At 57.0% G+C, this 56697-nt stretch carries 50 protein-coding genes, 1 tRNA gene and 5 pseudogenes (2 of these 56 running past the window's edge); 35 read left to right on the top strand and 21 right to left on the bottom strand.

Annotated features, from left to right (window positions below):
• The 9 genes and pseudogenes from AT984_RS09785 to AT984_RS23500 all read left to right on the top strand — a co-directional run.
• Positions 1–230, top strand: the 3' portion of a protein-coding gene (locus AT984_RS09785; RefSeq protein WP_058719933.1) for a Crp/Fnr family transcriptional regulator. It extends 436 nt beyond the left edge of the window; only the last 230 of its 666 coding nucleotides appear in the window; its start codon lies off the left edge, out of view; it ends in the stop codon at positions 228–230.
• A gap of 92 nt (positions 231–322) precedes the next feature.
• Positions 323–2686, top strand: a complete 2364-nt coding sequence (locus AT984_RS09780; protein ID WP_058719932.1) for a DNA translocase FtsK — start codon at positions 323–325, stop codon at positions 2684–2686.
• Between the two features lie 19 nt (positions 2687–2705).
• Positions 2706–3329: an outer membrane lipoprotein chaperone LolA gene (gene lolA, locus AT984_RS09775; RefSeq protein WP_058722209.1), complete on the top strand. Its 624-nt coding sequence runs from the start codon at positions 2706–2708 to the stop codon at positions 3327–3329.
• 18 nt (positions 3330–3347) lie between these two features.
• Positions 3348–3749 (top strand): annotated as a pseudogene (locus tag AT984_RS09770) (AAA family ATPase); the annotation flags it as partial.
• A 31-nt stretch (positions 3750–3780) separates the two neighbouring features.
• Positions 3781–5082: a replication-associated recombination protein A gene (locus tag AT984_RS09765; RefSeq protein WP_058719930.1), complete on the top strand. Its 1302-nt coding sequence runs from the start codon at positions 3781–3783 to the stop codon at positions 5080–5082.
• 69 nt (positions 5083–5151) lie between these two features.
• Positions 5152–6822 carry a site-specific DNA-methyltransferase gene (locus AT984_RS09760; protein WP_058719929.1) on the top strand — a complete coding sequence of 557 codons (1671 nt, stop codon included), beginning with the start codon at positions 5152–5154 and terminating at the stop codon, positions 6820–6822.
• Positions 6823–6831: 9 nt separating this feature from the next.
• On the top strand, positions 6832–9543 hold the full coding sequence (locus tag AT984_RS09755; protein ID WP_058719928.1) for a DEAD/DEAH box helicase: 2712 nt from the start codon (positions 6832–6834) through the stop codon (positions 9541–9543).
• A 195-nt stretch (positions 9544–9738) separates the two neighbouring features.
• Positions 9739–10395 carry an ATP-dependent nuclease gene (locus AT984_RS09750; RefSeq protein WP_082679922.1) on the top strand — a complete coding sequence of 219 codons (657 nt, stop codon included), beginning with the start codon at positions 9739–9741 and terminating at the stop codon, positions 10393–10395.
• 36 nt (positions 10396–10431) lie between these two features.
• Positions 10432–11066 (top strand): annotated as a pseudogene (locus tag AT984_RS23500) (transposase); the annotation flags it as partial.
• Positions 11067–11228: 162 nt separating this feature from the next.
• Here AT984_RS23500 and istB read toward each other — a convergent pair.
• Together istB and istA are read right to left on the bottom strand one after the other, a co-directional pair.
• On the bottom strand, positions 11229–11966 hold the full coding sequence (gene istB, locus AT984_RS09735) for an IS21-like element helper ATPase IstB (protein WP_058718811.1): 738 nt from the start codon (positions 11964–11966) through the stop codon (positions 11229–11231).
• A gap of 23 nt (positions 11967–11989) precedes the next feature.
• A complete protein-coding gene (gene istA, locus AT984_RS09730) occupies positions 11990–13540 on the bottom strand; it encodes an IS21 family transposase (protein WP_058718810.1) in 1551 nt (516 codons plus the stop codon).
• Between the two features lie 167 nt (positions 13541–13707).
• Here istA and AT984_RS09725 point away from each other — a divergent pair.
• Positions 13708–14223: pseudogene (locus tag AT984_RS09725) on the top strand (IS3 family transposase); the annotation flags it as partial.
• A gap of 47 nt (positions 14224–14270) precedes the next feature.
• Here AT984_RS09725 and AT984_RS22950 read toward each other — a convergent pair.
• Both AT984_RS22950 and AT984_RS22490 read right to left on the bottom strand, forming a co-directional pair.
• Positions 14271–14924, bottom strand: coding sequence for a hypothetical protein (locus tag AT984_RS22950; RefSeq protein WP_156421975.1), 654 nt, complete (start codon positions 14922–14924; stop codon positions 14271–14273).
• The gene (locus AT984_RS22490; RefSeq protein WP_197418292.1) at positions 14921–15337 is read right to left on the bottom strand and encodes a plasmid mobilization protein; all 417 of its coding nucleotides are present in this window, start codon (positions 15335–15337) and stop codon (positions 14921–14923) included. Before AT984_RS22490 ends, AT984_RS22950 begins: the two co-directional genes overlap by 4 nt.
• A 470-nt stretch (positions 15338–15807) precedes the next feature.
• Here AT984_RS22490 and AT984_RS09710 point away from each other — a divergent pair, with 470 nt between their 5' ends.
• The 3 genes from AT984_RS09710 to AT984_RS09705 all read left to right on the top strand — a co-directional run bounded on the left by AT984_RS09710 (position 15808) and on the right by AT984_RS09705 (position 18332).
• Positions 15808–16122: a hypothetical protein gene (locus AT984_RS09710; protein ID WP_156421974.1), complete on the top strand. Its 315-nt coding sequence runs from the start codon at positions 15808–15810 to the stop codon at positions 16120–16122.
• The gene (locus tag AT984_RS22945; protein ID WP_156421973.1) at positions 16122–16274 is read left to right on the top strand and encodes a hypothetical protein; all 153 of its coding nucleotides are present in this window, start codon (positions 16122–16124) and stop codon (positions 16272–16274) included. The genes AT984_RS09710 and AT984_RS22945 overlap by 1 nt, the downstream gene beginning before the upstream one ends.
• A gap of 171 nt (positions 16275–16445) precedes the next feature.
• Positions 16446–18332 carry an ATP-binding protein gene (locus AT984_RS09705; protein WP_082679919.1) on the top strand — a complete coding sequence of 629 codons (1887 nt, stop codon included), beginning with the start codon at positions 16446–16448 and terminating at the stop codon, positions 18330–18332.
• Positions 18333–18411: 79 nt separating this feature from the next.
• Here AT984_RS09705 and AT984_RS09700 read toward each other — a convergent pair whose 3' ends face one another.
• Positions 18412–18774, bottom strand: coding sequence for a helix-turn-helix domain-containing protein (locus AT984_RS09700; protein ID WP_058719923.1), 363 nt, complete (start codon positions 18772–18774; stop codon positions 18412–18414).
• 110 nt (positions 18775–18884) lie between these two features.
• Between AT984_RS09700 and AT984_RS22940 the strand changes: the two genes are divergently transcribed.
• Entirely contained in the window at positions 18885–19133 is a 249-nt protein-coding gene (locus tag AT984_RS22940; protein ID WP_156421972.1) for a hypothetical protein, read from the top strand.
• Between the two features lie 27 nt (positions 19134–19160).
• Here the strand turns inward: AT984_RS22940 and AT984_RS22485 are convergent, their stop codons facing one another.
• From AT984_RS22485 to AT984_RS09690, 3 genes are all read right to left on the bottom strand, one after another.
• A complete protein-coding gene (locus tag AT984_RS22485; RefSeq protein WP_082679918.1) occupies positions 19161–19517 on the bottom strand; it encodes a hypothetical protein in 357 nt (118 codons plus the stop codon).
• An 11-nt stretch (positions 19518–19528) separates the two neighbouring features.
• Positions 19529–20368: a DNA-methyltransferase gene (locus AT984_RS09695; protein WP_058719922.1), complete on the bottom strand. Its 840-nt coding sequence runs from the start codon at positions 20366–20368 to the stop codon at positions 19529–19531.
• A 134-nt stretch (positions 20369–20502) separates the two neighbouring features.
• Positions 20503–20838 carry a hypothetical protein gene (locus AT984_RS09690; protein ID WP_156421971.1) on the bottom strand — a complete coding sequence of 112 codons (336 nt, stop codon included), beginning with the start codon at positions 20836–20838 and terminating at the stop codon, positions 20503–20505.
• 327 nt (positions 20839–21165) lie between these two features.
• On the opposite strand from AT984_RS09690, the gene AT984_RS22935 reads away from it, so the two are divergent.
• Positions 21166–21744 (top strand): hypothetical protein, encoded by a 579-nt coding sequence (locus AT984_RS22935; RefSeq protein WP_156421970.1) that lies wholly within the window; start codon positions 21166–21168, stop codon positions 21742–21744.
• A 161-nt stretch (positions 21745–21905) separates the two neighbouring features.
• Here AT984_RS22935 and AT984_RS09680 read toward each other — a convergent pair whose 3' ends face one another.
• Entirely contained in the window at positions 21906–22271 is a 366-nt protein-coding gene (locus AT984_RS09680) for a helix-turn-helix domain-containing protein (RefSeq protein ID WP_058719919.1), read from the bottom strand.
• Between the two features lie 129 nt (positions 22272–22400).
• On the opposite strand from AT984_RS09680, the gene AT984_RS09675 reads away from it, so the two are divergent.
• Together AT984_RS09675 and AT984_RS22930 are read left to right on the top strand one after the other, a co-directional pair.
• Positions 22401–22724 (top strand): hypothetical protein, encoded by a 324-nt coding sequence (locus AT984_RS09675; protein WP_156421969.1) that lies wholly within the window; start codon positions 22401–22403, stop codon positions 22722–22724.
• 10 nt (positions 22725–22734) lie between these two features.
• A complete protein-coding gene (locus AT984_RS22930; protein ID WP_156421968.1) occupies positions 22735–23172 on the top strand; it encodes a hypothetical protein in 438 nt (145 codons plus the stop codon).
• Between the two features lie 204 nt (positions 23173–23376).
• Here the strand turns inward: AT984_RS22930 and AT984_RS22475 are convergent, their stop codons facing one another.
• From AT984_RS22475 to AT984_RS09655, 3 genes are all read right to left on the bottom strand, one after another.
• Positions 23377–24396 carry a replication initiation protein gene (locus tag AT984_RS22475; RefSeq protein ID WP_082679917.1) on the bottom strand — a complete coding sequence of 340 codons (1020 nt, stop codon included), beginning with the start codon at positions 24394–24396 and terminating at the stop codon, positions 23377–23379.
• A 730-nt stretch (positions 24397–25126) separates the two neighbouring features.
• Positions 25127–25603: a hypothetical protein gene (locus tag AT984_RS09660; RefSeq protein ID WP_058719915.1), complete on the bottom strand. Its 477-nt coding sequence runs from the start codon at positions 25601–25603 to the stop codon at positions 25127–25129.
• A gap of 163 nt (positions 25604–25766) precedes the next feature.
• Positions 25767–27047 (bottom strand): tyrosine-type recombinase/integrase, encoded by a 1281-nt coding sequence (locus AT984_RS09655; protein WP_058719914.1) that lies wholly within the window; start codon positions 27045–27047, stop codon positions 25767–25769.
• A gap of 231 nt (positions 27048–27278) precedes the next feature.
• On the opposite strand from AT984_RS09655, the pseudogene AT984_RS09650 reads away from it, so the two are divergent.
• From AT984_RS09650 to AT984_RS09630, 5 genes and pseudogenes are all read left to right on the top strand, one after another.
• Positions 27279–28235: pseudogene (locus AT984_RS09650) on the top strand (replication-associated recombination protein A); the annotation flags it as partial.
• Between the two features lie 272 nt (positions 28236–28507).
• Positions 28508–29431, top strand: a complete 924-nt coding sequence (locus tag AT984_RS09645) for a branched-chain amino acid ABC transporter permease (RefSeq protein WP_058722208.1) — start codon at positions 28508–28510, stop codon at positions 29429–29431.
• Positions 29432–29454: 23 nt separating this feature from the next.
• A complete protein-coding gene (locus AT984_RS09640) occupies positions 29455–30540 on the top strand; it encodes an ABC transporter permease subunit (protein ID WP_058719913.1) in 1086 nt (361 codons plus the stop codon).
• Positions 30541–30554: 14 nt separating this feature from the next.
• Complete coding sequence (locus tag AT984_RS09635; RefSeq protein WP_231741581.1) at positions 30555–31334, top strand: ABC transporter ATP-binding protein; 780 nt, start codon at positions 30555–30557, stop codon at positions 31332–31334.
• Positions 31335–31348: 14 nt separating this feature from the next.
• Positions 31349–32071, top strand: coding sequence for an ABC transporter ATP-binding protein (locus AT984_RS09630; RefSeq protein WP_058719912.1), 723 nt, complete (start codon positions 31349–31351; stop codon positions 32069–32071).
• A gap of 90 nt (positions 32072–32161) precedes the next feature.
• Here AT984_RS09630 and AT984_RS09625 read toward each other — a convergent pair whose 3' ends face one another.
• The 3 genes from AT984_RS09625 to AT984_RS09615 all read right to left on the bottom strand — a co-directional run bounded on the left by AT984_RS09625 (position 32162) and on the right by AT984_RS09615 (position 35195).
• The gene (locus AT984_RS09625) at positions 32162–33268 is read right to left on the bottom strand and encodes a Leu/Phe/Val dehydrogenase (protein ID WP_082679916.1); all 1107 of its coding nucleotides are present in this window, start codon (positions 33266–33268) and stop codon (positions 32162–32164) included.
• Between the two features lie 111 nt (positions 33269–33379).
• Entirely contained in the window at positions 33380–34126 is a 747-nt protein-coding gene (locus AT984_RS09620) for a 2OG-Fe dioxygenase family protein (RefSeq protein ID WP_442952173.1), read from the bottom strand.
• A 31-nt stretch (positions 34127–34157) separates the two neighbouring features.
• A complete protein-coding gene (locus AT984_RS09615) occupies positions 34158–35195 on the bottom strand; it encodes a CDP-6-deoxy-delta-3,4-glucoseen reductase (RefSeq protein WP_058722206.1) in 1038 nt (345 codons plus the stop codon).
• Between the two features lie 106 nt (positions 35196–35301).
• Between AT984_RS09615 and AT984_RS09610 the strand changes: the two genes are divergently transcribed.
• Entirely contained in the window at positions 35302–36234 is a 933-nt protein-coding gene (locus tag AT984_RS09610) for an SDR family oxidoreductase (protein ID WP_156421966.1), read from the top strand.
• 38 nt (positions 36235–36272) lie between these two features.
• Here AT984_RS09610 and AT984_RS09605 read toward each other — a convergent pair whose 3' ends face one another.
• Together AT984_RS09605 and AT984_RS09600 are read right to left on the bottom strand one after the other, a co-directional pair.
• Entirely contained in the window at positions 36273–36854 is a 582-nt protein-coding gene (locus AT984_RS09605; protein ID WP_058719909.1) for a rhomboid family intramembrane serine protease, read from the bottom strand.
• 262 nt (positions 36855–37116) lie between these two features.
• Positions 37117–37201: transfer RNA gene (locus tag AT984_RS09600), tRNA-Leu, on the bottom strand.
• 97 nt (positions 37202–37298) lie between these two features.
• Between AT984_RS09600 and cysM the strand changes: the two genes are divergently transcribed.
• The 3 genes from cysM to AT984_RS09585 all read left to right on the top strand — a co-directional run bounded on the left by cysM (position 37299) and on the right by AT984_RS09585 (position 39057).
• On the top strand, positions 37299–38222 hold the full coding sequence (gene cysM, locus AT984_RS09595; RefSeq protein ID WP_058719908.1) for a cysteine synthase CysM: 924 nt from the start codon (positions 37299–37301) through the stop codon (positions 38220–38222).
• 2 nt (positions 38223–38224) lie between these two features.
• A complete protein-coding gene (locus AT984_RS09590; RefSeq protein ID WP_058719907.1) occupies positions 38225–38761 on the top strand; it encodes an NUDIX hydrolase in 537 nt (178 codons plus the stop codon).
• A 68-nt stretch (positions 38762–38829) separates the two neighbouring features.
• The gene (locus AT984_RS09585; protein WP_058719906.1) at positions 38830–39057 is read left to right on the top strand and encodes a sulfurtransferase TusA family protein; all 228 of its coding nucleotides are present in this window, start codon (positions 38830–38832) and stop codon (positions 39055–39057) included.
• A 128-nt stretch (positions 39058–39185) separates the two neighbouring features.
• On the opposite strand, the gene galU is transcribed toward AT984_RS09585, so the two are convergent.
• Complete coding sequence (gene galU / locus AT984_RS09580; RefSeq protein ID WP_058719905.1) at positions 39186–40085, bottom strand: UTP--glucose-1-phosphate uridylyltransferase GalU; 900 nt, start codon at positions 40083–40085, stop codon at positions 39186–39188.
• Between the two features lie 140 nt (positions 40086–40225).
• On the opposite strand from galU, the gene AT984_RS09575 reads away from it, so the two are divergent.
• Positions 40226–41230: an NAD(P)-dependent oxidoreductase gene (locus AT984_RS09575; protein ID WP_082679915.1), complete on the top strand. Its 1005-nt coding sequence runs from the start codon at positions 40226–40228 to the stop codon at positions 41228–41230.
• On the opposite strand, the gene AT984_RS09570 is transcribed toward AT984_RS09575, so the two are convergent.
• Positions 41169–44030, bottom strand: coding sequence for a valine--tRNA ligase (locus AT984_RS09570; protein WP_058719904.1), 2862 nt, complete (start codon positions 44028–44030; stop codon positions 41169–41171). The genes AT984_RS09575 and AT984_RS09570 overlap by 62 nt on opposite strands.
• A gap of 356 nt (positions 44031–44386) precedes the next feature.
• Between AT984_RS09570 and AT984_RS09565 the strand changes: the two genes are divergently transcribed.
• Positions 44387–45442, top strand: coding sequence for an alkene reductase (locus tag AT984_RS09565; RefSeq protein ID WP_058719903.1), 1056 nt, complete (start codon positions 44387–44389; stop codon positions 45440–45442).
• 180 nt (positions 45443–45622) lie between these two features.
• On the opposite strand, the gene AT984_RS09560 is transcribed toward AT984_RS09565, so the two are convergent.
• Positions 45623–46600, bottom strand: a complete 978-nt coding sequence (locus AT984_RS09560) for a GMP reductase (RefSeq protein WP_058719902.1) — start codon at positions 46598–46600, stop codon at positions 45623–45625.
• A gap of 242 nt (positions 46601–46842) precedes the next feature.
• Between AT984_RS09560 and AT984_RS09555 the strand changes: the two genes are divergently transcribed.
• Together AT984_RS09555 and AT984_RS09550 are read left to right on the top strand one after the other, a co-directional pair.
• Positions 46843–47964, top strand: coding sequence for a beta-ketoacyl-ACP synthase III (locus AT984_RS09555; RefSeq protein WP_058719901.1), 1122 nt, complete (start codon positions 46843–46845; stop codon positions 47962–47964).
• 4 nt (positions 47965–47968) lie between these two features.
• Positions 47969–48994, top strand: coding sequence for an NAD-dependent epimerase/dehydratase family protein (locus AT984_RS09550; RefSeq protein WP_156421965.1), 1026 nt, complete (start codon positions 47969–47971; stop codon positions 48992–48994).
• A gap of 17 nt (positions 48995–49011) precedes the next feature.
• On the opposite strand, the gene AT984_RS09545 is transcribed toward AT984_RS09550, so the two are convergent.
• The gene (locus AT984_RS09545; RefSeq protein ID WP_231741621.1) at positions 49012–51399 is read right to left on the bottom strand and encodes a penicillin-binding protein 1A; all 2388 of its coding nucleotides are present in this window, start codon (positions 51397–51399) and stop codon (positions 49012–49014) included.
• Positions 51400–51475: 76 nt separating this feature from the next.
• Between AT984_RS09545 and sbcB the strand changes: the two genes are divergently transcribed.
• The 5 genes and pseudogenes from sbcB to AT984_RS09520 form a co-directional block, all read left to right on the top strand.
• Positions 51476–52918 carry an exodeoxyribonuclease I gene (gene sbcB / locus AT984_RS09540; RefSeq protein ID WP_058719899.1) on the top strand — a complete coding sequence of 481 codons (1443 nt, stop codon included), beginning with the start codon at positions 51476–51478 and terminating at the stop codon, positions 52916–52918.
• A gap of 70 nt (positions 52919–52988) precedes the next feature.
• Positions 52989–53852 (top strand): DNA ligase, encoded by an 864-nt coding sequence (locus AT984_RS09535; protein WP_058719898.1) that lies wholly within the window; start codon positions 52989–52991, stop codon positions 53850–53852.
• A 112-nt stretch (positions 53853–53964) separates the two neighbouring features.
• Positions 53965–54894, top strand: coding sequence for a GGDEF domain-containing protein (locus tag AT984_RS09530; protein WP_082679914.1), 930 nt, complete (start codon positions 53965–53967; stop codon positions 54892–54894).
• A gap of 176 nt (positions 54895–55070) precedes the next feature.
• A complete protein-coding gene (locus AT984_RS09525; protein WP_156421964.1) occupies positions 55071–55382 on the top strand; it encodes a hypothetical protein in 312 nt (103 codons plus the stop codon).
• Between the two features lie 259 nt (positions 55383–55641).
• Positions 55642–56697 (top strand): annotated as a pseudogene (locus tag AT984_RS09520) (3-methyl-2-oxobutanoate dehydrogenase (2-methylpropanoyl-transferring) subunit alpha); its annotated part runs 168 nt beyond the window's last position; the annotation flags it as partial.

The following is a 56697-nucleotide window of genomic DNA, read 5'->3' as shown; positions in this document are numbered from 1 at the left end:
TGGCGCTGCTCGATGTCTACGGTCGCGTGGCACGCACGCTGCTGGATATGTCGGAAGAGGAAAAGGGCCTGAAGATCATCCGCGGCAAGGTGTCGCGTCAGGATATGGCCAAGGTCGTGGGTGCCTCCCGCGAGATGGTCAGCCGAGTGATGAAGGACTTGGAAGAGCGCGGCGTGATCGAGACTTTGGAAAATGGCTCGGTGGTCATCAAGGAACGCTTCCCTGATTGATTGATCGCTTGAAGGCTTTGCGTTCGGCAGGGACCTTGTGCTGCAGTGACTCGTTTGCGCAGGTCGCCTGAAACCTGCGCCACAATGCTGGCATGAGTTTTCCCCTGGGTTCCCTGCTGCGCGACGACGAGCTCGGCGCAAACGACAAAGTCTACAAACGGCAAGGCAAGAAGGGCGCCAGCGCGCCTGCCCCTCGCCACAATCCCCTGCGCACGCCGGTCTGGCTGCTGCTGGGTGGTTTGCTGTGGTGTCTGGTCTTGTTGGCGATGCTGACTCATGACCCGGCCGATGCCGCTTTTTCGAGTTCAGGCACGCATTCGCTCTACGGCAATCGCGTCGGCGCCCTGGGTTCCTGGATTTCCGATCTGCTTTTGTTCAGCTTTGGCTATTCGGCCTGGTGGCTGTTGCTGGTGAGTTTGCGCCAGTGGCTCAGCGGCCTGGCCGGTTTGCTGCGTGCCGAAGCACCAGCGCCTGAGCGCTCGGCCGGGCGCTATTTCGCGCTCTGGGCCTTGGGCCTGTTGCTCTTGATGAGCGCCAGCTGCGCGCTCGAGTGGACCCGCCTTTATTCCTGGGAAGCGCGCCTGCCAGGACATGCCGGTGGCGTGCTGGGTTATGCGCTGGGCCCCTGGAGCATGCGCGCCCTGGGCTTTGCGGGTTCGGGTGTGGTGTGGATTGCCTTGCTCTTGTTGGGCGCAGGTCTCGCACTGCGCTTCTCGTGGTTGCGCCTCGCCGAGACCCTGGGCACCCGCCTTGACGAGTTGCGTGAGCGCCAACAAGAACGTCGCGAGCAGGCCGAAGATCAACGCGTCGGCGAACAGGCCGCGCAAGAGCGCGAGCATGTGGTGGAGGTTGAGCGCCAGGTGGTGGAAGAACACCATGTGCCCATCGTGATCGAGGCGCCCGTGGTCGAAGTGCCCAAGTCCACCCGCGTGGCCAAGGAGCGTCAGAAGACCTTGTTCGTGGACGCCAGCGATACCAAGCTGCCGCAGGTGGATCTGCTGGACACCGCGCCGCTGCGGGTCGAATCCGTCACGCCCGAATCTCTCGAGATGACCTCGCGCATGATCGAGAAGAAGCTGCGCGACTTTGGCGTCGAGGTGCGAGTCGTGGCCGCCTCGCCCGGCCCGGTGATCACCCGCTACGAGATCGAGCCCGCCACGGGCGTGAAGGGCTCGCAAATCGTCGGCTTGGCCAAGGATTTGTCGCGCAGCTTGAGCCTGGTGTCGATCCGGGTGGTTGAGACCATTCCCGGCAAGAACTTCATGGCTTTGGAGCTGCCCAATGCGCGGCGCCAAACCATCCGTCTGTCAGAAATTCTCGGCTCGCAGGTTTATGCCGATGCGTCCTCGCAACTGACCATGGGCCTTGGCAAGGACATTGTTGGCCTGCCCGTGGTGGCTGACCTGGCCAAGATGCCGCACTGCCTGGTGGCTGGTACCACCGGTTCCGGTAAGTCGGTGGGTATCAACGCGATGATTTTGAGCCTGCTCTACAAGGCCGAAGCGCGCGATGTGCGCCTGATTTTGATCGACCCCAAGATGCTTGAAATGAGCGTCTACGAGGGCATCCCGCATTTGCTGGCCCCCGTCGTGACGGATATGAAGCAGGCCTCAAACGCGCTCAACTGGTGCGTGGGCGAGATGGAGCGGCGCTATAAGCTGATGAGCAAGCTAGGCGTGCGCAATCTGGCCGGCTACAACAAGAAAATCGATGAAGCCAGCGAGCGCGGCGAACTCATTCCCAACCCCTTCAGCCTGACCCCGGAGATGCCCGAACCGTTGGAGCGCCTGCCCTTCATCGTCGTCGTCATCGACGAGTTGGCCGACCTGATGATGGTGGTGGGCAAGAAGATTGAAGAGCTGATCGCGCGCTTGGCGCAGAAGGCCCGTGCCGCCGGTATTCACTTGATTCTGGCCACCCAGCGCCCCTCGGTGGATGTGATCACCGGCCTGATCAAGGCCAATATTCCGACCCGGCTTTCCTTCCAGGTCAGCAGCAAGATCGACAGCCGCACCATCCTCGACCAGATGGGCGCCGAGGCCTTGTTGGGCATGGGTGACATGCTTTACATGCCCTCAGGCACCGGATTGCCGATTCGCGTGCACGGCGCTTTTGTCAGCGACGAGGAAGTTCACCGCGTGGTGGAGTATCTGAAGTCGCAGGGCGAGCCCAATTACATCGAAGGCATTCTGGAAGGCGGCGTGCTGGAAGGTGAGGGCGGTGAAGCTGGCGGCGGTGGCGCAGGCGCTGAGGGTGAGGCCGACCCCATGTACGACCAGGCGGTGGCCATTGTTCTGCAGCATCGTCGGGCTTCCATTTCGCTGGTGCAGCGCCATCTGCGCATTGGCTATAACCGGGCGGCGCGCTTGCTGGAGCAGATGGAGAAGTCGGGCTTGGTGTCCAGCATGGGCACCAATGGCAACCGTGATCTGATCATTCCGAAGCGCGACGAGTAAAGCAGGTCAATCCATGAAGATGAAGTTGTTGAATCGAATCAAGTCGCTGGGCCTGGCCGGGTTGCTGATGCTGGCTGGCGCGGCCCAGGCCGATGGCGTTTCTGCCCTGAAAGACTTTGTGCGCGAGGTCAAAAGCGGGCGCGCCGAATTCACGCAGACCGTCAGCTCGCCCGATGGTGTGCGCAAAAAGATGTCTTCGGGCACTTTTGAGTTTCAGCGCCCCAATCAATTCCGTTTTGCCTACACCAAGCCGTTTGAGCAATTGATCGTGGCGGATGGTCAGAAGGTCTGGATCTTTGACCCCGATCTCAAGCAAGCCAGCTCCCGCCGCATGAATCAGGCCTTGGGCGCCACGCCTGCGGCCCTGTTGGCAGGCGGCAATCTGGAGCGCGATTTCAAACTCAAAGCCTTGGCCTCCGAAGAGGGCTTGGACTGGGTGCAGGCCGAGCCCAAACTGGCGGACGGTGGCTTTCAGTCTTTGAAGATCGGCTTCAAGGGCTCGGTGCTGGCGGCGCTGGAGATCGTTGACGGTTTCGGCCAGCGCTCGCGCTTGGACTTCTCGGCAGTCAATGCCAATGCCAGCGTGGCGGCCGAGCGATTTCGCTTTGTCTTGCCTGCCGGAGCCGATCTGATCGAGCAGTGAGTTAGCAGCTCAAGCCACATGGATCTTTTCGCCGCCCAACCCACGCCGCCCTTGGCCGAGGCGCTGCGCCCGCGCACCCTGGACGAGGTCGTCGGTCAGTCGCACTTGTTGGGGCCGGGCAAGCCGCTGCGCCTTGCCTTTGAGTCGGGTACGCCGCACTCGATGATTCTTTGGGGCCCGCCTGGGGTGGGCAAAACAACGCTGGCGCGGCTGACGGCCACGGCCTTCAAATGCGAGTTCATTGCCTTGTCGGCCGTGTTCTCCGGCGTGAAAGACATCCGCGCCGCGATGGAGCAGGCCCAGCAATACCTGGCCCTGGGCAAGCGCACGATTTTGTTTGTTGACGAAATCCACCGCTTCAATAAAGCTGTCAAGTCATATATAAATCAACAACTTAGGAAGGCGTTTGTGCAATTACTTGTGCTTCCCCATTGTTCAATGGGGGTGAAGCATGGCTGATTTGTTCGCACAAGAGCCCTCCGCACCACTGGCTGAAGCACTTCGTCCAAAGACCTTGGACGAGGTGGTCGGGCAGTCGCACTTGCTGGGTGAAGGTAAGCCTTTGAGACTTGCCTTCCAGTCAGGCAAACCCCATTCCATGATCTTCTGGGGGCCGCCGGGTGTTGGTAAAACCACTTTGGCACGCCTCACAGCTACAGCCTTCAAGTGCGAGTTCATTGCCTTGTCTGCGGTGTTCTCTGGTGTCAAAGACATCCGTGGTGCTATGGAGCAGGCACAACAGAACCTTTCTATGGGCAAGCACACGATCTTGTTCGTAGACGAAATTCACAGGTTCAATAAGTCCCAACAAGATGCACTTCTTCCCTATGCCGAAAGTGGGCTAGTCACCTTCATTGGTGCTACTACTGAGAACCCTTCTTTTGAAGTGAATTCGGCTTTGTTGTCGCGGGCTCAGGTCTATGTCTTGAAATCGCTGACTGACGAAGAACTGAAGCTGCTGCTTGTTCGCGCTCAAGAACTTGCCATTGGCCATCTTCAGTTTGATGACCTGGCTAGAGACACGATAATTGGCTATGCAGATGGGGACGCCAGAAGGTTCTTGAACCTGTTGGAGCAGACCAGTACAGCAGCCGAAGCCTCTGGAATCACGGCAATTAATGCTGACTTCTTGCAGAATGCTTTGACCCTGAACAGTCGTCGCTTTGACAAGGGTGGGGACAACTTTTATGACCAGATTTCAGCCTTGCACAAGTCGGTGCGTGGCTCCCATCCTGATGCTGCCCTTTATTGGCTGACAAGAATGTTGGACGGTGGTGCTGATGCAAGGTATCTGGCACGGCGCATTGTTCGCATGGCATGGGAAGACATCGGACTTGCTGATCCAAGGGCTATGCAGATAGCTAATGATGCTGCATTGACCTATGAACGGTTGGGTAGTCCTGAAGGTGAATTAGCCTTGGGGCAAGCTGTCATCTATTTGGCTATAGCTGCCAAAAGCAATGCTGGCTACAACGCCTACAACCAAGCTAAAGCCTTTGTGAAGCAAGACAAGAGCCGGGAGGTTCCTGTTCATCTTCGCAATGCTCCAACGAAGCTCATGAAGGAACTGGGTTATGGGCATGACTACCGATATGCTCATGACGAACCCAATGCCTATGCTGCTGGTGAAACCTATCTTCCTGAAGGCATAGAAGAACCGGGTTGGTATCAGCCAGTGCCCAGAGGGCTTGAAGTTAAGATTGCTGAAAAGCTTGCTCTCCTGCGGAAGTGGGATGAGGAAGCCGGGGAATAAAAATTCAAACGAATTCCGATAAACATTCACTGGTGCAAACTTGCCAGTGACTTATAAAAAGATAGATTTATGCCAACACTGCACTGGGTAGGAAAGAGCGCAGTGGTTAACCACCACTATGACGTTCCCTTTCGTTTGCTGAATAAGAAATATAGCTTCACTGCAACTGTTGAAGGACAAGAGAATACAGAAAACAATCGAATTATTCACGGCGACAATCTTGAAGTCCTAAAAAGCTTGTTGCCAGAATTCGAGGGGAAGGTCAACTGCATCTACATTGATCCGCCATACAACACTGGTAATGAAGGTTGGGCCTATAACGATGCAGTGAATCACCCAAAGATCAAAAAATGGCTTGGTGAAGTCGTTAAGAAGGAAGGGGAGGATCTGAGTCGTCATGACAAGTGGCTTTGCATGATGTACCCAAGGTTGAAGCTTTTGCATCGCCTCCTGGCTTCAGATGGCGTAATTTTCGTTAGTCTTGACGATAACGAAATATTTCATTTTCGCCTGTTGATGAATGAAATATTTGGAGAGTCAAACTTCTTGGCTCAAATCATTGTTCAGTCAAACAAACGCGGACAGACATACAAGCAAATTGCCAAGACTCACGAATACCTTCTTTGCTTTGGTAAGAGTTCTTTGTCTGAACTTGGAGAGTTATCTACAGAAGGGACTAATCTTCCAGAAAAAGATAAATTTGGTTCTTTCTCTTCAAGAGAGCTTCGTAACCGTAATCCCAAATTTGGTCGCTTTAATCGTCCAAATCTCTTCTATCCGATCTATGCCCGCCCTGGCATAGTTGACGAAAGCGGAAACTACATTGTTTCATTAGAAGAGCACCCTGACTCCTTCAAGATCGAGCCGTTCAATAGTGAGGGTGTAGAGAGTTGTTGGCGGTGGGGGAAAGAAAAGTTCACCCTTAAGACCAAGGCTGCGACTACAGAATTTTTGTATGCGCGTCAAACTCGTGAAGGAGCTTGGCGTGTTTTTGAGAAGTACAGAAAAGAAACGGTCAAAGCTAAGTCCATCTGGACAGAAACCAAATACATCAGTGAGCAAGGCACAACTGAACTTGGCCGTCTTGGTCTTGCGTCTCAGTTTGAATTCCCTAAGCCTGTAGATTTGATTGTTGATTGCTTAGAACTTTGTGACAACGACGAAGCCATAGTTCTTGATTCTTTTGGTGGTAGCGGAACCACTGCACAAGCAGTTCTTAAATTGAATTCACAGGATGGTGGCCGCCGCCAATTCATTCTGTGCGAAATGATGGATTACGCCGAAGAGGTCACTGCTGAACGCGTTCGCCGTGTCATCAATGGGTATGGGCAGGATACGAAGTTTGTTGCTGGTACTGGTGGCGGATTTGACTTCTATGACCTTGGACCGACTCTGTTTAAAGAGGACAAGAACCTCAATGAAGAAGTTGGTGCAGAAGCCATTAGAGACTATGTGGCTTACACAGAAAACATTCCGAAGGAGAAGCGGCTCACTTCAGATAATCCTGTGAGTCCCTATGCTTTAGGTGCAACAGAAACGGCGCTATGTGTCTTCTTCTATGAGAAGGATCGCGTGACGACGCTTGACATTGATTTTCTCGGACAACTGAAAATCAAGGATCTACCGTCCAGGCCTGAACAGTTTGTGATTTACGCCGACAAGTGTGCTTTGGATAAGGATTTCCTTTACAAGCACGGCATCACATTCAAGCGCATTCCACGTGACATCACACGATTCTAAGAAGAAAAAATGGAACTCAAAGACTATCAAGCTGATGTCCTGACTGACCTCAGTACATATCTGGAAACCCTGCTTGAATGCAAGGGTCATCTTCCCAATGCTTTTATCAAGTATTGGAAAGATCGTGGTGTTCTCAATCAGGCATACAAGAACAACATCAAGGAGGTGCCTCATGTATGTGTGAAGGTTCCCACTGCTGGCGGAAAAACCTTCATTGCAGTGAATGCCTTGGACAGAATTTTTTCTGCCTTTGCTGAATACAACCCCACACGTCCTAAGTTCGTGGTGTGGCTGGTTCCTTCACTGACCATCCTTGAACAGACAGTAAAGAACCTGTCCAACATCGATCACCCATATCGTCAGCGATTGAATGACCTGTTCAATGGTCGTGTGCAGATTTACGAGAAGGCTGATGTCCTTCAGGGTGCAGGGTTCAATGCGGACACTGTGAAGGAGCAACTTTCAGTGGTGGTGATGTCGTTTGACTCACTCAAGGCCACCAACAAAGAGAACCGCAAAGCGTTTCAAGAAAACGGCTACCTTGCTTCGTTTTTGAATGATGACGGTGAAGTTGTTGAGCCATTGGAAGGAACCGATCCCTCTGCGCTCATCAATGTCATGCGGACTCTCAAGCCGATTGTGGTTGTGGATGAAAGCCACAATGCAGAAAGCACGTTGTCAGTGGACATGCTTCGCAACCTCAACCCAAGTTTCATATTTGACCTGACTGCTACACCACGAGATAACAGCAACATCATCAGCTATGTTGATGCCCTGCGACTCAAGAAGCAAAACATGGTCAAGCTTCCTGTGATTGTTGCCAATCAACGAAGCCAAGAAGATGTGATCATGGCGGCCCTGAATATGCGGCGTCAGTTGGAAGAGTTTGCTAAAAAAGCCGAAGAGAAGGGTGGTGGCTACATTCGCCCCATCGTGCTGTTCCAGGCTGAACCGAAGAACAAGGATGACACCACCACATTTGAGAAGGTGCGTGAAATTCTGTTGGATCTGAACATTCCCAAAGAACACATTGCCATCAAGACTGCCAACATCAACGAGTTGAAGAATGTTGATTTGATGAGTCGTGATTGCTCAGTGCGATACATCATCACAGTCAATGCGCTGAAAGAGGGTTGGGACTGTCCTTTTGCCTATGTGCTTGCGACACTGGCAAACAAGTCTTCTGTGGTGGATGTGACTCAAATTTTGGGTCGTGTGCTGCGTATGCCTTACACCAGAAAGCACAGCATTGAGCTACTCAACTTGAGCTATGTGTTTACCTCGTCCAGCCACTTCCAAAACACTTTGAGTCAGGTGGTTGCGGGTTTGAACAAGGCTGGTTTCTCAAAGCGCGACTACAGAGAATTTGATCTGTCTGCGATTGAGCAGGAACAAAAACCAACTCCAACACCTGCTCAAGAAGAGCTGAACCTTGCTGCTCAAACGGGTGAGGAAAAGCCTGCTGAAACTGGTGATGGCCAGGATCTTGAAATTGAGAAGAGCAAGCTCAATCCTGACTGGGAACAACAAGCTGTGGAGCAAGCTGCTATAGCCCCAAATGGCGATCAGCCTGCCTCAACTGGCAGTGATGCAACAGGTGTTGAAGCAATCAAGAATCAGGCTGCTGAACAAGCTAAAGAATTTGAAGAACAGGCCAATGCTACGAGTGGTGAATCTGTTCCTGAAGAACTGAAGGCCCATATGAACGAGCATAAGATGAAGCAGAAGTTTGAAGAGTCTGCAAAGGCAATTCAGCTACCCCAGTTCTTCATCAAGTTGCCCTCTGATGGTGGGTTCTTTGACAGTGGTGATGAGTGGCACAAGTTGGCTAAAGAAAACTTGCTGTCCAACTTTGTGTTGGCAAACCTCGATGCCACTATCAATTTCACAGCCATTGAATCGGATGTCTATAAGGTAGATGCAGAAGAAATTGGTAATGGTGAAAGTGCTCCATCTTTCACTGTAGTGAAGAAGGCAGAAAAGGAAAAGCTGAACAGCATCATCAAGAGTCAACCGACTTCAGGTCAAATCACCTCTATCGTTGGTCGGCTCTTCAGCCTAATTGGTAAGAACAGTTTCTACCCAATTGAAGACAACGATGTTAAGCACTACCTCAAACGAATTGTTGAGGCCATGAATGCTGATCTACGTGCTGATTGCCTTGAGCGTGATTATGCGTATGTCAAGCTCATTAAGGACAAGATACAGAGCCTTGCCAATGAGTATGCTGCTAAGGAATTTGGCAACTGGCTGACCACTCAGAAAATCAAACTTCGTCCGTCATTCTCGTTGCCTGCTTGGATTGCTCCAAGTGAAAATGCTCCTGCTATCAGCAAGAGCCTTTATGTCACTGAAGGTAGTGTGAATAACTTGGAGAGCAAGGTTATCCGTGGTGTTGCAGAACTGGAAAACATTGTCTGGTGGCACAGAAACCTTGAACGGGGCAAGGGGTTCTTGCTGAATGGTTTCCTTAATCACTACCCTGACTTCATTGTTCTCACTGAGAGCAAGAACATCATTGTGGTGGAAACCAAGGGTGATGATAGGGATAACTCTGACTCCAAGGACAAGCTGAAGCTTGGCAAGATTTGGGAGTCCCAAGCTAACCAAATTGCGCATGAAACAGGCTACCGCTATCACTACATGATGGTTTTTGAGAGCAACCCGATTGACGGGGCTCATACCACTGGTGATGTGCTGAAGCTGATTGAGGCATTGTAAAGTGAAGAAAGCACCATTATTGATGCTTTGTTACCTTGGCCATTGATAAGCGAGAAAGGCAATAAATGAGTATGGAAAAGTTGCTGCTTTTAGCCGACCTGCCACTCACTATTGTTTTTTTTGGCGAGGCATTGAAACCAAAAGATTGAGTCTCTAACTCCATATCAAGCAACTTAATTCCAGGGATTTTTACAAATGAAAATTAGAAAAATTTCTATCAAAAATTTTCGGGGTATTAAAGAGCTTGATTGGAGTTTGCCAGCAGCCGAAATTTTCTGCCTAATTGGAAAAGGTGATTCGTCCAAATCCACAATTTTGGAGGCGCTTCGCTATGCCTTCTATCCTCAGTGGAACCCAATATTTACTGATGCTGATTTTTATCAGTGTAAGGTGGATAACGGCATAGTCATCGAAGTCACCCTTGGTGATTTGACTCCTGAGTTTTGTTCCGATCAAAAGTATGGCCATCATCAACGTGGCTGGGATAAAACCACCCAGAAGCTCACTGATGAATCAGATGACCACCTTGAATCTGTCCTGACGGTTCGCCTAACTGTCGGCAAGGAATTGGAGCCCAAGTGGATCGTCGTTACTGATCGGACGCCTGAAGGTGTGCAATTCAAGCAAGCTGACAGAGCCAAGGTAAGTGTTGGCTTAATTGGTGCGTTCAGTGAAAAGCAGTTATCTTGGGCCGCTGGAACAGCATTAGCCAAGCTGACCGAAGCGCAGAGCTTGAACGAACTTCTAGCGACAGCTTCTAGGACTGCCCGGACTTCGTTAGATGCTGATCGCCTTGTCACACTCAAGAATTTTGACGCGGTGACCTGCACCCTCCCAGCCGTACCAGCGTAATGGAGAGGAAGTCCATCAACCAGGAGAATGATGGACATGAAGAAGAGCAGATTTACTGAGGAACAAATCATTGGGTTCCTGAAGCAGGCCGAGGCCGGCATGCCGATCAAGGAGCTGTGCCGGCAAGGCGGCTTCAGCGACGCCACGTTCTACAAGTGGCGGGCCAAGTACGGCGGCATGCAGGCCACGGATGCCAAGCGACTGCGCGAGCTCGAAGGCGAGAACGCCAAGCTCAAGCGCCTGCTGGCAGAGGCCCACCTGGACATCCACGCGCTCAAGGACGTCTTCGGCGTAAAGCCCTAGCCCCGCAGGTCAGGCGCGACGCGGCGACCCAGATGATTGCCCAGCACCATCTGTCCGAACGCCGCGCGTGCCGCCTGGTGGGGCTCTCCAGAGACAGCTATCGCAACCCGCCCGTGGTCGATGAGGCCACGCAGCAACTCAGCGCCAAGATCGTCGAGATCGCACAGGTGCGGCGCCGCTTCGGCTATCGCCGCATCCATGACGTGCTGCGCCCACAGTTCCCAGGCGTCAATCACAAGCGCGTCTATCGGTTGTACAGCCAGGCGCAGTTGGCGGTGCGCAAGCGCAAGAAGATCAGACGGGCAGCCAGCGAGCGCGTGCCGCTCACCGTGCCGACCCGAGTCAATGAGGTGTGGAGTGCGGATTTCAGCGATCCCGGACAGTCATTTCAGCGTGATGGCGGACAGCGTTTCAAACTGATCGCGGACAGTTTGGGTGCGCGCAAGTGCCTGGGTTGATGGTAGCTCAGGTGTCCGCGATCAGCCTGAATTGGGCTGGCCCGGACGGTTCTGCGGTGGTTGGTTTGGTGCTCATACCGAGTCCTGTTTCTTGCGCAGCGACTCGCCCTTGAGCGCGATCTTTTGTGCCGAATGGACGATCCGGTCCAAGATGGCATCGGCCAATGTCGGGTCATCCAACCATTGGTGCCAGTTTGAGACGGGTAGCTGACTGGTGATGAGCGTCGAGCGGCTGCCGACCCGGTCGTCGAGCAACTCCAGCAGGTCGTTACGGTCGGCCGCCGTGACCGGTGCAATCGCAAAGTCATCGATGACCAGCAGGTCAATGCGCGCCAGTTGTGCCAGGCGCCGGCCGAAGGAGCCGTCGCCGTGGGCCACCCGCAGCTCTTCCAGCAGCCTCGGCGCCCGCGTGTACAACACCGCGAATCCCTGGCGTGCCGCCTGCTGGGCCAGCGCGCATGCGAGCCAGGTCTTGCCGCAACCCGTGGCCCCGGTGAGCAACACGTTGTGGCCGTGGCGCAGCCAGTCGCAGCCCGCCAGTTGGGTGATGAGGCTGCGATCCAGCCCGCGCGAGCCTCGCCAGTTGATGTCCTCGATGCAGGCGCTGCTGACCTTGAGCTTGGCCGCCTTGAGCAGCCGGGCCAGGCGTTTGCCGTCGCGCCAATCGACCTCGCGTTGCACCAGCATGGCCAGCCGCTCCTCGAAGGACAGCTCGGCCGCTGCCGTGCGGGTGGCGCCATCGGTAAGCGCCTGCACCATGCCGTCTAGGCGCAGGCTGCGCAGTTGATCCAGGGTGTGTTCGTTGAGCAAGAGCTTCTCCTTCTTCAGTGGGGTCAGTGGTAGTAATCGGGGCCGCGCACGTTGTCATGCAGCGGGAGTGCGGCCTGCGTGGCTTGGGCCGGCGCGGCTTGCCGGTCCAAGCCGGTGGCCAGGATCGACTTGACGCTTTGGTAGGTCGGCGAGCGAATCGACATGGCGCGAACGCAGGCCGCTTCCAGCCGCTCGTGGCCGAACTGGCGCGCCAGGCTTTGCAGGCCGAGGCAGGAGCGGTAGCCTTGCTCGGGGTGCGGCCGGTGTTCCATCTGCCAGCGCACCACGGCGGCTGTGGCCACGCCGATGTGCTCACCCCAAGCGATGAGCTTGGCTGGGGTCCACTCTCGGTGCGCCCGGTGGGAGGCCGGCATGTGCTCGGGCGCCGTCGTGTGCGCCCCGCGCCGGACGCTGTAGGCGTGCACGGCCACGCGTTGCTGGCCCGCCAGAATCTCCACCGTGGTCGAAGTGATGCGCAACTCGACCTGCTCGCGCACCAGCCGGTGCGGCACGCTGTAGTAATGGCCATCGAGTTCAACGTGATAGTCAATATTGACCCGGGCGCGCTTGAAGCGGGCGATGGGCATGCGCGCTGCCGGCAGGGGTTTGAGCAGCGGCCGATCCAAGGCCGCGAAGGCGCTGGCCCGACAGCCGGGTAGCTTCTTGAACGGCCGAGCGTTCAGGTCCACCAGCAACTCCCGGACAGCGGCGTTGAGCTCAGCCAGGGTGAAGAAGCGCCGGTGCCGCAGCCGCGCCAGAATCCAACGCTCGACGATTTGCACGCCGACCTCCACCTTGGGCTTGTCGCGGGGATGAGCAGGACGCGCGGGCAGCATCGCCACGTCGTAGTGGTCGCAGAACTCTTCGACCAGACGGCTAGGCGTGGCCTCGTAGCGGTCGGGCCGGGCGATCAGGGCGCGCGCCTGATCCGGCACGATCAGCCGGGGCACGCCACCCATGAACTCCAGCGCATCCATGATGGCGCCGACCCAGTCGGCTGCTGTCTGTGTCGGCGTGGCGCAGGCGAAGGTGTAGTTCGAGGCGCCGAGGACGGCCACGAAGATCTGCGCTTGCCGGATCTCGCCGGTGGCAGCGTCCACCAAGGGCACAGTCTGGCCGGCGTAGTCAATGAACAGGCGCTCGCCGGCCGGGTGGACCTGGCGCATCGAGCGCTTGAGGCCGGTGACCCAGGCGCGGTACTTCACGCAGAAGCTGGTGTACTTGTAGGCTTGCGAGCCGGCGTCGGTCAGACCGCGCTGGTACTCCTCCCAGAGCAATTGCAAGGTGACGCCGGGGCGCTTGAGTTCCTGGTGGACGAGGGCGAAGTCGGGCTCAAGCTGGGTGCTGGACCGAGGCACAGCGGGGCCGTACAAGCGAGCCTCCAAGGCGGCATCGTCCAGCGTCTGGGCGGCGGCCCAGTCCACACCGGCGGCGCGGGCCTTCATAACGACGCTATTGACGGTCGACTTGGCGATGCCAAGCACGCGCGAACACTCGCGCATGCTCAGGCCAGATTCAAGGTGAAGTCGAAGGGTTTGTCGAAGTTGGCGCATGTGAATCCTGGGAGTGGGCATGACGGACCGAAAAATCGGTCAGCATGCCTACGGCTCAGGTCACTTGCGCGCGCCAGGGGTGTCCGGGATCAGTTTGAAACGCTGTCCGCGATCAGCCTGAAATGGTGTCCGCCTTCGTCTGAAACGCTGTCCGCGTTCCGCTGAAATGGGTGGCCGGGATGGGCTGAAATACGCAGTGGAGCATGGACTTCGTTTCCGACAGCCTGGCCAATGGCCGGCGTATCAAGTGCCTGACTGTGGCCGACGACTTCACGCACGAGTGTGTGGACATCGCCGTGGACTACGGCATCTCGGGCCAGTACGTGACGCGGTTGCTGGACCGGGCCGCGATCTTCAGGGGCTACCCTGCGGCGGTGAGAACCGACAACGGGCCGGAGTTCACCTGCCGGGCCTTCATCGCTTGGGCGCAAGCTCACGACGTGCGGCACATCCTCATCCAGCCAGGGCGGCCCATGCAGAACGGCTACATCGAGAGCTTCAACGGCAAGTTCCGCGACGAGTGCTTGAACGAGCACTGGTTCCAGACGCTGCCGCAGGCGCGCTCGGAGATCGCCATCTGGCGGCAGGACTACAACGAGGTGAGGCCGCACAGCAGCCTGGGTCGGATACCGCCGGCCGAGTTCGCGCAGCGCCACCGCACCAAGAACCAGGCGCCACCGGCTACACGCAACGAGATCAAGTAACCTTCAACCCGGACTTCCGCATGGCTGGTACGGCGGGAGGGGGCAGGTCAGTCAAGGCCATGGCGTTTCATGTAGCCAATCAACTGATTGCGATTGCCGATGGTGCCATTGACGATCTCGCTGTGAAGCACCTTGGCAAAGTCATCTTTGGCTTTCTTATCCTTCTTCCCATTGGGTGACTTGGCTTCAAACGGCTTCAAGGCAATTTTGAGGGGATCGGGCACAACTTGCGCAAAACCAAAGTTGTCATTCATCACTGCTGAGAAGGCATTGAAGAACTGAATGTTCTTTTCACCGGGCGGATGAATGACAAGTTGAGAATTGCTGACCAACTCAGTATTTGCAAATAGGAAATGCAGTTCAACATTTCCTTTTTCGCAGTGCATGACCCAGAAGTCAGCGAAGTTTTCATCAACCTTCAGACCTGGCAGGAATGTTGAGCGGAAGGTTTCAATCAGAGTGGTGATTTGCTCTGGAGTAACGGATTGAGATTCAAGACCATCACGAAAAGCGATAACACCAGAGGTGTACTTATGCAGCCTCTTGGTGGCATTGGCTATTTCAGTGAAAGTGTTTGGATCGCCGAACAGAATTTCGGGTGAGACAGATCGCTTTTTGTTCTCATGGTCGGTATCACTGAGTAAATATTTGACGGCTGACTCAGCACCTCCTTTGCCAGTAGGAAAAATGGTGACATTCATTTTTTCCCCTTGAATAGATCCGAAATAGTGCTCACTCCTTCCTGAATCTTGGTGAGTTCCTGGAACATTCCCTCAGTTGTGTCATTCCAAACTTGCAAACGGTTGAGGGATCGCGCGATTTGATTTATGTTTGAACCGATTTTTCCAAGAGAGGCAAGAAGCTGAACACGCAATTTGTGTTCTGCTTTAGTTTCGTGGTTGGATTGATCGTGTGCTGGAAGAAGAACAGCACGTGCAAAGATTGCGGTGGAAGCTGCACCAGCTTCAGCGGCTCTTTCTTGAAGAGCGATCCATTCTTCAGGCGTGAACCTGATTTCAAAACGCTTGTTGCGAATTTTTCTATTGGCTTCTACACCTGCTTGGCCCGATCTTTTTTTGAGTGTCGGGTCTTTTTCTTTTCTATTGGTTTCCAATGGAAGCCTCCTTATTCTTGTTTTTATCGAGCCTCGCGCAGCAGCGGGTGTGGGTGAAGCCCACGATATTCAACCTAAAGTTAGCCCGAAAGGGTTAACGTAGGATTGATTGACCTTGCTTAAACTCCATTTCCCCTTTTTTTTGGATTTTTAGGGGGTTAGAGTAACGGTGCTTACTAATACTTTAGCAAGATCAAAATCGAAGTCAACGATCATAAGTGGTATGAGCAGATGATTTATGGCTGAAAATTTGTATGAATAAAAAACGGACTGTGTCATATCCAATAAAATCAATAGAAGACGACGTCGCCATGATACATAGGGCAGATTCATCATATATGTGTTCATGCGACATAAGGCAAATTCATCATATATGTAGCCATGTGACATGAACTCAATTTGTCATTATTGTTGACTTCATAAAAAAATACGTTTCAATAAGTCATGAACGATATTGGGAAATTTTCGTAATGACTAAAAAAAGCATAAAAAATGAAAGAACAACAGTAAGGATTGGGCCTCGAATGTCTAGAGGTCTCTATCAACTCGCGAAGTATGTTTATGGTGTTAAAGGTGTCAACTTTGAAGATCAACTTGAAGAGTTGGTGGAGAAAGACCTTGACTATCAGATGAAGCAGAGGTGGTTCACCAATGCAATATCTGGAAAAGAGGGGCAGCATTTTGAAAAACTTAAGAAAACAGTCAGTGATGCAGAAGAATTTCAGTCGCATAGTGATAGGAGTGACTTTGATTTAAACAATCTAAATGAAGGTGGAGGTGAATGATGAACTTTCACTACGATAAGAACATTCTGACCACTCAATCCGATTTGCAGGTGTCTGTAGCTGACTTAAGGGATGTGATTCAAGCTTTCACTATTCCAAACGATGCCCAAAGGCTCAAAGAGCTTCAAGTGGTGCTTGAATCTATCGTGTGAAAGAATGGGCTGAAAGCAGGTGCCTTGAGTGTTGGGTGATCAACCTGTATCGCACACGCCTTGTGGCGGCCCCGGCCTCACGTAGTTAAGGAACGGCGAAGCGTTCTCACTGGCGTGGCTATGCAGTAGAAACATTGCCTAGAGCGACGCTTGCAAGGTACAATTTGAAAGATGATTGATGGCCTTGATTTGGCTATCTACCTTTTATTAAGTGGAGCGTCGATGGCAAGAATCAATCTAAGAAAGTTCATCGCAGAACACTATAAAGGTGGTGTTAGTGCTCGTGATGTAATTCGAGAAGCATTAACAAATTCGATTCATGCTGGAAGTAAGAATATTTCCGTTGACCTTTATTTCTCGGAGAGGCAACAAGAAATAAATCCTGGCAGTGAAGAGCGAAGGGTTCTTGAAACAATCACTATTGTTGATGATGGTGAAGGCTTTACCTCTGAAAATCTGAACTTCTTTGATGAAGTCTGTACTGGTCACAAAGACAGCATTGGGGGCAAAGGGGTTGGACGGTTGGCATTTCTTAAATATGCAAAATCTGTCAAGATTAGGAGCCAACTTTCTAGTGAGCTAGTGGAGTTTGACTACACACCTGAGTTCAAGTTAGACGACGTTAAGAAGTCAGCCGTTGATGGCAGCGTAAGTACAAGCATTACGCTCATGGAGCTAAAAGAGAAGATCAACACCCAAGTCACAAAGTTGGTGAATGCCATTTGTGATGATCTCCGTCTTCTTCTTTTTCTCAAGCATCAGGCTGGTCATAGCATTACTCTGAAGTTCACCCACAATTCGCGGCAACCTTTTGATGAGAATTACACTGTTTCAGGTGATTCAATCAAGGCTGAATTGACGCGAGAGTTTGAATTTCTGGGTGAGAAATTTAACTGCTACTTATTCCGAGATGAGCCGCCCCGAAAAGGCATTGTAGCAATGCTTTGTGCTGATGAGCTATGTATTGAAGAATACGTTATCAGCAGGCGATTCGACATTTGTCGCCATTTGATATTTGTAACATCGGAATACTTTAACAAGCGGTCCAACATTGAACGTCAACGCCTAGAACTTCCGAAGACGGATGAAGACGTTGATATGGTTTCACCTATCAGTCGGGAAAAACTGACCCCTCGCATTCATGAGGAATGCATGAAGATGATTGACGAAGCTGCGGAAGGCGATGTTGATCAGTTTAAGAGTCAAAATATTGAAAAGCTGAAGAAGTACTACCCATTCATCAAGCTCGATTCTTTGGGTGGCAATGCCGCTCTGTTGGATGCGGATGAGGTTGTTAAGACCTATAGAGCCCAACAAGCTAAAAATGAAGATCAGCTTGTCGATGCACTTGATAGCGGTCGGCCTGTTTCTTGGGATGACGTCTCGCACCTGGCGAGTGAAGACTTGGCTCGTTTCATTGTTCACCGTGCTTTGGTGATTGATTCACTTGCCAAGATGCCTCCCAGTAGTGCAGAAGATGCCTTGCACAATGCGATTCTTCCCAAGCGTAGCGATGGCAGTGAAATCAGAGAAAACAATGTTTGGCTGGTTGACGACAAGTTTTTGTCTTATTCCAACATCTACAGTGACCAGACCTTGGCAACGATTATTCAAGAGGTCGGAAATGTTATGGAGGTCAAGCAACAGCGTCGTCCTGATGTTGCCGCTTTCTTCTCAAAGGATGATGAAAATCATCCCAATAAATTAGTAATCATTGAGTTCAAAAAGCCGGGTGCTGACATTTTTGAAAACAATAAGGCTCTCATGCAATGCAGGCTCTATGCCAGTGAGCTTGCAGAACGAATCCCTACTGTGTTGGAAGTATTTGCCTTCTCAGTAGTAGAAATCGATGATGCCTTCTATAGAGACATGAAGCAAACAGGCTTCAAGGATGTATTTTCCTTGAATCAAAGGGTTGTCTACAATGATTACCTCATTGGAAGCAACAATGAAATTCCCCTTCATCTATATGTTATGCCCGCCTCTGCGTTGATCAAGGATGCGAAGGCCCGCAACAGAGTTTTTGAAGAAGTCTTACAGTTCGATGTAGGCAAGTAGTGCTTTGTTTTTCATCGACCTGCTTTATTTCCTGGTCTGATCTAGGCTTGGAAATGAAGTAGGAGCCCTCGGCAGAGAACTATTTTGGTGGCACCTTCTTGTACTTTTTATGAGCAATGGCGCACACACCTTCAACGATCTTCACTACTTCATCCCTGTCGCTACTGCCTAGACCATCCATGAGGTTGGCAATGTGCTGGGCCTGAGCATTCAAGGCTGTGCTGGTTTCAGTCACAAGTTCTGCAACAGAGCAGCCAAAAATCTTGGCAAGCATGCCTAGCAACTCCACATCTGGCGAGCTATCACCACGTTCATATCTGGCATAGCCTTCAGTGGACATATTTAGCTCTTCCGCAACGGTCCGTTGCACAAGCTTTGCCTCCATACGCTTCTGCTTGATCCGCTGACCTACGATGTGCCTAAGTTGAAGCTGTCTGCTCACGTTGTGCCTTGTCTAGTTAAATTCATATGATTTTGACAGACCAAGGCAAACAGATCAACCTTGAAAGAACACGCTAGACTGAACCACATCCTGTTTTTGGGAGTCTTGGAATGAAGCCAGAATTGAAGTGTGTGGTCGACAACACTGTGAAGACCTGGAGGAAGAGCGGACTGCTTCACCGTGAGGATGGGCCTGCTGTCATCAAAGGTAGTGCTGAGAATCGAATTGAAGAATACTGGTTTGAAGGATGTTTAGTGAATGCTGCCATGCTAGAGCTTCACAAAACCCTTACGCCTGAGATTGACGAAATATTGAATAAAAGAAAGGTAGTTCACCTTGATTCAATGAGGTTCAAATAAAAAAGCACCCAAATGGGTGCTTTTGTTTTATGCGAATAGGGCTTCAAGTTTTCGCTTTTGTTTCCGATCTAAGCAAGACATTAATACAGGGTAATTATCTTTAACTGTATTTGTTAGTTCATCATGTAATGCAGTGAAGTCTTCAGAACTCATGAATTCAATCAATGATCGTGGATGATTCGGCATGCCTTTAAGTTGCATTCCTGCTTGAACCATGAAATAGCTGTTGTAGCCAATCAAAAGTTCCTTAATTCGCTCGTCGTTAGTTGATCCCCATTTCTTGAAGATTTCGATCAACACCTTTCCATCGTGAGTCTTGGCAAAGTTGAAAAGCTTGTCATTCATTCCATTGATGCAGTATTGGAGGCATGTAGTGTTTTTCATGGCTGCTCTCCTTATGCTGCTACCAAGTCTGCCAACTCGGTATCCATGATCCTGTCCAACTCGCGCACGATGGCAGGTTCGTCATCTGGTGCGTAGAAGTCAAAGGCAAGTTGCTCTGCCTCGATCCTGGCCTTGGCCATCTCATACATGGCAGGACTCTTCTCAAAGCCAATGGCATGACGATCGTGCTGCTTCGCCACTACTAGGGTGGTAGCAGAGCCGGCGAATGCATCGAGAACGATGCCACCTGGCTTGGTGTGGTTCCTGATAAGTGGCTCAATCATCCAGCCGTATTTTTCGGTTGGGTGGGCTGTCTTCTTCCTTCCAATGGGACCCTCGTAGACCTGCAACATCTCTGACTGAGCACCGAAGTTGAAGGTGTACTGCTTGCCCTTGGTGAACCACACACACTCTTCCATCGTAGATCGGTAGTTGATTTTGCGAATGCTAGGGACAGGGTTCTTCTTCTTGAAGTAAATCTTGTTCTTAAAATTCAAGTCAAAGTCTTGCTCAAGGTAATGAACAATCAAACCGGTGTACTTGCGATCAAGAAACAAAATCATTGAACCGTTGTCCTTCATCACACGAACGAACTGCGCAATGAACGGTTTTAGCCATTGGTAGTAGTCGTCAATGGTTGTCCACTGATCCTGGAAGTCAGAACCCCATGCCTGGCTAGTGGTGACAATTTTGCTGCCCTTCTTGGTGAGCTTGGAATTGTCGGCAATGCCATAAGGTGGGTCAGTCAATACCAAGTCAACGAAGTTGCTTGGAACTGTGGCAAGACCGGCTTGACCATCAAGGTTGTGAAGGGAATTGATTCCGAAGTTTTTTTGTTCTGCGTGGTTCATGATGGAACCCTTTCTTTAAGTTGGTTTTTATTTAAGTCATATTTAGAACCCTCCTTGCCATTTGGAAACCACATGGTAGGTATGAAGTGGGTAGTCGCTGTAAAAACACCCGTAGGTGTTTGGTTTAATTTGGCTTAGTGTGCAGGAGCTTTCGTAACCAACTCTTGAAGCATTTTGCGTTCGTGGTTGGTGAAAGACTTCATGATTAAGTCATAGCTAAGATGAACAGTCGCTGTCATTGAATCCTTAAAAACTTCGCGGTTCAATTGGTTCAAATCCATGCCTTGTTGGCGCATTTGGTCCAAAGCATCAATCATTTGATAAACGGTGAGAAAAGCCTTGATTTTTGATGTTGTAGTGCCTTCAAGGGGTTTAAGCATTTGAGCAGATTGTTGGATTGTTGGCTCTTGAAGAGCTTCTTCAAGAGAATAAAAGCCGTTAGGGACCGCGATAAGATTAAGTTGGTTCATGATATTTTCCTTTAATTTAATTCATATTTAGACCCTCCTTTCCAAGTGAACCATTTCACTGGTAGGTGTTAAGTGGGAAGTCACTACAGTTAGTCACTGAATAAGTATTTGATCGCTTTTTTTGATTGACTACTTAATGTCGCCAATCAATAAAACGAACTGTACGCTTCTCAAGTAAAAAGATCTATGAACTGGTTCTTGGTGACACCAAGGAAAACGTAGGGTCGTAAAAAAAGCACCTATTGGTGCTTAAGATCCGATAACCGAGTCCACTTGTTTTTCTGTTTGATCTTGCTAGATTGATAGCAAGAAAAGTAGGAGGGATTTATGAAAAATGGATGCCACAATGAAGATGGAATAGTATTTTGGTACTACAACGATCAGCTACACCGTGAAGACGGTCCCGCTTGTATTGAGCCTGACGGAACGCAGTCTTGGTACCGAATGGGGCAGCTACACAGAGAGGATGGCCCTGCTGTTGAATGGGGTGATGGCGGTCAGGAGTGGTATCTAAATGGAGCGAGACACCGTGAAGACGGTCCTGCTGTAGACAATGCAGACGGTAGCTACTCTTGGTATCTAAACGGCGATAAGCACCGTATCGATGGGCCTGCTGTCGAAGCAGCCAGTGGCGCGAAGCAATGGTGGTATGAAGGACAGTTGCACCGCGATGGTGAACCCGCCATTGAAGGTGCTGATGGCACTAGAGAGTGGTACCACTATGGGAAGAACATTCCCATGAAGAAACCGACTCCGCAGGTCTTTAACAAGAACAAGATTACAGAGATGAGAAGTATCTACGATAGACCGATAGTGGTTGTAGAGAACAGGATATTGGCTATGAGGAAGAAGTATATTGACGATAGTGACACATCCCAAGGAACAAAGATGAAGCCGAAGTTTTAAGCTTCGAATTCTCTCTCCCTGTTAGTCATTAAATAAATGTAGTGCGTGGCTGTGGAGCTTGTGGGCGAAGGTGTGCGCGGTGGGGAACTCGCAGAGTTGTCCACGGTAAGCATGCCGCTATGCAAAGCATATCGTCCATAAATCCATAGTCTTCTTCTGCCTTAAAGCCGATCTTTCAATCGGGCTGCAATCTTCTGTACGACTTCAACAATCATGGCGCGATCCGCCTCTGGCAGAGTTTGCAGAATCTGTGAGATCAGCTCGGCCTGGTCACTGGTGCGGGTGCTGCTGGCTATTAGCAACTCTTCAATGCCACAACCATATATCTCTGCCAGTTCTGCTAATCGCTGAACGGTGGGCATGGTGATCCCGCGCTCTAATCGGCTGACCGCCTCGACACCAATTTGAAGGGTGCTCGAAACTTGTTCTTGGGTCAGATTGCATGACTCTCGCTTCTTGGCCAAAGCCTTCCCAATGGTCTTGAATAGCTCTTCATGCTGGTTGCTGTTCTTTGTTGACGTTGTCATTTTTTGACACTCCTTTGCCAACTCCAATGGTCGTATGTCAACCCACAAAGGTGAACGTGCGTTAAAGTCGTGTATCAACCCAAAAAGTTGGGTTGATGTTCAACAAACCATTGAAAGGTTATGCACAGCATGCGCAGCACATTGAAAGTGGCAGTAGCTACCTCCCTTGCTCTTACTTTGGGAGCTTGCTCCTTTGCCCCGGTCGTCGCTCAAAAGATGGGAATTGGCACTGCCAGTGAGGATGACATTCTTCAAGCAACCGCCAAAGTATTTGGTGTGCCTGCCACGTCGGTGAAGGTTTCAGACGTTAAGAAGGACGATGGCTTTAACGGTACGCAAATCTTCTATGCGGCGTCGGTTCAAGGGAAACCCTTCCGTTGCGGGATGCTGAGTTCATTTGCTGGTGCTTCTGTGCCCAAGTGTGTGAAGCCCGGTGAACCTTTGACCATGTGAGGGGAACAACATGGCAATCCAATGTCCAAAGTGTGGCGGCGAACACGTTCAAGCTGTCAAAGTAATTCTGCAATCAGGAACCTCATACAGCAGCGGCACAATGACTGGCTTGGGAGTCGGTACAGATGGTGCAGGAACATTTGTAGGCACTAGTAGCGGAACAAGTCAAACGACGTTGGCCGCAAGGTTCTCTGCTCCAAAGAAGCCGGCCCTGTGGGCTGAGATCGCTATTGGGATCATTGCACTGGCAACTTCACCTTGGTTGGCAGCGCATGGACCTGATGCTGGTTTCCGCTATGCGAGTCTTGCAGTTTGGGCGTTCTTTGCCTATTCGTTTTGGGGCTACAAGAAGAAGTCCGCTGCATATAAGGCCTACTATCCAAAATGGAAAGTTTTGTATGACAGTGGTTTCTTTTGTCACAAGTGTGGAAACACATTTGTGGTGTGAATTGAAAAGAGCGCCTTCGGGTGCTTTTTTTCGGCCAATTTTTCTTGCTTCTATTAAAGTTTGTCCTTCGGACATTTAATTTGAATGTAGAAACCCTATCGGGACCATGATTTATTGATAAAGTCCTTCGTAATTCTTGCTGCCCATCACCCCAATAGATGGGGTAACTATCTGATATACACCGTAGTGAACCCATATGACTAGTTATGTAGTTAGGATTCTCATCCAATTTTGAACTGCTTCTTTGTGTTTGGAGAAGGTACTTCTTGCAAGTCCACATTTCTCCAAATTTCCAGATGTTAAAGTGAAACCTCGTTGCTCGCATGCGTGGATTGCAAGCTTAATAGTGTCGTCTACAGACTCAGTTCTAATCACATTGGTATAGGCTGCACCTTGGGCCTGTTTCTCCTTGATGGGCATATCATCTGGAAGCTCTAGAACACCTCGGTTCTTATTTCCACTACCAATGCTGTTTCTGTGCTTCCAAGTCCATTTGCCAACTGAAGTAGATGTTGAAAGAACTTCTTTTGCTGGAAGAATGCCATTTAAATTGTCTAGGAATAGCTTATTGATAGACAGTGCCTTGTTGTCTACAAGCTGTTGGAATACAGCATAAGAGCCGTGTTGTTTGACTTCCTGGTATGCCCAGACTCTGAGGGTGTCAAACAAGGTGGTGTTTCTTCCACCAAGGGAATCAGCAAGCTTTTGCTTCTGTTTGTGGCTATGAAGGTCAAGATGGTATTCAGCGAAGTCCTCAAGGTCATACAAGGCCCCGTGTCTTATCGTGCGCCAACTAGGGTGAAGTGGGTTCTTGGTGAACTTGCCAACATAGGCTAAATCAGCCCCTAGAACATTGGTTAAAGCTAGATCGGTATTCTCATAGAACTTCTGGGGTGCTCTGTGGGCATGTTCTGTGTAGTAGACAGGAACCCTCAGTTCATAGAGATAGTGGCAGTGTGCATTTTCAGGATTGATGACTACATAGGTGGGTGGTGGCAGTCCTTTTTCTTCCCAAAGAAAGGCCGAGCCCAACTTGTAAAAAGTTAGTCTTTCTGATTTTGGCTCATCTAAATCTAGAACTATGAATTTCTTGTATAGTTGATTAAGTTCAACATAACGATATTGAAGAGCATTATTCTTCTTTCTGAACCTTGTTCCATATTCTCCAAAATCATCTGTGCTTCTTACTTTGTCAGGCAATGCCTCAATAAAACTTTCAAACATATAAATTCCTTTATTTCTTGTGAAATTCAGGAGTGTTTTCTAGTTGGATATTGACATTTGATTTTTAATGCGTTTTAATATTTACATCAGGTCAAGCCGCCAAGCTTCTTCAAGTTCCTGAATTTCTAAAATGCTCAAGTTAACTGCTTGGGCATTTTTCATTTCATAACTTGTTTTACGAAATTTATTGTTGAAAGTCAAATTGATAATAAAAAAGCACCCGATTGGATGCTTTTTGTTTTGGAAATGGTTATCTGAAGCTGGATTTATTGTCAATGGCTAATGCAGTCGTTTGTTTTTGGCAGCCGTAGGTGTGTCGTTATTTTTGGCTTACGCTTTTCTCCCCGTGAATCGGGTATTAATGAAGTCCGTCACATTGATGTTTACGTAGAAGCGATCTTCAAATATGCTAACGTCCACCTTCTCATAATTTGTGGTGCAGTGTGTTAACGCTTCGTTGAGCTGGTCGCGGATGCCCTGTAGAGTCGGATAGTTGGCATCCGTATTGAGGTGAAATCGGTATGGTTTTTTGAGATCGGTTTCTATCTCAACGTCTATAAATTTATTAGAAGGGTCAATGTCTACCCTGAACGATTTGACTGGATGTCGCGCCATGTGTTGGCTCCTTTTTAAGTGCTCAAGATAGTTTTAATTGGCTTTCCCATGGTCGGCCTGAGGCCGATATGGAAAAAGCACCCCGAAGGGTGCTTCTGCTGGGATGAAGTCAAGCTTACGCTGCTTGAAATTCAGCTTCAGTAATATCTCCCAACTGTTCCTTAGTTGGCTTCTTTCCTTCGCGGCTAGAGAGCTTCTTCAAGAAGTTGTTCTTGGCTTTCTTCTCTGAGGGAGTGACCAACCATGCATCAACCGACTTACCTGTCTTGTAGGTTGTGAAAGCGCCTTCTGCCTCCAAGAACTTAGGAGGGTGGGCCAGCCACACACCAGTTTCAGCACCCTTGGTGGACTTCAGTGGCTTGCTCATGGTGCGAGTGCCACCAGCAGAAGCGTTCTTTCCAGCAGCAGCCTTGCCTTTAGAACGAATCTTGATTTCCAGTTCTTCTGGTGTGAAGTTGAACATCTTGATTTGTTCCAACACACCAGCTAGTGCAGCAGGGCGTTCTGCCTTCAACTGTGCGGCCAACATATCTTCAAATTCTTGGCGCTTGGCGAGGATATCAGCGAGTGTCAGTTTCTTGGCTTCTGCCATGTAAATTCTCCAGTAGTGAATGTAAAACTGTAGTTGCTTGAGGTGTTCAACAAGCGACTACAGTGATTTTGCTTGTTGATAAATGTACTTTATGATTAAGAGCAAGGATCGTCAACTAGATTGCGTCTTGTTTAAATAAATTTTTGACATAACTTTAGCGTGCTTAGTTTCTGTCGGCATAGTAGGCATTCGTCATTGAAGAGGAACCATGACCAGCAAGAAGCATGATCTCTTCCTCATTCAAGGATTGACCTGAACGGAGCTTGGCAAACACCTCTGACAAACGATCAGGCATGTTCTGAATGGTCTGTTCAACGGTTTGAGGTGAAACACCCATCTCCTTTGCGATCTGGAAGTTATTGGACTTCTTTTGACGAATCAACTTTGTCAGTGCAGTGCGGCGGGTGTCATGGAAGTGAAGCCGCGTATCTGGGTCGTCATAGAGTCCAAGTGCCTTCAATGCATCAACCCAGTATTGCCTAAAGTTCCAAGCTGTCAGCTTGAAGATAGGGCCTTTTGCCAAACGGTTTGCTTTGAGCCATTCCCGAAAATCTTCATCTTCAGGGATCATGATGTCCCTTGGCTTGCCATTCTTGGTTTTTGGAATGTGAATGGACCAAAGCTGAAGATTCACGTTCTCCCATTGAGCGCCTAGCACTTCACTTTTTCGCGCTCCAGATTCAAGGCAGGTGACAAACAAATAGTAAGGTTCTTGATTGGCTTTGAGCTTCATCCACTCTGCAATCTGAACAGCTTCATCTTCAGAAAGAACCCGCTTACGTCCGAGATAAGCTTTTGGCTTTTCTCCACGTGGAAGCATCTTCACTGGATTCATGATGCCTTTAGGGAACTTCTCAGGATAGAGCTTGTAGACTTTTTCAAAAGCTGAACTGATAGTTGAGATTTCACGAAGAATGGTGTTGTTCTTGATGCCTGTTCTCCTTCTTGAATCCATGTATGCAATCAAGAGCCAGAAATCTACAGTGTCAATTTTGAACTGGCCGAATTCAATGTAATCTTTGTTGTAGGTCCTGCCCAACATGGCATCAACTACCGTGCTTTGATAGCGGTAGTTGTCAATCTTAGAACCTAAGTCTTTGAGATAGATAGGGATTGAGGGGATGGCACGAAGGCAGCGATTCTGGTTCGTCTTAAGCGAACTAGCAGCCTGCTTGCTCATGTACTGGTCGAAGTATTCGCGGAGAAGTGCCTTCACATTAGGCATCTCAAGTTGGTACTTCATGTCAAAAATGAGGTTCTGGGGAACCCCGGTGTTGATCCTATGAAGCTCTTGGTCTTCCCATGACCTGGCAAGAGCCTCATCGTCAAACACCTTGTTGACGTTCTCGCCACCTTTGCGGATTTGGACGCGCCAACGGGTGACAGATACCTTGCGGCCTGTTTCTCTGTTCAGAACTTTGTACTTGAATGCGTAGACCGACACTGTGAATCCTTCCTGTTCTTTGAGTCCCTAGAGGGGCGGTTCAAGCGGGGTGGTTTTCCATCCCTTTTGAGGCCCTTGAGGGGTTGTGCAAGCCGGGTCATTCCCAAATTTGCACAATCAAAATCTGTGGTGCGAAAAATTGTGCATCAAAAGAGGTGTATTGTGCGATTACACCACTCATATGCACTCCAAGTCGTTGATTTAAAACGAGTGCAAAGGATCTTACCTGTCTTCAATAAATCGCAGCAGGATGCCTTGCTGCCTTATGCCGAATCGGGCTTGGTGACCTTCATCGGCGCCACCACGGAGAACCCCAGCTTCGAGGTCAATTCCGCGCTGCTGTCGCGTGCCCAGGTCTATGTGCTGAAGTCACTCAGCGAGGACGAGCTTAAGCAATTGGTGGCGCTGGCCCAGGGCAAGCAACTCGCCCATCTGCAGTTTGACGCGGTGGCGCTGGACACCTTGGTGGGCTATGCCGACGGTGATGCGCGCCGCCTGCTCAATCTGCTGGAGCAAACCAGCACGGCCGCCGGAGCCGCCGGCACGCAGACGATTGATGCCGAGTTCATCCAGAATGCCCTGACCCTGAACTCGCGCCGCTTTGACAAGGGTGGTGATAACTTCTACGACCAGATTTCGGCCTTGCATAAGTCGGTTCGCGGGTCCAACCCCGATGCCGCGCTGTACTGGTTGTGCCGCATGCTGGACGGTGGCGCGGATGCCCGCTATTTGTCGCGCCGCATCGTGCGCATGGCCTGGGAAGACATCGGCCTGGCCGACCCGCGTGCCATGCAAATCGCCAATGACGCGGCCAGCACTTTTGAGCGCTTGGGTGCACCCGAGGGCGAGTTGGCGCTGGGGCAGGCGGTGATTTATCTGGCCGTCGCGGCCAAGAGCAACGCAGGCTACAAGGCCTATAACGCGGCGCGTGCCTTTGTGAAGCAAGACAAGTCGCGCGAGGTGCCGGTGCATTTGCGTAATGCGCCAACCAAGCTGATGAAAGAGCTGGGTCACGGCCACGCTTATCGCTATGCTCACGACGAGCCGCACGCTTATGCGGCGGGTGAAAGTTATTTGCCCGAGGGCATGGCGGAGCCGTAGTGGTACGAGCCGGTGCCGCGCGGCCTGGAGGCCAAGATTGCCCAGAAAATGGCCTTTTTGCGTGAGCTGGATGCTGGCGCGGAATAGCGATTGGCGGGCAGCGCGGAGACTACTTGAATGGCACGTTATGACATGCGCAGCGGGTCCGAAATTCAAGTGCAAGGTGCCGGGTTTGCATGGGCGTCGATACGGGTATTTACTATCGGAAACGTGCCATGGCTGACTCCTACAATCTGCGGCGAGCCTGCAGGATTTGATGGCCAACAAGGCCCGCCGACTTTGCGGCGGGTTTTTTTTTGCTCATCGAACATTGAATGGGCAAGGGGCCAACCGGCACCCAAGCCAAACCGGAGATGCATATGGAAACATTTTTCCAGCAATTGATTAACGGGCTGGTGCTGGGCAGCATGTATGCCCTGGTGGCCCTGGGGTACACGATGGTGTACGGCATCGTCAACTTGATCAATTTCGCGCATGGCGAGATCTTGATGGTGGGCGGCATGGTGAGCTGGACGGTGGTGACGGCGCTGGCGGACTCGGGCCTGCCGGGCTGGGCGCTGATGCTGATCGCGCTGGGCTGCGCGGTGGTGACCTGCGTGACGCTGAACTTTGTGGTCGAGAAGGTGGCCTACCGGCCCTTGCGCAATGCGCCGCGCCTGGCCCCCCTGATCACGGCCATGGGCATGTCGCTGCTGCTGCAGACGCTGGCCATGATCATCTGGAAGCCGAGCCCCAAGCCCTTCCCGCTGCTGCTGCCCACCACTCCCATCGACCTCGGTGGCCCGGTGATCTCGGTGACGCAGTGCCTGATTCTGGGCGTGACGGTGGTGATCCTGGCCGCGCTGATGTGGCTGGTCAATCACACCAAGCTGGGCCGCGCGATGCGCGCCACGGCGGAGAACCCCAAGGTGGCCGGCCTGATGGGCGTGAAGCCCGACTTCATCATCTCCACCACCTTTGTGATCGGTGCGGCTCTGGCTGCGGTGGCCGGCCTGATGTGGGCGGCCAACTACGGCACGGTGCAACACACCATGGGCTTCATGCCGGGCCTGAAGGCCTTCACGGCCGCGGTGCTGGGCGGTGTGGGTAACTTGGCCGGTGCGATGGTGGGCGGCGTTCTGCTGGGCCTGATCGAAGCCATCGGTGCGGGCTATCTGGGTGACCTGACCGGCGGCGTGCTGGGCAGCCATTACGCCGACATCTTCGCCTTCGTGGCGCTGATCCTGGTGCTGACCCTGCGACCCTCGGGCCTGCTGGGTGAGCGTGTGGCCGACCGTGCCTGAGCGTGGCTGAAGGAGAACCCAACATGCAAAAGAACAAACTCTTCGTCTTCGGCCTGGCGGCCATCGGCTTGCTGGTGCTGCCGCTGTTCGCGCAGCAGCTGGGCAACGGCCCGGTGCGCATCATCGACCTGGCCTTGCTCTACGTGATGCTGGCCCTGGGCCTGAACATCGTGGTCGGCTACGCCGGCTTGCTGGACCTGGGCTATGTGGCCTTCTACGCCGTCGGCGCCTATATGTTCGCGCTGCTGAGCAGCCCGCACCTGAGCGAGAACTTCGAAGCCTTCCGCGCCGCCTTCCCCGATGGCTTGCACTCGCCCTTGTGGATCGTGGTGCCGCTGGGCGCGGGCCTGGCGGCCTTCTTCGGCGTCATGCTGGGCGCGCCCACGCTGAAGCTGCGCGGCGACTATCTGGCCATCGTGACGCTTGGCTTTGGTGAAATCATCCGCGTCTTCCTGAACAATCTGGAGCACCCGGCCAACATCACCAACGGCCCGCGCGGCATCGGCCAAATCGACGCCATTCACTTCTTCGGCGTTGACCTGGGCAAGGGCCTGGAAATCTTCGGCACCACGCTGCCCTCGGTGACCCTGTACTACTACCTCTTCCTGACCCTGGTGGTGTTCAGCGTGCTGATCTGTTACCGGCTGGAGAACAGCCGCATCGGCCGCGCCTGGATGGCCATCCGTGAAGACGAGATCGCCGCCAAGGCCATGGGCATCAACACCCGCAACCTCAAGCTGCTGGCCTTCGGCATGGGTGCGACCTTCGGCGGCGTGGCTGGCTCCATGTTCGCCAGCTTCCAGGGCTTTGTGAGCCCGGAGTCCTTCAGCCTGCAAGAGAGCGTGATGATCGTGGCCATGGTGGTGTTGGGCGGTATCGGCCACATCCCTGGCGTGATCCTGGGCGCGCTGCTGCTGTCGGCCCTGCCCGAAGTGCTGCGCTACGCCGCCGGCCCGCTGCAAGAAATGACCGGCGGTCGCTTGGACGCCGCCATCCTGCGCCAGCTGCTGGTGGCCCTGGCCATGATCAGCATCATGCTGATCCGCCCGCGTGGCCTGTGGCCCGCCCCTGAGCATGGCAAGGCCGCCCCTGTGCCGACGAAGAAATGAGCGAGGAGAACAACATGACAGATCAAATCGTTCTGCACGTCAGCGGCGTGTCCAAGCGCTTCGGCGGCTTGCAAGCCCTCAGCGACGTGGGCATCAAAATCATGAAGGGCCAGGTCTACGGCCTGATCGGCCCCAACGGTGCGGGCAAGACCACCTTCTTCAACGTCATCACCGGGCTCTACACGCCGGACGCTGGCACGTTCGAGCTCGGCGGCGCGCCCTATACCCCGCAGGCCGTGCACCAAGTGGCCAAGGCCGGCATTGCGCGCACCTTCCAGAACATCCGCCTCTTCGCTGAAATGACGGCGCTGGAGAACGTGATGGTGGGCCGCCACGTGCGCTCGGGCTCGGGCCTGCTGGGCGCGGTGCTGCGCACCCCCAGCTTCAAGGCGGAAGAAGCGGCCATTGCCAAGCGCGCGCAAGAGCTGCTCGACTATGTGGGCATCGGCAAGTACGCCGACTTCAAAGCCCGCACCCTGAGCTACGGCGACCAGCGCCGCCTGGAGATCGCACGCGCCCTGGCCACCGACCCCAAGCTGATCGCCCTGGACGAGCCGGCCGCGGGCATGAACGCCACCGAGAAAGTGGTGCTGCGCGAGCTGATCGACCGCATCCGCAAAGACGGCCGCACCATCCTCTTGATCGAACACGATGTGAAGCTGGTGATGGGCTTGTGCGACCGCGTCACGGTGCTGGACTACGGCAAGCAAATCGCCGAAGGCACGCCCTACGACGTGCAGCGCAATGAGAAGGTCATCGAAGCCTATCTGGGCGCGGGCCACACCAACCATTAAAAGAAGCAGTGACCATGTCGAACAACAATGTATTGCTCAAGGTCAGCGACCTGAAGGTGGCCTACGGCGGCATTCAGGCCGTCAAAGGGGCGAGCTTCGAAGTGCGCCAAGGCGAGCTGGTCAGCCTGATCGGCGCCAACGGCGCGGGCAAGACCACCACCCTCAAAGCCATCACCGGCCTGCAACCCATCGCCGACGGCAGCGTCGAGTACATGGGCAAAGCCATCAAAGGCCAGGGCAGCTGGGACCTCGTCAAGCAAGGCCTGGTGATGGTGCCCGAAGGCCGAGGCACCTTCACCCGCATGACCATCACCGAGAACCTGCAGATGGGCGCCTACATCCGCAGCGACAAGGCGCAAATCCTGGTCGACATCGACAAAGTCTTCACCATCTTCCCGCGCCTCAAAGAGCGCAAAGACCAACTCGCCGGCACCATGAGCGGCGGTGAGCAGCAGATGCTGGCCATGGGCCGCGCGCTGATGGCCCAGCCCAAAGTCTTGCTGCTGGACGAGCCCAGCATGGGTTTGAGCCCCATCATGGTGGACAAGATCTTCGAAGTGGTGAGCGACATCCACAAGCAAGGCGTGACCATCCTGCTGGTGGAGCAAAACGCCAGCCGCGCGCTGGCCATTGCCAACCGCGGCTATGTGATGGAGTCCGGCGAGGTCACCATGAGCGGGGAGGGCATGAGCTTGCTCAATGATCCGAAGGTAAGGGCGGCTTATCTGGGCGAGTAAAGCTGATGGGTGAGGGGCTTGATGCCCTTCAGGCCCAAGAAAAAAGGCAGCCCGTAGGCTGCCTTTTTTTGTGCCTGAGTGTGATCAGACTTAAACGGGCTTGACGAGCTTGGAGCGAGCCCAGTCGTCGGCCACGCGAGCCGGGGTGGAGCCGCCCGCCTTGACGCGGTCCAGCAACTCGGCCACGCGATCGCCGATGCGGCTGACTTCGGCCATCACTGCCGACTCTTCGCCCTCGTTGCGGTACTCGCGTGCCACGCTGATGATGCCGCCGGCATTGACCAGATAGTCGGGCAAATAGCAGATGCCGCGCTGTTGCAGGGCGTCGCCATCGGCCACGGTGGCCAGCTGGTTGTTGGCGGCGCCGGCGATCAGCTTGGCGCGGATGGTGGGCACGGTTTGCGTATTCAGCGAAGCGCCCAAGGCGCAAGGGGCCAGCACATCCACATCGGCGCTGAGGATTTCCAGCACGCCCACGGCTTGAGCGCCCAGCTCAGCTTGCGCGCGCGCCACTTTGGCGGCGTCCACATCGGCCACCACCAGCTTGGCGCCAGCCTTGTGCAGGAACTCGGCCAGGTGCCAACCCACGGCGCCCAGGCCTTGCAAGGCCACGCGCACGCCTTGCAGGGACTCGCGGCCCAGGTGCAGGCGCACACCCGCTTGGATGCTCACAAACACGCCCCAGGCGGTCTTGGGGCTGGGGTCGCCGCCGAAGGCGCCGGCGCGCGGGATGCCGCTGACATATTGCGTTTGGGCTTGCATGCCCAGCATGTCGGCCGTGGTGGTGCCCACGTCTTCGGCGGTGATGTACGCGCCTTGCAGGGACTCGACAGCGCGGCCAAAGGCGGCGAACAGGGCAGGGCGGTCAAAGTTGCCCGCCGGCTTGATGATGACGGCCTTGCCACCGCCGAAGGGCAGGTCAGCCAGGGCGTTCTTCAGGCTCATGCCTTGCGACAGGCGCAGGGCGTCGTTCAGCGCAGCCAGCTCGTTGTCATAAGTCCAGAAACGGCAGCCGCCGAAGGCGGGGCCACGGGCGGTGCTGTGCACGGCCAGGATGGCTTTCAGGCCGGTCTGCTCGTCAGCGGCCAGCAGCACGCGCTCATGCCGGGCAAGGCCGGGCAGGCCGAACAAGGAGGAGGGGATGGAGGAAGCGGGCGCCGCGGCAATGGCGCGGGCAAGGTCGGTATGAGCGTTCATGAATGTCGAGTTGGCACTTGTGATGCGGATGCAAAAAGAGGCGAAAGTGCCTCTTGCGGCCCCTTCGCTTGTGGCGAGTGGGTGCCGGCAGTGTAATTTATGAGCGCTGGATTACGAGGACTGGAAGCCGCCAGCGCGCAAGGTGATGACCAGGGTGTCGCGCCAGCCATGCTCGGCGACGGGCTGAATCGGCGTGGTTTCGTGAATCACCCGTTCATCGTCCAGCAGCAGCAGGGTCCAGGGCGCGCCCATGGTGAAGCGCTGGCCCTGAGGCCCTTGGGCCTCGAAGACGCGCGACTCTCCGCCCTTGATGCCTTGGCGATCCACCAGCATCACGGCTACCAGGTCGACGCCATCGCGGTGTGCGCCTTCGGGCGTGGGGCGGCCAATGCCGTCGGTGGTGTCGATGCGGAATTGATGCGCTTCGATGAACCAGGCCTGATCCGCCGGCTTGCCCTTCAGCGCCGACGTAATGCGGGCCAAGCTCAGCAGCAGGGTCGACCATGCGGGGTCAGCCAACATGGCCGGCTCCATCGGTGCGAACCAGCGATCGATGCCGCCGTGCAAGGCGTTGTAGTCCAGCGGCTGCCAATGAGCGCGATGGGGCGCTTGGGTCAACTGCGAACCCTCGGCCTCAAAGCAGGCATGGCGGCGGAAGCGGTAGCGGCCACCGTCGCGCAGATAGGCATCAGCAGGCAGGTCTTGCCAGAAGGGCTTGAGGCGATCCAACTCGCTGCTGCTCAGGCCGACAGCCGCAGGCAGGCTCGCTGGAGCCAGCACGGTGTGGCCATCGGTGCGCAGCTCTTCTGAGAACGCTTCAGCCGATGCGTAGGGCGGTTCAAACATCATGGACGACAACTTCCGGTGAACATCAAAAAGGCGGTGCCGCTCAAGCGGCGTGCTTGTCGGCTTCCGAGGTGAAGGAGTCGGCGTAGAACTCGTCTGCTGGCAAGCCGCACTGCGCCACAAAGTCGCGCTGAGCCGACTCAACCACGATGGGGGCGCCGCAGGCATAGACCTGGTGGCCGGACAGGTCCGGCAGGTCGTTCATCACCGCCTGATGCACAAAGCCGCTGCGGCCTTGCCAGTCGTCCTCGGGCTTGGCGTCAGACAGCACCGGCACATAAGTCAGGTGAGGCATATCGGCCGCCGCCTGCAGAGCCCAGTCGTGCAGATACAAATCGGCCTTGCTGCGGCAGCCCCAGTAGAGCGTCGTAGGGCGCGCCAGGCCCAGGTGCTGCATGCGTTCGATGATGGCCTTGATCGGCGCAAAGCCGGTGCCGCTGGCCAGCAAGACGATGGGCTTGTCGCTGTCCTCGCGCAGGAAGAAGCTGCCGAAGGGACCCTCCATGCGCAGGATGTCTTTCTCTTTCATGGTGCCGAACACATGGTCGGTGAACTTGCCGCCGGGCATGTGGCGGATGTGCAGTTCGATGGCGGCCGGCGTGCCCAAGTTGTGCGGCGCATTCGCCATGCTGTAGCTGCGGCGCGCGCCGTCGCGCAAGATGAATTCCACATACTGACCAGCATGGAACTGGAAGTTCTGCGTGGCGGGCAGTTGCAGCTTGATGATGGCGACGTCACCGCTGGGTCGGCTCATACTCAACACCCGGCTGGGCAGCTTGAGCACAGGGAATTCGCCTGCGCCGGGCACCGTGCGGGCTTCGAGCACGCAGTCGGTCTGCGGGGTGGCGCAGCAGGTCAGGATCAGGCCGTCGGCCTCTTCGGCCTCGGTCAGGGTCTTGGGCTGATGGGCGCCGTGAATGACACGGCCCTCCAGCAAGCGGCTCTTGCAGGAGCCACAGGCGCCGTCGCGGCAGCCGTAGGGTAGGCCGATGCCGCCGCGAATGGCGGCTCCCAAAATCGTTTCATCGCGTTCGACTTCGAAGGCGCGGCCGCTGGGTTGCACAGTGATTTGAAAATTCATGGCGTCGATCTTGGGGAAGGCAATGCAGCAAAGAAAGCGGTCCGGCATGAGACTTGCGCTCAAGCCGGACCGTAAACTGGTGCGCTATTTTGCCTGAGCGATGCGCATGCCTTTCAAGACCCAATCCTCATCTTTTAGCCGAGATCAAGGCGCCAAGCCTGTGCGAGCTTCTGCACCTCGGCTTTTGATCGTCGGCTGCGGTGATGTCGGTCTGCGGGTCTTGCGCTTGCTCCCCCAGCATTGGCAGGTGATGGCCTTGAGCAGCAGCCCGGATCGGCTGGCGAGCTTGCGGGCGGCCGGCGCCATTCCGGTGCTTGGCAATCTGGATCAACCGGAGACCTTGCGCCGTTTGGCCGGCTGGGCGGATCGCGTGCTGCATCTGGCGCCGCCGGCTGCGCTCGGCAGCCGGGACCTGCGCACGCGCAATTTGTTGCGGGCTCTCGCCCGCAGAAGTTTGCCGACGCGCGTGGTTTACGCCAGCACGAGTGGCGTTTACGGCGATTGCCAGGGGCAGCGTTTTGATGAGACTCGACCGACCGCAGCGGCCAGTGATCGCGCGCAGCGCCGGGTTGATGCCGAACGGCAATTGCGCGACTTCGGGCGCGCCTTTGGCGTGGCGGTGACGGTCTTGCGGGTGCCCGGCATTTATGCGTCTGACCGTGTTGGCGGCCATCCGCGCGACCGCCTGAAGCGCGGTACACCGGTGCTGCGACGCGAGGATGATGTCTACACCAACCACATCCATGCCGATGATTTGGCGCGCGCTTGCGTCCGGGCACTCTTTCAGGGCCGGCCGCAGCGCTTGGTGCATGTCTGCGATGACAGCGAGCTTTTGATGGGTGACTACTTTGACTTGGCGGCCGACTTATGCGGCTTAGCCAAGCCACCGCGTATCAGCCGCGCCGAAGCCAAAGAGTTGCTGTCGCCGATGCAGATGAGTTTTTTGAGCGAGTCGCGGCGCCTGATCAACCACCGCTTGAAATCGGAGTTAGGGCTACGCCTGCGCTACCCGCTGCCGCAGGACGGCTTGCTGGCTTAAAGCTTGACCGGGCCTGGAATGGCTTCGGTCAAAGCCCATTAACGCCGACGCGGCGTGCGCCAGTAACGAATCAAGAGCCAAGCGCCCAGCATGCCGCCCAGGTGGGCGAAGTGAGCCACGCCGCCGCCGTTATTGAAAACGCCCAGCAGCAACTCCAGCGCGCCGAAGATGGCCACAAAGTACTTGGCCTTCATGGGGATGGGCGGGAACAGCGGGACGATGATGCGGTCCGGGAACAGCATGCCGAAGGACAGCAGCAGCCCGAACAAAGCGCCGGACGCACCGACCGTGGGTGCCATCGAGCCCATCAAAAAGGTCACCAGCAACTGCACCAGGGCAGCGGCCAAAGTGCTGGCCAGCAGAATGTGGGTGTAACGCTTGGCGCCCCAGACCCGCTCCAACTCCGAGCCGAACATCCACAGGCCCAGCATATTGAAGAAGAGATGCCACTCGCTGCCGTGCATGAAGGCATAGCTCAAAACCTGCCAAGGCATGAAGTTGCCCGACATCAGGGGCCAGAGCTCAAACCATGGGCGTAGGCCGGGCACCAGATAGAACACACAGTAGAGGCCGACGCAGGCCAACATAAAGGCTTTGGTTACCGAGGGGATCGGGGGCATGAAGTCTGTTCTCTGGCTGCTTGCGGCTGGCGTGAGCCGGCATAGCATCGTTGCGATTCGCAGAGTGTAAGCGCAACATGAAAATGGCCGGGGCGGCTTGCGTTAGCGCAAGTGCGGGGTATGCCGCAGGGCGTGACGGTAGCCTAGCTCGGGCCCAATTCCAGACGCAAAAAAACCACCTCTGGTAAAACCAGGGTGGCTTATTGCCTTGATTCAGCGCAGCGACTTCCAACGGTCTTCAGTATTAATTTAATACTGCGTTTGGTGCCCCAAGCCGGACTCGAACCGGCACACCTTGCGGCGGGGGATTTTGAGTCCCCTGCGTCTACCGATTCCGCCATCGGGGCTGACCGGTCAGAAGCATTGCTGCTGAAGCACATGATTATGCCATGCTTTTAAAGCACTCTCAAGAAAATTTCTAAATTGACTGACACAATGCTTGGCATGAGCAAGAACACAAGCGCCCCCAAGTACCAGACTCTGGAAGATGTCATTGGCAACACACCCCTGATCAGGCTGCAAAGACTGATCAGCCCCGAGATCGCCGCGCGCGGCAATGTGGTGCTGGCCAAGCTGGAAGGCAACAACCCCGCCGGCTCGGTGAAAGACCGCCCAGCCATCAGCATGATCCGGCGCGCCGAAGAGCGTGGCGAGATCAAGCCCGGTGATGCCTTGATCGAGGCGACTTCGGGCAACACTGGGATTGCGCTAGCAATGGCTGCTGCGATTCGCGGCTACCGCATGATTTTGATCATGCCGGAGGACCTCTCCATCGAACGCGCCCAAACCATGAAGGCCTACGGCGCGGAGCTGATTCTGACCCCGCGTTCCGGCGGCATGGAATATGCCCGCGATCTGGCTGAGCAAATGCAGCGTGATGGCAAGGGCAGGGTGCTCGATCAGTTTGCGAACGAGGACAACCCCCGCATTCATTACGAGACCACCGGCCCTGAGTTGTGGCGCGACACCGGCGGTCGCATCACTCACTTCGTCAGCGCCATGGGCACGACCGGCACGATCACCGGCGTTTCTCGCTATTTGAAGGAACAAAGCGCTGAGATCCGCATCATTGGCGCGCAGCCGGCTGAGGGCTCGCGGATCCCTGGCATCCGCAAGTGGCCCGAAGCCTATTTGCCCAAGATCTATCAGCCGCAGTCGGTGGATGAGTTGGTGCTGGTTAGTCAGGCGAATGCCGAGGACATGGCTCGGCAAATGGCGCGCGAAGAAGGCTTGTTTGCCGGCATCTCGGCGGCGGGTGCGTGCTGGGTGGCTTTGCAATTGGCGCGTTCGGTCGAGAATGCCACCATCGTGTTCGTGGTCTGTGATCGCGGTGATCGCTACTTGTCTACCGGCGTGTTCCCGGCCTGAGCATGGATACGCCAGACGCAAGCTATCGTTATTGCCCGCAGTGCGCTGCCTCACTAGCCTGGTTGGCCAGAGAGGAAGACGGCGGGCCGAAAACGCGCTTGCGCTGCCCGCAGTGCGAGTTCACCCATTGGAATAATCCCACGCCGGTGCTGGCGGCCGTGATCGAGTGTGTGGACCGCGAGGGTCAGGTCTTGCTAGCGCGCAATGCGGCCTGGCCGGGTCGTTTCTTCGGCTTGATCACCGGCTTCATGGAAGCGGGTGAAACGCCGGAAGAGGGCTTGCGGCGCGAGATTGCCGAGGAGACCTCGCTGCAGGTCGATGCCCTGAATCTGCTCGGCGTCTGGGATTTCCAGCGCAAGAACCAGCTCATCGTGGCCTACCATGCGCAGGCGCGCGGCGAGATCACACTCTCGCCCGAGTTGGCTGAGTACAAGCTGATCGCGCCTGAGAAGCTGCGCTGCTGGCCGCAAGGCACGGGCCAAGCCTTGGCGACATGGTTGCGCTCGAAGGGCATTACGCCGCAGTGGATGGAATCCTGAATCTTGCTGGCGGAGCGGCTCTGATTTGAGCTGCCGTCGCTTGCTCACGCAATGTCTAAAATAGAGCGATGGACGTACACAAAGAACTCGACACCCGGGGCCTCAACTGCCCCTTGCCCATCTTGAAGGCCAAAAAAGCCTTGGCCGAGATGGAAAGCGGCCAACTGCTGAAAGTGGTGTCCACCGACCCCGGCTCGCTGCGCGACTTCAAGGCTTTTGCGCGCCAGACTGGCAATGAGCTGGTCGATCAGTCGACCGAAGAGGCAGAGTTCATTCACGTACTCAAGCGTCGCTAAAAAACTGCGATGCAGCTGGTAACGAGGCTCGGCGCTGATTGCCGACTTTGGCTGCTAGCAGTGTGCAGGAACATAAAAAGAGGGTCGTGAATTCACGACCCTTTTTTGTTGGCTAACTCGCTAGTTGATCAGATATCGAGGCCACGCAAGAAGTCGCGGAAGCCAGCGCCCAGTTGCGGGTGGGCCAGGGCCAGTTCCACATTGGCTTGCAAGAAACCTTCCTTGCTGCCGCAGTCATAGCGCTTGCCTTCGTAGGCGTAGGCAAACACCTTCTCGCGGCGCAAGAGGCCGGCAATGCCGTCGGTGAGCTGGATCTCGCCGCCCACGCCGCGCGGTTGATTGGCAATTTCGTGGAAGACGCCGGGCGTGAGGATGTAGCGACCCGCCACGGCCATGCGTGAGGGGGCATCTTCCGGCGAGGGCTTCTCCACGATGCGGCTGACGTCCATTACCCGATCATTGACTTGGGTGCCGGCCACGATGCCATAACGCCGAGTGTGCTCGGCAGGCACTTCCTGCACCGCGATGATGGAGGCGCGCCAATCCATGAACTGTTCCACCATCTGCGCCAGCACCGGCCGGCCATTGCTCGGGCCCACCATCAAGTCGTCGGCCAGCAGTACGGCGAAAGGCTCATTGCCGACCAGACGCTGCGCGCACAAGACGGCGTGGCCCAATCCAAGCGCTTGCGCCTGTCGCACATAGACACATTCCATGTCGTCAGGCTTCACGGAACGGACAACTTCGAGCAATTCTGCCTTTCCCGCCTGTTCGAGGGCTACCTCCAACTCGAAAGTCATGTCAAAGTGGTCTTCGATCGGCCGCTTGTGGCGGCCGGTGACGAAAATCATCTCGCGCACGCCAGCGGCATAGGCTTCTTCCACGGCGTATTGGATCAAGGGCTTGTCCACCACCGGCAGCATTTCTTTGGGTTGTGCCTTGGTGGCCGGCAGGAAGCGGGTGCCGAGGCCGGCAACCGGAAAGATAGCTTTAGTGACACCTGAACTTGCTGCTGATCTGATTGCCATATCCCTGTACTTTCTTTCACTCAAATATTGATGCTGACTTCTGACTGCTTAGTGCCGGATGCCCGAATCCATGGATTCAACGCGAGCATTGTGGCATGCAGATTTTCGGGTTCGCAGGCATTACAACATTGCGCCGTGACATGAGTTTGCTGATTCTTGAGCCGCTGGAAACCGAAGTCCTGCAATGGTTGTCTGAGCGGCAGAACGTGCGGTTTGCGCCTGAGTTGGTGGGTCAGGCGGCGGCCCTGCGGGAGGCCTTGCACAGCACCCGGGCTTTGATTCTGCCGCCCAGCGTGGCGGTGGATGCGAGTCTGCTGCGCGCCGCGCCGCGGCTGCGCGTCTTGGGGCGAATGAGTGCTGGCGGCGAGAACATCGATCATGAAGCCTGCCGCGCCGCGCGCGTGGAGGTGATCCGCAGTGCCACGGCCACCGGCAATGCCGAGGCTGAGTTCATCATCGCGGCCTTGTTGAGCCTGCTGCGGCGCGTGCCGGTGCAGTCCAGCGAGGGCATGTGGGTCGGGCGCGAGCTGGGCTGCGCCACGATTGGCTTGATTGGCATGACCTCGGCGGCGCGCATGCTGGGGCAGTTGCTGCCGGCCTTTGGTACCCGTGTGGTGGGTTATGACCCCAGCTTGCATCAGAGCGACCCGCTGTGGGCGCAGTGGGGCATCGAGTCCTTGCCGCTACGTGATTTGATGGGCCAGAGCGATGGCGTCAGCGTGCAGTTGGCCTATTTCCCGCGCTACCGTGGTTTGCTGGGCGAGCGGGTGCTGAGCTTTGCCAAGGCCAATCAGGTGCTGGTGAGCATCGGTCATTCTGCTTTGATTGACGATGCGGCTTTGGCAGACGCCATGGCCAGCGGCCGCATCTTGGCGGCTTGGCTGGATAGCCTGGAGCCTGGTTTGCAAGAGCCCGGCCGACCCCTGCACGGGGTGGCCAGCTTGCAGGTGACGCCGCGGCTGGCGGGCACGACGCGTGAATCGCGAACCCGCGCGGCCTGGGGCGTGGCGCGGCGCATCGATGAGATGCTGGCCGCGGCGCCAGAGCCGGCTGCAGAGTTCCGCAGCCGGGACCTGACGACGCCTACTTCGCTTGAAGTGCCAACTGAGCCAGCTGCGCTTTCAGGCGCACGACGGTGGCGCTGAACTCGCTGATGCGCTGACGTTCCTGCGCCACCACGGCAGCCGGAGCGCGCGCCACAAAGCTCTCATTGCCGAGCTTGGCTTCGGCCTTGACGACCTCGCCTTCCAGTCGGGCCACTTCCTTGGTCAGGCGCGCGGTTTCGGCGACCACATCGATCTCCACATGCAAAGCCAGGCGGGCATCACCATGCACTAGCACTGGCGCGGCGGCGCTGGCGGCCGAGAAGGCGGCCTCGTCGTCGAAGATCTTGACCTCGCTGAGCTTGGCCAGCACCTTCAGGAAGGGGGCGGCCTCGCGCAGGAAGCGGGTGTCGCCGCCCACCAACAGAGGCACCCGGTCCGAGGCCGGCAGGTTCATCTCGCTGCGCAGGCTGCGGCAGGTGCCCACCACGGTCTTGAGTGAGGCCACCCAGGCATCGGCCACCGCATCAATGCGTTCGGGCTGGGCTTGTGGGTAGGCCGCGTTGACGAGGTAGCTTTCCACCTCAGCCGACTTGCGGCCGGCCACCGGCGCCACGGTCTGCCACAGCTCTTCGGTGATGAAGGGGGCGATGGGGTGCAGTAGGCGCAGCACCGTTTCCAGAACGCGAATCAGGGTGCGGCGGGTGGCGCGCTGCTGGGCTTCGTCGCCCTGGGCGATTTGCACCTTGGCGATTTCCAGATACCAGTCGCAATACTCGTCCCAGACGAAGGAGTAGACGGCATTGGCCACATTGTCCAGGCGGTACTCGGCAAAGCCCTGCGCCACGGCCATTTCAACGCGCTGCAGTTCGGAGCTGATCCAGCGGTCTGCCTGGCTGAAGTTCAGGTAGCCATGGGCTTGGCCGCCGGGCGCGCATTGCTCCTTGCTGTGCTCCATCAGGCCGCAGTCTTGGCCTTCGCAGTTCATCAGCACAAAGCGGGTGGCGTTCCAGAGCTTGTTGCAGAAGTTGCGATAGCCCTCGCAGCGCTTGGTGTCGAAATTGATATTGCGGCCCAGCGAGGCGTAGCTGGCCATGGTGAAGCGCAGGGCGTCCGCGCCGTAGGCGGGCATGCCCTCGGGGAACTCCTTCTTCACCCGGGCGGCCACCTTGGGGGCTGTTTCGGGGCGGCGCAGGCCCATGGTGGATTTGGCCACTAGGCGGTCCAGATCCACGCCTTCAATCAGGTCCACCGGATCCAGCACATTGCCTTCCGATTTGCTCATCTTCTGGCCTTGCGAGTCCCGCACCAGGCCGTGGATGTAGACATGCTTGAAGGGCACTTTGCCGGTGAAGTGCTTGGTCATCATGATCATCCGGGCGACCCAGAAGAAGATGATGTCGTAACCCGTGACCAGCACGGTGGAGGGAAGGAACAAGTCCTGTTCCAGCGTCTTGGCCGGCCAGCCCAGGGTGGAGAAGGGCACCAGGGCGGAGCTGTACCAGGTGTCCAGCACGTCTTCGTCGCGCGTTAGCGTGCCGGTGTAGCCAGCTGCTGCGGCCTTGGCTTTGGCTTCGTCTTCGTTGCGCGCCACGAACATCTCGCCGGCTTGGCCATACCAAGCCGGGATCTGATGGCCCCACCAGAGCTGACGCGAGATGCACCAGTCCTGGATATTGCCCATCCAGTGGTTGTAGGTGTTGATCCACTGCTCGGGGAAGAATTTGACATCGCCGCTGGCCACCGCGTCGATGGCGCCTTGGGCGATGCTGCTGCCATTCTTGCCGGGCTTGTTCATGGCCATGAACCACTGATCGGTCAGCATGGGTTCGATGATCTGGCCGGTGCGCTCACAGCGCGGCACCATCAGCTTGTGCTTTTTGACTTCCACCAAAAAGCCTTGCGCTTCCAGGTCGGCAACGATCTTTTTGCGCGCGACGAAACGGTCCAGACCGCGATAGGCTTCGGGCGCCTTGTCGTTGATCTTGGCGTCCAGGGTCAGCACACCAATCATCGGCAGATCATGGCGCTGGCCCACCGCATAGTCATTGGTGTCGTGCGCGGGCGTGACCTTGACCACGCCGGTGCCGAATGCCCGGTCCACATAGTCGTCGGCGATCACCGGGATGGTCCGGTCGCACAGGGGCAGGGTGACTTGTTTGCCGATCAAGGCGGTGTAGCGCTCGTCTTCCGGATGCACCATCACGGCCACGTCGCCCAGCATGGTTTCGGGGCGGGTGGTGGCCACCACCAAATCGCCGCTGCCGTCGGCTATTGGGTAGCGGATATGCCAGAGGAAGCCGTCTTCCTCTTCGCTATTGACTTCCAGGTCAGAAACGGCGGACTTGAGCACCGGGTCCCAATTGACCAAGCGATTGCCGCGGTAGATCAGGCCTTCGTCAAACAGTTGCACAAAGGTCTCGGTCACCACGCTCGAGAGCTTCTCGTCCATGGTGAAGTACTCGTGTTCCCATGACACCGAGTCACCCATGCGGCGCATCTGGCCGGTGATGGTGTTGCCCGATTCTTCCTTCCACTCCCAGATGCGGGCGACAAAGTTCTTGCGGCCCAGCTCGTGGCGGGTTCTAGCGCCTTCTGCGCCCTTGTCGGCCAGTTGCCGCTCCACCACGATTTGGGTGGCGATGCCGGCGTGGTCGGTGCCGGGCACCCACAGGGTGTTGTGGCCCAGCATGCGGTGGTAGCGCGTCAACGAGTCCATGATGGTCTGGTTGAAGGCGTGGCCCATGTGCAGCGTGCCGGTCACATTGGGCGGCGGCAGCTGGATGCTGAAGGACTCGCGCGTGACGTCCAGCGTGGGCTTGTAGAGGCCTTTGGCCTCCCACAGCGGGCCCCAATGGGCTTCAAGGGCGGCGGGCTCAAACGATTTGGCGAGTTCGGTCATAGGGGGTCTGCAGCGGCGTGGACCGCGTCGGATGTTGCTTGAGGATAGATAGCGCCGGATTGTAGGTGGGCGCTGCGGCGCCTGAGGCTGGGGCAGGCCGTGCATTGGGTCTGGCGCTCGATTGCGAAGCGGATTTTGAACTGCTTGTTCCGTAAATGCCGCGTTGTGACTTCATGCAACTGGCGGTGGTCATCCATGCACGCCTTTGCTAAGTTCCCACGCCATACGCCATTTTTTCGAAACCGTGGCCCTTGAGGGCCATTTCAGCGGGTGTTACCTTCCGCGGCATGCAAGCTTGCAAACGCAAAGCCTTGCCCATTCTTTTCCATTCAAAATTTCTTCGATAGGGTCCAACCATGTTGTTCAGTTCCTTGCAAGCCGGTGCCTTGACTTTGCCCAATCGCATGTTGATGGCGCCGCTGACGCGCACCCGCGCCGATGCCGGCCACATGCCCAATGCCTTGATGGCGGAGTACTACGCCCAGCGTGCCAGCGCCGGCCTCGTCATCACCGAATGCACCATGGTCGCCCCCGGCACCTCGGCCTTCAATGCCGAACCCGGCATCTACTCGCAAGAGCAAATCGAGGCATGGAAGCAGGTCACGGCTGCCGTGCACGCCAAGGGTGGCCGCATCTTCATGCAGATCTGGCACGCCGGCCGCGCCGCGCATCCGGCCATGAATGACGGTCATGAAAACGTCTCTTCCAGCGCCATCTCCATCGACGGCGAGGTTCACACCCCCCAGGGCAAGCTGCCCAATGCGCTGCCCCGCGAGTTGCGCTTGGACGAGATTCCTGCCCTGGTGGCGGCTTATGCCCAAGGGGCGCGCAATGCCATTGCAGCCGGTTTTGACGGCGTGGAGGTGCATGGCGCCAACGGCTATTTGATCGACCAGTTCCTGCGCGACGGCGCCAACAAGCGCACGGACGCTTACGGCGGCTCCTTGGAAAACCGCGCCCGCTTCTTGTTCGAGGTGCTGGATGCCGTCACCGCCGCCATTGGCGCCGACCGCGTGGGCCTGCGTTTGTCGCCGCTGAATAGCTACAACAGCATGATTGACAGCGACCCGGTCGCCTTGATCAGCTTCCTGGCTGAGCGCCTGAACAGCTACAAGCTGGCTTATCTGCACGTGATGCGCTCGGACTTCTTCCAGGCGCAAAAGGGTGATGTGATGAGCCCCGCCCGAGCCCATTACAAGGGACTGTTGGTCGGCAATATGGGTTACGGTCTGGAGGAATCACAGCAGGCGCTCGCCGCTGGTCAACTGGATGCAGTTGCATTTGGCACGGGCTTCTTGGCCAACCCCGATCTGCCAGCCCGCTTTAAAGCCGGTGCCGCGCTCAATGCGCCGGACGCCAGCACTTTCTACACGCCGGGCGCCAAGGGCTATACAGACTATCCGACGCTGTGATCGGTTCAGTGGCTTGAGAAAAGCGAAAGGGGCGCTGTGGGGCGCCCCTTTTTTTGTACTGCGTGATGCTGGCTGGCATTTTGGCTGAGCCGAAACGCTGGACCCACGCAGTTACGCTAAAAAAACTGATGCTCTCCAGCGTTTGGGCTGAGCCGAAACGCCGGCAGCGAGGCGGCTCTCTTACATAAAGAGGTGTTCCCCGGCGTTCTCACCGCCCAGCACCACATAGTTGACCTTGCGCAGGTCAGCCAAGCTGGTGCCGCCGGAGTAGGAGACCGAGCTCTGCACGTCTTCTTGCATCTCGCGCAAGGTGTCGGCCAACTTGCCCTTCACCGGCTCCAGGATGCGCTTGCCTTCCACATGCTTGTACTCGCCCTTGTTGAAGTCGCTGGCGGAGCCGTAGTACTCCTTGAAGAGCTTGCCGTCGACTTCCACTGTGTTGCCGGGCGACTCTTCATGGCCGGCGAACAAGGAGCCCACCATGACCATGGCGGCGCCAAAGCGCACGCTCTTGGCAATGTCGCCGTGGTGGCGAATGCCGCCGTCGGCCACGATGGGCTTGGTGGCCACGCGAGCGCACCACTTCAGCGCCGAGAGCTGCCAGCCGCCGGTGCCAAAGCCCGTCTTCAAGCGGGTGATGCAGACCTTGCCCGGGCCGATGCCGACCTTGGTGGCGTCGGCGCCCCAGTTCTCCAGGTCGATCACGCCTTCGGGCGTGCCCACATTGCCGGCGATGATGAAGGTGTCGGGCAGGCGCTGCTTGATATGGCCGATCATGCGCTGCACGCTGTCGGCATGGCCGTGAGCGATGTCGATGGTGATGTAGTCGGCGCCCACGCCCTCGGCGGCCAGGCGGTCGATGACGGCGTAGTCCTCGGCCTTGACGCCGGAGCTGATCGAGACGAAGAGCCCCTTGTCGCGCATGGACTTGGCGTAAGCCACATTGTCCAGGTCGAAGCGGTGCATCACGTAGAAATAGCCGTTGGCGGCCAACCATTCGGTGATGGGCACATCCACCACCGTTTTCATATTGGCGGGCACCACGGGCAGCTTGAAGCGGCGTGGGCCGAAGGCCATTGAGGTGTCACACTCGCTGCGGCTTTCAACGCGGCATTTGCGCGGCAGCAGGAGGATGTTGTCGTAGTCGAAGATTTCCATGGAAGCTTCCAAGTTCGCATATTGGGGTGCGTTGCAAGCAGTGCACCACCTGGGCTGCGAGCGCTTGACTTGGAGGTCCGGCCACAAAAAACCGGACACCAATATTTGGGCCCGGTAGCCGATTCTACGCGAAGCCCGTCTTGAAGGCAGGTGGCCTGGGCGAAGGGCGGACCGGGTGTCAATGAGCCCAGCCGCTAAACTTGCGAGCTATTGCCCAAATTCTTTTCCCGTCAGGAACGTCCATGCATTCAGTCGTCATCAGCGGCACCGGCCTCTATCAGCCGCCTTACACCATCAGCAATGCCGAGCTGGTGCAAGCCTTCAACGCCTATGTGGACTTGCAAAACGCCGAGCACGCCGAGGCCATCGCGGCGGGCGAGCGCCAGCCCCTGGTGCACTCCAGTGTCGAGTTCATCGAGAAGGCCTCCGGCATCAAGCAGCGCTATGTGCTGGAAAAAGACGGCGTGCTGGATCCCACCCGCATGTATCCGCGCTTCAAAGAGCGGCCCGACGATCAAATCTCGCTGATGGCCGAGATCGCCGTCCAGGCCGCCCAGCAAGCTCTGGCACAAGCCGGCAAGCAAGCCAGTGACATCGACGCCGTCTTCTGCGCCAGCGCCAATATGCAGCGCGCCTACCCGGCCATGGCCGTGGAAATTCAGCAAGCGCTGGGTGCGGGCGGCTACGGATTCGATATGAATGTGGCGTGCTCCTCGGCCACCTTCGCGCTGGAGCAAGCTTTTAATGCCGTGCGCTCGGGCGCCAGCAAATGCGTGCTGATGATCAACCCCGAAATCACCTCGGCCCACCTGGAATGGCGTGACCGCGACTGCCATTTCATCTTTGGTGATGTCTGCACCGCCGTCATCATCGAGCGCGCTGATCTGGCTACCGCCAAGGATCAGTGGGAGATCGTGGGCACCAAGCTGGTGACCCAGTTCTCCAACAATATCCGCAACAACTTCGGCTTCATGAATCGCGCCGAGGACAGCGACCCGTTGGCCCGCGACAAGACCTTCCGCCAAGAAGGCCGCAAGGTGTTCAAGGAAGTGGTGCCCATCGCCGCCGCCCATATCGAAGGCCATCTGGCCACCGTGGATGTGCAGCCCACCGGCGTGCGCCGCTTCTGGCTGCACCAAGCCAATCTGGGCATGAACCAGTTGATCATCAAGAAGCTGGTGGCTGGCGAGGCCGGCTCGGATGTGGCCCCGCTGATCCTGGACGAATTCGCCAACACCGCTTCGGCCGGTTCCATCATCGCTTTCCACCGCCATCGTGCGGATCTGGTCTCGGGCGATCTGGGTGTGATCTGCTCCTTCGGTGCGGGTTATTCCGTGGGCAGCGTGATCGTCAAGAAGAAGTGATTTGATGCGCCTGCTGATCCTCGGTGGGACGCAGTTCGTCGGCCGGCACCTGGTCGAGGCTGCCGTGGCCCAGGGCCATGAAGTCACGCTCTTCCATCGCGGTCAAACGGCGCCCACTTTGTTCCCCGGCCTTGCACGCCGCCTGGGTGATCGGCGCGCTGATCTCTCGGCCCTGGCTGAGGGTGAATGGGATGCCGTGCTGGACTGCTGCGGCTATCTGCCGCGTGAGGTGGCGGCCACGGCCAAGCTGCTCAAGGGCAGGGTGGGGCAGTACCTCTACATCTCCAGCGTCTCGGCCTACGCCAGTTTTGCGGTGCCCAATGCGGAGGATTCGCCGCTGGGTCAGCTCAGCGATCCCGATACCGAGGTGATCGACGGCGCCAGCTACGGCCCGCTCAAAGCAGCTTGTGAAGCCGCGCTGCTCGCGCACTTCAAGTCGCCGCTGATTCTGCGGCCCAGCTTGGTGGTGGGGCCTTTTGATCCGACTCAGCGCTTCACCTATTGGCCAGCCCGCATTGCCAGCGCCCAAGCGGGCGAGCCGGTGCTGGTGCCGGCACCTGCGCAAGAGCCTTTGCAGTTCATCGATGCGCGTGATCTGGCCGAGTTCGCCCTGCAGGCGCTCTCGCGTGGCCTCACGGGGCGCTTCAATGTGGCGGGCACGCCTGGGCATGTGAGCGGACATGTCACGCGGCAGGATTTGCTTGACGCCTGCGTGGCAGCAGCCGGCTTGGCCGCAGCGCCGGCTTGGGTGTGGGCCGACAGCGCCGCCTTGATGGCGCAAGGCGTCAAGCCCTGGAACGAGTTGCCGCTTTGGTTGCCCCCCGAGCACGAATACGCAGGCTTCATGCATTGCAGCAATGCGGCCGCCCTGCAGGCGGGCCTGCGTTTGCGGCCCTTGCGCGACACGGTGACGGATACCTTGGCCTGGTGGCAGTCGCTGCCTGAGGCCGAGCAGCAATTCAGCCGCGCCGGGCTGAGCCCGCAGCGTGAGCGTGAATTGCTTGCCGGTTTGGCGGGCGCGGCCAGCTAGTCATACCTACCGGGCTCCTAGCGCGAGCCCGGGCTCGGCAAGGCAGCAGAAGCCGCCACGCTCGACCAGAAGGCTGACGCCGCTGCGGCGGCGGACGCGGCCGAGGCGGCAGAAGCGGCCGCCGCTGCCGCCTCGCTGCTGCCAATGAAGCGCACGCCGGCCCCGCCCGCGTACTCCTCGAAGGTCCAGTCGCCGTCCTCATACATGAGGCCTTGCTCCGGCGCGCTGATTTCGCTGATGGGTTGATTCTTCAAAGCCACGCTCATCAGGTCGATCCAGGCCGGCAGGGCCAGGCCGCCGCCAAACTCCCGGTCGCCCAACGAGCGCGGGTTGTCATAACCCACCCACACCACGGCGGCCAAGTTCTTTTGAAATCCGGCGAACCAGGCGTCCACCGCGTCGTTGGTGGTGCCGGTCTTGCCATAGACATCGCCGCGGCGCAGGGCGCCGGAGGCGCGTGAGGCCGTGCCGCTGCGGGTCACCTCTTGCAGCAGGCTGCTCATCACAAAAGCATTGCGGGCCGAGATGGCGCGCAGGTCTTCGCTCAGCGCGGGTGGCTGCGCTTCAAACAAGACTGCGCCCTTGGCATCGGTGATGCGGGTGATCAGCAAGGGTTTGAGCAGATAGCCGCCATTGGCGAACACCGCGTAGGCGCTGGCCATTTGCAGGGGCGTTGCGCCGCCCGAGCCCAGCGCCAGGGTGAGGTCGTCGGGCTGCTTGTCGGCGTCCAGGCCAAAGCGCGCCGCCCAGGCGCGCGCCTTGGGTGGTCCCACTTGTTCCATGATGCGCAGGGTGACCATATTCTTGGACATGGCCAGGGCGCGGCGCACCGTCATCGGGCCGTCGAATTTGCCGTCCGAGTTCTTGGGCTCCCAGCTGCCAAAGCTGAGTGGCGCATCGTCGACCACGGTGCTGGGGCCAATGCCTTGCTCCAGCGCTGCGGAGTAGACGATGGGCTTGAAGCTGGAGCCTGGCTGACGGTAGGCCTGGGTCACATGGTTGAACTTGTTGCGGCCGAAATCAAAGCCGCCCACCAGGGCTCGCACCATGCCGGTTTCGGGCTCTACCGCCACCAGCGCACCTTCGGCTTCCGGGGCCTGGGCGATCAGCCAAGCCCCTTGCGGCTCGGCCTTGGTCGGCGTGCCGCGCAGCACCCGGATGATGGCGCCGGGCCGAATGGCTTGGGCCGCCTTGGCCTTGCCCGAGAGCGCAAACTGCACCGAGCGCAGGCCCTCGCCGCTGACGGTCAGTTCATCGCCGCTTTGCAGCACCGCCACCACCTTGGCAGGGCTGGCTTGCAAGACCACGGCGGCGCGCAGATCGTCGTTGTCGGGGTGCTGTTCCAGCGCTTGGTCGATGGCACTGTCTTGCTCGGCCTCGTTCTTGGGTAATTCCACAAAGCCCTCGGGGCCGCGATAGGGCTTGCGGCGCTCAAGGTCCAGCAAGGTGCGGCGCAGGCCTTTGTAGGCCGCGGTTTGCTGCTCGGCAATCACGCTGGTCTGCACCCGCAGGCCCAGGGTGTAGGCCTCGTCACCATATTGCGCAAACACCACCTGGCGAGCCATTTCGGCGGCGAATTCGGCATGCAGCCGGCTGTCTTGCGGGCTGCGAATGTGCAGGGTCTCGGCCTTGGCAGCGGCCAACTCGGAAGGGCTGATGCTGCCCACATCGGCCATGCGCTCCAGCACCAGGTTCTGGCGCCGCTTGGCGCGCGGGAAGTTGCTGATCGGGTTGGCGTAAGCCGGGTTCTGCGGCAGGCCGGCCAGCATGGCCGACTCGGCGATGCTGAGCTCGCGCAGCGGCTTGCCAAAGTAGGCACTGGCGGCCGCCTCGAAGCCGTAGGCGCGCTGGCCGAGATAGATCTGGTTCATATAGACCTCCAGAATCTTCTCTTTGCTCAGCTGCCCCTCGATCTTCCAGGCCAGCAAGATTTCGACGAATTTCCGGCTGTAAAGCTTCTTCTTGGTCAGGTAGAGGTCGCGCGCCAATTGCTGGGTGATGGTGGACGCCCCCTGGCTGCGCGAGGCAGTCAGATTGGCAAGCACGGCGCGCGCAATGCCTGGCATGTAAACGCCGCTGTGCTCGTAGAAATGGGTGTCTTCAATTGCCAACAAGGCGTCTTGCATGCGCTTGGGGATTTGCGCCAGCGGCAGGTACTGGCGCCGCTCGGCGCCGTACTCGCCCATCAGCTGGCCGTCGGCGGTGAACACGCGCAGTGGCTGCTTGGGCTGGTAGTCGCTGAGGTTGTCCAGGTCGGGCAGGGTCGCGTAGGTGAAGGCGGCGGCAATCGCCAGCAAGAGCACCAGCAAGCCCAGCAGCCCGGCCAGCATCAACAACACACTCGTCAAGACCAGGCCATGTTGGCGCTGCAGGGGCAAGAATTGCCGCAGTGGGATTCGAATCATCAAGGGCTCGGCCGTAAATGGAGACTTCATTATCCCGATCTATGGCGGGGCGCGCGGATGCGGTATCGTGCCGCCCATGCATGAGATGACTTTTTACTGGCACGACTACGAAACCTTTGGCCGTGTGCCGCGGCGCGACCGCCCCGCTCAGTTTGCGGGTTTGCGCACCGATGCCGACTTGAACGAAATCGGCGAACCGCTGATGGTTTATTGCCAGCCCGCGCCGGACTTTCTGCCCGACCCCGAGGCTTGCCTGCTGACCGGCATCCTGCCGCAAACCTGTTTGGAACAAGGCGTGCCCGAGCATGAATTTGCCGCCGCCATCGAGGCCGAACTGGCTCAGCCCGGCACCGTTGGCCTGGGCTACAACAGCATCCGCTTTGACGATGAGGTCACTCGTCATCTGCTGTGGCGCAATCTGCGCGACCCCTATGCCCGCGAATGGCAGAACGACTGCGGCCGCTGGGACTTGCTGGACGTGGTGCGCTGCGCCTACGCCCTGCGGCCCGAGGGCATCGAGTGGCCCAAGCATGAGGACGGCCGCCCGTCCTTCAAGCTGGAGCACCTCACGGCCGCCAACGGCCTGGCGCACGAAGCCGCGCACGATGCCTTGTCCGACGTGCGCGCCACCATCGCCTTGGCCCGTTTGCTCAAAAATGCGCAGCCCAAGCTGTTCGACTTCTGCCTGCGCCTGCGCAAGAAGGAGGCGGTGTGGGCCGAGATTGGCGTGGGCAAGCCTTTCCTGCACATCTCCGGCATGTACGGCGTCGAACGTGGCTGCCTGGCTCTGGTTTGGCCGCTGGCGCCGCACCCGACCAATAAGAATGAGCTGATCGTCTGGGATCTGGCCCAGGATCCGGCCGAATTGCTGACCCTCAATGCCGAGCAGATCCGCGCCCGCATGTTCGTGAAGCAAGAAGACCTGCCGGAAGGCCTGACGCGCCTGCCGATCAAGACGATTCACATCAACAAGTCGCCCATCGTCATCGGCAATTTGAAAACCCTGTCGCCGGCCATGGCCGAGCGCTGGGGCATGGACCTGGCGCAGGGCCTGCAAAACGCCGCAGTGTTAGGCGCCCAAGCCCATCTGCTGGACGGGATGTGGGGCGCGATCTTCAAGCGCGAGGCCGGCAAGGACGCGGCCGATGTGGATGAAGACCTGTACGGCGGCTTTGTCGGCAATGAGGACCGCCGCACGTTGCAGCGCCTGCTTGGCCTCAGCGCCGAGCAACTGGCCCAACGCGCGGCCGAAGGCAAGTTGGCGTTTGCCGACGCACGCCTGGCCGAGTTGGTGTTCCGCTTCCGCGCCCGCAATTTCCCGGACAGCCTGAGCGAGTCCGAACAACAGCGCTGGCAGGCCCATCGCACGGCGCGCCTGGTGGAAGGCGCCGGCGGCTCGCAAACCCTGGCCGGCTTTTTTGAGCATATTGATCAGCTCAGCGAGCAGGCGGATGATAGGGGCGAGGCCATCCTCGGCGCGCTTTACGACTACGCGGAGCAGATCGCGCCGCTGGATTGAGCGTTCGTGCGCGGGGCTTTAGCCGCCAGTCAGCCCTGATTGCTCAGGCAGTCGTGAGCAGGAGCTCCACATGCGCAAACGTGTCTTCGTGCAAGCCCTCTTGGCGGCATCTTGCTGGCCCGAGGCGGTGGCGCTGAGCGGCGGCGCTTCCGCCGAAGCGCCAGCCCTGTTGCTGGCCAAGTCCGCGCCCGGCAATTTGAACCGCCTTCAGCTCGGCGACTATCTGGTCAGCGAGAAGCTGGACGGCGTGCGGGCCTTCTGGACCGGTCAGGCGCTCTTGACCCGCAAAGGCCTGCGCATCGCCGCACCGGCCTGGTTCACCGCCAAGCTGCCTGCCACGCCCTTGGACGGCGAGCTGTGGCTGGCACGCGGCCAGTTTGAAGCTGCTTCGGCCACGGTACGGCGCCAGCAGCCCATCGACGAGGAATGGCAGCGCCTGAACTTCATGCTGTTTGAGCTGCCCGGCGCGCCCGGCAGCTTTGCGCAAAGGGCGGCTCGCTTGGCCAGCTTGGCGGCAGAGCAGCGCTGGGCCAATCTGCAAGCCGTGGCGCAGATTCGGGTCGGCAGCGCCGCGGAATTGCGCGCCCGCCTGGATCAGGTGGTGCGTTTTGGCGGGGAAGGCCTGGTCTTGCACCGGGCCGACGCTATTTATTCGACCGGCCGCAGCGAAGTCCTGCTCAAGCTCAAGCCCGAGGATGACGAAGAAGCGGAGGTGTTGGCGCAACTGCCGGGTGCTGGTCGCCTGGCGGGTTTGCTGGGTGCTTTGCTGGTGCGTAACCGCGAAGGGCAGGAATTCAAGCTCGGCAGCGGCTTCAGCGAGGCGCAGCGTGCTGACCCGCCTGCAGTGGGGGCGACGGTGGTTTATCGCTTTCGGGGCTTGACGGCCAAGGGTTTGCCGCGCTTTGCAACATTTGTACGCGTGGCGGAACTTTGAGCATCTGGCGGGGTGAATTGGTGCTGATTCAAGGATTTGTTCTGGCTTGGCTTTTCCCCGGTTTCGGGGTACACCTAAGCTAGTGCCGACGTCCATCGGACAAGGAGATTTGATGACAACGAAACAAGATGCAGGCCCGGACGTGATTGCCGCGCGCATGCAGGCCTTGATGGTGCGTGCACCACTGGCCATGGGCTTCGTCAAGAGTGGCCACTTCGAGGCGGTCAGCGAACAGTTCAACCACTTGTTCGGTCACGGCGACGACACCGATCTGAGCGGCCAGGCCGTGCGCAGTGTGCATGTGTCGGACGCAGCGGATGTGGCTATTCTGCAGCGCCTGGGCGCAGCCTTCGGCAGCGGGCGGCCCTTCGACGAAGAGATTGAGTATGTTCGCCGCGACGGCAGCCGCTTCTGGGGCCGCTTGCAGGCCACACCGCTGGCTTGGGATCATCCCGGCGGCGAAGCCTTGTGGATTCTGGACGACGTCACAGCCGCCCGCGCCCTGCGCATGCAGCCGACCTGGACCGCCAAGCACGACAGCCTGACCGAACTGGCCAATCGCCGCGAATTCGAGCGCCGCCTCAGCGAGCATGTCGGCAGCGTGCGCAAGCAGCCGGTGTCGGTCTTGTGGATCGATGTCGATAAGTTCACCGACATCGTCGGCAGCATGGGCGCCGAGGTGGGCGACCATTTCCTCTACGGCCTGGGTCAGCTCCTGCTGAGCAAAATCCGCGCATCCGACTTCGTGGCGCGGCTGGAAGATGACCATTTCGCCGTGCTCTTGCCCAATTGCGACCAGCATTACGCGCAGATCGTGGCGGAGAAAATCCGTGCCGGCGTGGCCAGCTACCGCCTTCGCTGGGGCTTGCATCGCACCCGTGTCAAGGCTTGCCTGGGCGTGGTGCAGTTGCAAAACAGCCTGGAAACCGTTGACGCCGTGTTGGGCGCCGCGGCGCTGGCCTGTACCGAGGCCAAGGCCGCCGGCGGCGACAGTGTGCGCGTCTTCGTGTCGGCCGGGGGCTTTGAAGAGCTGGCGGGCTGATCACGCAGCAGCCTAGCCCCGGCAGCACAGGCCGGGAAGGCAGGCAAAAACGACGTTTTTCACGCTGAGGAAAAGAATTGGCAGGTTTTTGCAATTCTTTTCTAAAGTTCTCGGCTGCGCGGCCGAGATAGCCCTTGCCACGTCGGCAATCGCATCAGTGCGGGAGCGTCGCCATCATGTCTATCGGTATGTCCACCGCCTTAGCCGGCATCTCGTCGGTCAACGAACGCCTGCGCGCTTCCGCGCAAGGCGCTGCTGCCGCATCGGCCAGCGCAACCTCGGCTGACAACAAGCGCCAGCAGCTTCAATCTGAGGTGGCTCAGCCCGACGCGGCCCGCTCCAAGCTCTTGCAAACCGCCGCTGTGGGGCAAAGCAATGGCGCCGATGGCTCCACCCGCAAGGCCGACACCTACGCTTTTGTGGCGAATCTGCGCATACTGCAGACCCAGCTCGATGCCAGCGGCACGATGCTCAATATCAAGGCCTGAGCCCCTTTCCAACTTCAGCTTTAATTTCAGCTCCTGCTTCGATTTCAAACTTGATCGGCGGAGCGGCTTTCGGCGCGAATAAGGGAAACTGCGGGCGCCAATCTCAGCACTGAAATCGGCCGAATCGGCTACGCTCATTGCATGCGCTGCAGCGCCTCACCCGGTGCCGCAGCATGTGATCTTTGGCGCGTGATCCGCGCGGGAGTGCCGCATGACTGTCAGCTCAGACCCCAATGCCGCGGGCAAGCGCCTTCGTTAGCACGTACCTGAGCCCAGCGCGCGGCCGGGTTGCCACACCGATTTTTCCTACCTGCATCTCTCACCCGCCGGCGAAGTGCGCAGACCCGACATCGATGTCGCGGCGGTTGACACGGCCGACCTGGCCTACAGCCTGATACGGGTGCTGGACGAACAAGGGCAGGCCGTCGGCCCTTGGGCCCCTGCGTTGAGCCCTGAACAACTTCGCCGCGGTCTGCGCACCATGCTCAAGACCCGCATTTTTGACGGCCGCATGTTGATTGCGCAGCGTCAGAAAAAGCTGTCCTTCTACATGCAGAGCCTGGGCGAGGAGGCCATCGGCAGTGCCCATGCCATGGCACTGAACGAGGGCGATATGTGCTTCCCCACCTATCGCCAGCAAAGCCTGCTGTTGAGTCGCGACGATGTGCCGCTGGTGGAGATGATCTGCCAGCTTTTGTCGAATGAGCGCGACCCACTCAAGGGCCGCCAACTGCCGGTGATGTACTCGATTAAGCGGGCGGGTTTTTTTAGCATCAGCGGCAATCTAGCTACCCAGTTCATCCAGGCGGTGGGGTGGGCCATGGCCTCGGCCATCAAGGGTGACACCCGCATCGCTAGCGGCTGGATCGGCGACGGCGCCACGGCAGAGTCTGACTTTCACACTGCGCTGACCTTTGCCCACGTTTACCGTGCGCCGGTGATTCTGAATGTGGTCAACAACCAATGGGCGATCTCCACCTTTCAAGCCATTGCGGGTGGCGAGGGCACGACCTTCGCGGCGCGCGGCAGCGGTTGCGGCATCGCCTCGCTGCGCGTGGATGGCAATGATTTCTTGGCGGTCTATGCCGTGTCTCAATGGGCGGCAGAGCGTGCCCGGTGCAATTTGGGCCCGACGCTGATCGAGTGGGTTACGTATCGGGCCGGCCCGCATTCCACTTCAGACGACCCGTCCAAGTACCGGCCGGCCGACGAGTGGCAGCGCTTTCCGCTCGGAGATCCGATCGCACGCCTCAAGCAGCATTTGCTCAACTTGGGCGAATGGTCTGAGGCGCAGCATGAGGCGCTGCACAAGGAA

This window comes from Paucibacter sp. KCTC 42545 (assembly GCF_001477625.1).
Classification (GTDB): Bacteria; Pseudomonadota; Gammaproteobacteria; order Burkholderiales; family Burkholderiaceae_C; genus Paucibacter_A.
Note: the sequence above shows the minus strand (reverse complement) of the source record. Positions and strands in the feature narration are given on the sequence as shown.

What these genes read in the sequence shown, in the direction of transcription:
- AT984_RS09780 (WP_058719932.1), top strand. Translation starts at nt 323, where the DNA reads ATGAGTTTTCCCCTGGGTTCCCTGCTGCGCGACGACGAGCTCGGCGCA.
- lolA (WP_058722209.1), top strand. Translation starts at nt 2,706, where the DNA reads ATGAAGTTGTTGAATCGAATCAAGTCGCTGGGCCTGGCCGGGTTGCTG.
- AT984_RS09765 (WP_058719930.1), top strand. Translation starts at nt 3,781, where the DNA reads ATGGCTGATTTGTTCGCACAAGAGCCCTCCGCACCACTGGCTGAAGCA.
- AT984_RS09760 (WP_058719929.1), top strand. Translation starts at nt 5,152, where the DNA reads ATGCCAACACTGCACTGGGTAGGAAAGAGCGCAGTGGTTAACCACCAC.
- AT984_RS09755 (WP_058719928.1), top strand. Translation starts at nt 6,832, where the DNA reads ATGGAACTCAAAGACTATCAAGCTGATGTCCTGACTGACCTCAGTACA.
- AT984_RS09750 (WP_082679922.1), top strand. Translation starts at nt 9,739, where the DNA reads ATGAAAATTAGAAAAATTTCTATCAAAAATTTTCGGGGTATTAAAGAG.
- istA (WP_058718810.1), bottom strand. Translation starts at nt 13,540, where the DNA reads ATGCCCACTCCCAGGATTCACATGCGCCAACTTCGACAAACCCTTCGA.
- AT984_RS22950 (WP_156421975.1), bottom strand. Translation starts at nt 14,924, where the DNA reads ATGAATGTCACCATTTTTCCTACTGGCAAAGGAGGTGCTGAGTCAGCC.
- AT984_RS09710 (WP_156421974.1), top strand. Translation starts at nt 15,808, where the DNA reads ATGACTAAAAAAAGCATAAAAAATGAAAGAACAACAGTAAGGATTGGG.
- AT984_RS22945 (WP_156421973.1), top strand. Translation starts at nt 16,122, where the DNA reads ATGAACTTTCACTACGATAAGAACATTCTGACCACTCAATCCGATTTG.
- AT984_RS09705 (WP_082679919.1), top strand. Translation starts at nt 16,446, where the DNA reads ATGATTGATGGCCTTGATTTGGCTATCTACCTTTTATTAAGTGGAGCG.
- AT984_RS22940 (WP_156421972.1), top strand. Translation starts at nt 18,885, where the DNA reads ATGAAGCCAGAATTGAAGTGTGTGGTCGACAACACTGTGAAGACCTGG.
- AT984_RS22485 (WP_082679918.1), bottom strand. Translation starts at nt 19,517, where the DNA reads ATGAAAAACACTACATGCCTCCAATACTGCATCAATGGAATGAATGAC.
- AT984_RS09695 (WP_058719922.1), bottom strand. Translation starts at nt 20,368, where the DNA reads ATGAACCACGCAGAACAAAAAAACTTCGGAATCAATTCCCTTCACAAC.
- AT984_RS09690 (WP_156421971.1), bottom strand. Translation starts at nt 20,838, where the DNA reads ATGAACCAACTTAATCTTATCGCGGTCCCTAACGGCTTTTATTCTCTT.
- AT984_RS22935 (WP_156421970.1), top strand. Translation starts at nt 21,166, where the DNA reads ATGAAAAATGGATGCCACAATGAAGATGGAATAGTATTTTGGTACTAC.
- AT984_RS09680 (WP_058719919.1), bottom strand. Translation starts at nt 22,271, where the DNA reads ATGACAACGTCAACAAAGAACAGCAACCAGCATGAAGAGCTATTCAAG.
- AT984_RS09675 (WP_156421969.1), top strand. Translation starts at nt 22,401, where the DNA reads ATGCGCAGCACATTGAAAGTGGCAGTAGCTACCTCCCTTGCTCTTACT.
- AT984_RS22930 (WP_156421968.1), top strand. Translation starts at nt 22,735, where the DNA reads ATGGCAATCCAATGTCCAAAGTGTGGCGGCGAACACGTTCAAGCTGTC.
- AT984_RS22475 (WP_082679917.1), bottom strand. Translation starts at nt 24,396, where the DNA reads ATGTTTGAAAGTTTTATTGAGGCATTGCCTGACAAAGTAAGAAGCACA.
- AT984_RS09660 (WP_058719915.1), bottom strand. Translation starts at nt 25,603, where the DNA reads ATGGCAGAAGCCAAGAAACTGACACTCGCTGATATCCTCGCCAAGCGC.
- AT984_RS09645 (WP_058722208.1), top strand. Translation starts at nt 28,508, where the DNA reads ATGGAAACATTTTTCCAGCAATTGATTAACGGGCTGGTGCTGGGCAGC.
- AT984_RS09640 (WP_058719913.1), top strand. Translation starts at nt 29,455, where the DNA reads ATGCAAAAGAACAAACTCTTCGTCTTCGGCCTGGCGGCCATCGGCTTG.
- AT984_RS09635 (WP_231741581.1), top strand. Translation starts at nt 30,555, where the DNA reads ATGACAGATCAAATCGTTCTGCACGTCAGCGGCGTGTCCAAGCGCTTC.
- AT984_RS09630 (WP_058719912.1), top strand. Translation starts at nt 31,349, where the DNA reads ATGTCGAACAACAATGTATTGCTCAAGGTCAGCGACCTGAAGGTGGCC.
- AT984_RS09625 (WP_082679916.1), bottom strand. Translation starts at nt 33,268, where the DNA reads ATGAACGCTCATACCGACCTTGCCCGCGCCATTGCCGCGGCGCCCGCT.
- AT984_RS09615 (WP_058722206.1), bottom strand. Translation starts at nt 35,195, where the DNA reads ATGAATTTTCAAATCACTGTGCAACCCAGCGGCCGCGCCTTCGAAGTC.
- AT984_RS09610 (WP_156421966.1), top strand. Translation starts at nt 35,302, where the DNA reads ATGCCTTTCAAGACCCAATCCTCATCTTTTAGCCGAGATCAAGGCGCC.
- AT984_RS09605 (WP_058719909.1), bottom strand. Translation starts at nt 36,854, where the DNA reads ATGCCCCCGATCCCCTCGGTAACCAAAGCCTTTATGTTGGCCTGCGTC.
- cysM (WP_058719908.1), top strand. Translation starts at nt 37,299, where the DNA reads ATGAGCAAGAACACAAGCGCCCCCAAGTACCAGACTCTGGAAGATGTC.
- AT984_RS09590 (WP_058719907.1), top strand. Translation starts at nt 38,225, where the DNA reads ATGGATACGCCAGACGCAAGCTATCGTTATTGCCCGCAGTGCGCTGCC.
- AT984_RS09585 (WP_058719906.1), top strand. Translation starts at nt 38,830, where the DNA reads ATGGACGTACACAAAGAACTCGACACCCGGGGCCTCAACTGCCCCTTG.
- galU (WP_058719905.1), bottom strand. Translation starts at nt 40,085, where the DNA reads ATGGCAATCAGATCAGCAGCAAGTTCAGGTGTCACTAAAGCTATCTTT.
- AT984_RS09575 (WP_082679915.1), top strand. Translation starts at nt 40,226, where the DNA reads ATGAGTTTGCTGATTCTTGAGCCGCTGGAAACCGAAGTCCTGCAATGG.
- AT984_RS09570 (WP_058719904.1), bottom strand. Translation starts at nt 44,030, where the DNA reads ATGACCGAACTCGCCAAATCGTTTGAGCCCGCCGCCCTTGAAGCCCAT.
- AT984_RS09565 (WP_058719903.1), top strand. Translation starts at nt 44,387, where the DNA reads ATGTTGTTCAGTTCCTTGCAAGCCGGTGCCTTGACTTTGCCCAATCGC.
- AT984_RS09560 (WP_058719902.1), bottom strand. Translation starts at nt 46,600, where the DNA reads ATGGAAATCTTCGACTACGACAACATCCTCCTGCTGCCGCGCAAATGC.
- AT984_RS09555 (WP_058719901.1), top strand. Translation starts at nt 46,843, where the DNA reads ATGCATTCAGTCGTCATCAGCGGCACCGGCCTCTATCAGCCGCCTTAC.
- AT984_RS09550 (WP_156421965.1), top strand. Translation starts at nt 47,969, where the DNA reads ATGCGCCTGCTGATCCTCGGTGGGACGCAGTTCGTCGGCCGGCACCTG.
- AT984_RS09545 (WP_231741621.1), bottom strand. Translation starts at nt 51,399, where the DNA reads ATGATTCGAATCCCACTGCGGCAATTCTTGCCCCTGCAGCGCCAACAT.
- sbcB (WP_058719899.1), top strand. Translation starts at nt 51,476, where the DNA reads ATGCATGAGATGACTTTTTACTGGCACGACTACGAAACCTTTGGCCGT.
- AT984_RS09535 (WP_058719898.1), top strand. Translation starts at nt 52,989, where the DNA reads ATGCGCAAACGTGTCTTCGTGCAAGCCCTCTTGGCGGCATCTTGCTGG.
- AT984_RS09530 (WP_082679914.1), top strand. Translation starts at nt 53,965, where the DNA reads ATGACAACGAAACAAGATGCAGGCCCGGACGTGATTGCCGCGCGCATG.
- AT984_RS09525 (WP_156421964.1), top strand. Translation starts at nt 55,071, where the DNA reads ATGTCTATCGGTATGTCCACCGCCTTAGCCGGCATCTCGTCGGTCAAC.